Origin of the sequence: Simplicispira sp. 125, from assembly GCF_003096555.1 — a bacterium.
Taxonomy (GTDB): domain Bacteria; phylum Pseudomonadota; class Gammaproteobacteria; order Burkholderiales; family Burkholderiaceae_C; genus Simplicispira.
In genome coordinates this window covers 114201-171584 of record NZ_QEKM01000001.1, presented here as the reverse complement: position 1 = coordinate 171584, position 57384 = coordinate 114201, and the positions used below count along the sequence as shown (strand labels likewise).

At 64.1% G+C, this 57384-nt stretch carries 49 protein-coding genes (1 of these 49 cut by a window edge); 16 read left to right on the top strand and 33 right to left on the bottom strand.

The features are described 5' to 3' along the window. The first annotated feature begins 1 nt into the window (after position 1). Positions 2-172 (top strand): 50S ribosomal protein L33, encoded by a 171-nt coding sequence (rpmG, locus tag C8D04_RS00780; RefSeq protein ID WP_008904999.1) that lies wholly within the window; start codon positions 2-4, stop codon positions 170-172. A 165-nt stretch (positions 173-337) separates the two neighbouring features. Here the strand turns inward: rpmG and C8D04_RS00775 are convergent, their stop codons facing one another. After that, positions 338-1657, bottom strand: coding sequence for an RsmB/NOP family class I SAM-dependent RNA methyltransferase (locus C8D04_RS00775; protein ID WP_116005929.1), 1320 nt, complete (start codon positions 1655-1657; stop codon positions 338-340). A 47-nt stretch (positions 1658-1704) separates the two neighbouring features. Beyond that, positions 1705-2031: a DUF3579 domain-containing protein gene (locus C8D04_RS00770; protein ID WP_116003160.1), complete on the bottom strand. Its 327-nt coding sequence runs from the start codon at positions 2029-2031 to the stop codon at positions 1705-1707. Between the two features lie 236 nt (positions 2032-2267). Between C8D04_RS00770 and C8D04_RS00765 the strand changes: the two genes are divergently transcribed. The 3 genes from C8D04_RS00765 (at position 2268) to C8D04_RS00755 (ending at position 5053) form a co-directional block, all read left to right on the top strand. Beyond that, positions 2268-3464 (top strand): aspartate aminotransferase family protein, encoded by a 1197-nt coding sequence (locus C8D04_RS00765; RefSeq protein WP_116003159.1) that lies wholly within the window; start codon positions 2268-2270, stop codon positions 3462-3464. A gap of 20 nt (positions 3465-3484) precedes the next feature. Then, positions 3485-4405 (top strand): ornithine carbamoyltransferase, encoded by a 921-nt coding sequence (argF, locus tag C8D04_RS00760; protein ID WP_116003158.1) that lies wholly within the window; start codon positions 3485-3487, stop codon positions 4403-4405. 318 nt (positions 4406-4723) lie between these two features. Continuing rightward, the gene (locus C8D04_RS00755; RefSeq protein WP_116003157.1) at positions 4724-5053 is read left to right on the top strand and encodes a YkgJ family cysteine cluster protein; all 330 of its coding nucleotides are present in this window, start codon (positions 4724-4726) and stop codon (positions 5051-5053) included. 274 nt (positions 5054-5327) lie between these two features. Here C8D04_RS00755 and C8D04_RS00750 read toward each other — a convergent pair whose 3' ends face one another. Further along, a complete protein-coding gene (locus C8D04_RS00750) occupies positions 5328-6746 on the bottom strand; it encodes a PLP-dependent aminotransferase family protein (protein ID WP_116003156.1) in 1419 nt (472 codons plus the stop codon). Positions 6747-6935: 189 nt separating this feature from the next. On the opposite strand from C8D04_RS00750, the gene dctP reads away from it, so the two are divergent. The 4 genes from dctP to C8D04_RS00730 all read left to right on the top strand — a co-directional run bounded on the left by dctP (position 6936) and on the right by C8D04_RS00730 (position 11297). Continuing rightward, entirely contained in the window at positions 6936-7982 is a 1047-nt protein-coding gene (dctP, locus tag C8D04_RS00745) for a TRAP transporter substrate-binding protein DctP (protein ID WP_116003155.1), read from the top strand. Between the two features lie 111 nt (positions 7983-8093). Continuing rightward, a complete protein-coding gene (locus C8D04_RS00740; protein ID WP_116003154.1) occupies positions 8094-8639 on the top strand; it encodes a TRAP transporter small permease subunit in 546 nt (181 codons plus the stop codon). After that, positions 8636-9952: a TRAP transporter large permease subunit gene (locus tag C8D04_RS00735; protein ID WP_116003153.1), complete on the top strand. Its 1317-nt coding sequence runs from the start codon at positions 8636-8638 to the stop codon at positions 9950-9952. Before C8D04_RS00740 ends, C8D04_RS00735 begins: the two co-directional genes overlap by 4 nt. A gap of 61 nt (positions 9953-10013) precedes the next feature. Further along, complete coding sequence (locus tag C8D04_RS00730; RefSeq protein WP_116003152.1) at positions 10014-11297, top strand: hydroxymethylglutaryl-CoA reductase, degradative; 1284 nt, start codon at positions 10014-10016, stop codon at positions 11295-11297. Positions 11298-11847: 550 nt separating this feature from the next. Here the strand turns inward: C8D04_RS00730 and C8D04_RS00725 are convergent. Genes C8D04_RS00725 through C8D04_RS00715 form a run of 3 tightly spaced genes read right to left on the bottom strand, consistent with a single transcriptional unit; the run spans position 11848 to position 14260 of the window. Beyond that, a complete protein-coding gene (locus C8D04_RS00725) occupies positions 11848-12075 on the bottom strand; it encodes a hypothetical protein (RefSeq protein WP_116003151.1) in 228 nt (75 codons plus the stop codon). A 2-nt stretch (positions 12076-12077) separates the two neighbouring features. Beyond that, positions 12078-13946, bottom strand: coding sequence for a ferrous iron transport protein B (gene feoB / locus C8D04_RS00720; RefSeq protein WP_199563032.1), 1869 nt, complete (start codon positions 13944-13946; stop codon positions 12078-12080). After that, positions 13946-14260, bottom strand: coding sequence for a FeoA family protein (locus tag C8D04_RS00715; protein WP_116003149.1), 315 nt, complete (start codon positions 14258-14260; stop codon positions 13946-13948). The genes feoB and C8D04_RS00715 overlap by 1 nt, the downstream gene beginning before the upstream one ends. A gap of 189 nt (positions 14261-14449) precedes the next feature. Here C8D04_RS00715 and C8D04_RS00710 point away from each other — a divergent pair, with 189 nt between their 5' ends. Both C8D04_RS00710 and C8D04_RS00705 read left to right on the top strand, forming a co-directional pair. Then, positions 14450-15391, top strand: coding sequence for a class I SAM-dependent methyltransferase (locus C8D04_RS00710; RefSeq protein WP_116003148.1), 942 nt, complete (start codon positions 14450-14452; stop codon positions 15389-15391). 104 nt (positions 15392-15495) lie between these two features. Next, the gene (locus C8D04_RS00705) at positions 15496-16731 is read left to right on the top strand and encodes an MFS transporter (RefSeq protein ID WP_233521069.1); all 1236 of its coding nucleotides are present in this window, start codon (positions 15496-15498) and stop codon (positions 16729-16731) included. Positions 16732-16804: 73 nt separating this feature from the next. On the opposite strand, the gene C8D04_RS00700 is transcribed toward C8D04_RS00705, so the two are convergent. From C8D04_RS00700 to C8D04_RS00680, 5 genes are all read right to left on the bottom strand, one after another. Further along, the gene (locus tag C8D04_RS00700) at positions 16805-18013 is read right to left on the bottom strand and encodes an FAD-dependent monooxygenase (protein WP_116003146.1); all 1209 of its coding nucleotides are present in this window, start codon (positions 18011-18013) and stop codon (positions 16805-16807) included. Between the two features lie 35 nt (positions 18014-18048). Continuing rightward, complete coding sequence (locus C8D04_RS00695) at positions 18049-20556, bottom strand: EAL domain-containing protein (protein WP_233521220.1); 2508 nt, start codon at positions 20554-20556, stop codon at positions 18049-18051. Between the two features lie 53 nt (positions 20557-20609). Then, positions 20610-23537 (bottom strand): aconitate hydratase, encoded by a 2928-nt coding sequence (locus C8D04_RS00690; RefSeq protein ID WP_116003144.1) that lies wholly within the window; start codon positions 23535-23537, stop codon positions 20610-20612. A gap of 468 nt (positions 23538-24005) precedes the next feature. Next, positions 24006-24293, bottom strand: a complete 288-nt coding sequence (locus tag C8D04_RS00685; RefSeq protein ID WP_116005928.1) for an H-NS histone family protein — start codon at positions 24291-24293, stop codon at positions 24006-24008. 116 nt (positions 24294-24409) lie between these two features. Further along, the gene (locus C8D04_RS00680) at positions 24410-25708 is read right to left on the bottom strand and encodes a hemolysin family protein (protein ID WP_116003143.1); all 1299 of its coding nucleotides are present in this window, start codon (positions 25706-25708) and stop codon (positions 24410-24412) included. A gap of 24 nt (positions 25709-25732) precedes the next feature. Between C8D04_RS00680 and C8D04_RS00675 the strand changes: the two genes are divergently transcribed. Beyond that, positions 25733-26572, top strand: a complete 840-nt coding sequence (locus C8D04_RS00675; RefSeq protein ID WP_116003142.1) for a symmetrical bis(5'-nucleosyl)-tetraphosphatase — start codon at positions 25733-25735, stop codon at positions 26570-26572. 79 nt (positions 26573-26651) lie between these two features. Here the strand turns inward: C8D04_RS00675 and C8D04_RS00670 are convergent, their stop codons facing one another. From C8D04_RS00670 to C8D04_RS00625, 10 genes are all read right to left on the bottom strand, one after another. Beyond that, on the bottom strand, positions 26652-28118 hold the full coding sequence (locus C8D04_RS00670) for a DEAD/DEAH box helicase (protein WP_116003141.1): 1467 nt from the start codon (positions 28116-28118) through the stop codon (positions 26652-26654). A gap of 147 nt (positions 28119-28265) precedes the next feature. Further along, positions 28266-30452, bottom strand: a complete 2187-nt coding sequence (locus C8D04_RS00665; protein WP_116003140.1) for a SulP family inorganic anion transporter — start codon at positions 30450-30452, stop codon at positions 28266-28268. A gap of 46 nt (positions 30453-30498) precedes the next feature. After that, the gene (locus C8D04_RS00660; protein ID WP_116003139.1) at positions 30499-31368 is read right to left on the bottom strand and encodes a neutral zinc metallopeptidase; all 870 of its coding nucleotides are present in this window, start codon (positions 31366-31368) and stop codon (positions 30499-30501) included. 153 nt (positions 31369-31521) lie between these two features. After that, complete coding sequence (gene dcd, locus C8D04_RS00655; protein WP_116003138.1) at positions 31522-32094, bottom strand: dCTP deaminase; 573 nt, start codon at positions 32092-32094, stop codon at positions 31522-31524. Positions 32095-32162: 68 nt separating this feature from the next. Continuing rightward, positions 32163-33458, bottom strand: coding sequence for a guanine deaminase (guaD, locus tag C8D04_RS00650; RefSeq protein ID WP_116003137.1), 1296 nt, complete (start codon positions 33456-33458; stop codon positions 32163-32165). Between the two features lie 207 nt (positions 33459-33665). Beyond that, positions 33666-35060, bottom strand: coding sequence for a dihydrolipoyl dehydrogenase (gene lpdA / locus C8D04_RS00645; RefSeq protein ID WP_116003136.1), 1395 nt, complete (start codon positions 35058-35060; stop codon positions 33666-33668). A gap of 4 nt (positions 35061-35064) precedes the next feature. Continuing rightward, a complete protein-coding gene (locus C8D04_RS00640) occupies positions 35065-36378 on the bottom strand; it encodes a dihydrolipoamide acetyltransferase family protein (protein WP_116005927.1) in 1314 nt (437 codons plus the stop codon). Positions 36379-36380: 2 nt separating this feature from the next. Further along, positions 36381-37436 carry an alpha-ketoacid dehydrogenase subunit beta gene (locus C8D04_RS00635; RefSeq protein ID WP_233521068.1) on the bottom strand — a complete coding sequence of 352 codons (1056 nt, stop codon included), beginning with the start codon at positions 37434-37436 and terminating at the stop codon, positions 36381-36383. 3 nt (positions 37437-37439) lie between these two features. Continuing rightward, a complete protein-coding gene (locus C8D04_RS00630; protein WP_116003135.1) occupies positions 37440-38675 on the bottom strand; it encodes a 3-methyl-2-oxobutanoate dehydrogenase (2-methylpropanoyl-transferring) subunit alpha in 1236 nt (411 codons plus the stop codon). A 472-nt stretch (positions 38676-39147) separates the two neighbouring features. Continuing rightward, entirely contained in the window at positions 39148-39459 is a 312-nt protein-coding gene (locus C8D04_RS00625) for a collagen-like protein (protein WP_116003134.1), read from the bottom strand. A gap of 330 nt (positions 39460-39789) precedes the next feature. Between C8D04_RS00625 and C8D04_RS00620 the strand changes: the two genes are divergently transcribed. Both C8D04_RS00620 and C8D04_RS00615 read left to right on the top strand, forming a co-directional pair. Next, a complete protein-coding gene (locus C8D04_RS00620) occupies positions 39790-40104 on the top strand; it encodes a BON domain-containing protein (protein WP_116003133.1) in 315 nt (104 codons plus the stop codon). Between the two features lie 45 nt (positions 40105-40149). Further along, entirely contained in the window at positions 40150-40365 is a 216-nt protein-coding gene (locus C8D04_RS00615; protein ID WP_116003132.1) for a CsbD family protein, read from the top strand. Between the two features lie 97 nt (positions 40366-40462). On the opposite strand, the gene C8D04_RS19080 is transcribed toward C8D04_RS00615, so the two are convergent. From C8D04_RS19080 to C8D04_RS00590, 5 genes are all read right to left on the bottom strand, one after another. Next, positions 40463-41272: a beta/gamma crystallin-related protein gene (locus tag C8D04_RS19080; RefSeq protein WP_116003131.1), complete on the bottom strand. Its 810-nt coding sequence runs from the start codon at positions 41270-41272 to the stop codon at positions 40463-40465. Between the two features lie 84 nt (positions 41273-41356). Next, a complete protein-coding gene (locus tag C8D04_RS00605) occupies positions 41357-41515 on the bottom strand; it encodes a DUF3309 family protein (protein ID WP_116003130.1) in 159 nt (52 codons plus the stop codon). Positions 41516-41548: 33 nt separating this feature from the next. Beyond that, positions 41549-41797, bottom strand: a complete 249-nt coding sequence (locus C8D04_RS00600) for a hypothetical protein (protein WP_116003129.1) — start codon at positions 41795-41797, stop codon at positions 41549-41551. 206 nt (positions 41798-42003) lie between these two features. Then, a complete protein-coding gene (locus C8D04_RS00595; protein ID WP_116003128.1) occupies positions 42004-42696 on the bottom strand; it encodes a Crp/Fnr family transcriptional regulator in 693 nt (230 codons plus the stop codon). A 180-nt stretch (positions 42697-42876) separates the two neighbouring features. Next, positions 42877-43596, bottom strand: a complete 720-nt coding sequence (locus C8D04_RS00590) for a Crp/Fnr family transcriptional regulator (RefSeq protein ID WP_116005925.1) — start codon at positions 43594-43596, stop codon at positions 42877-42879. Between the two features lie 146 nt (positions 43597-43742). Between C8D04_RS00590 and C8D04_RS00585 the strand changes: the two genes are divergently transcribed. Beyond that, positions 43743-44192: an HIT family protein gene (locus C8D04_RS00585; RefSeq protein ID WP_116003127.1), complete on the top strand. Its 450-nt coding sequence runs from the start codon at positions 43743-43745 to the stop codon at positions 44190-44192. A gap of 111 nt (positions 44193-44303) precedes the next feature. Here C8D04_RS00585 and C8D04_RS00580 read toward each other — a convergent pair whose 3' ends face one another. The 6 genes from C8D04_RS00580 to C8D04_RS00555 all read right to left on the bottom strand — a co-directional run bounded on the left by C8D04_RS00580 (position 44304) and on the right by C8D04_RS00555 (position 51244). Next, entirely contained in the window at positions 44304-45356 is a 1053-nt protein-coding gene (locus C8D04_RS00580) for an adenosine deaminase (protein ID WP_116003126.1), read from the bottom strand. 69 nt (positions 45357-45425) lie between these two features. Continuing rightward, positions 45426-46592 carry a BMP family ABC transporter substrate-binding protein gene (locus tag C8D04_RS00575; protein ID WP_116003125.1) on the bottom strand — a complete coding sequence of 389 codons (1167 nt, stop codon included), beginning with the start codon at positions 46590-46592 and terminating at the stop codon, positions 45426-45428. A gap of 44 nt (positions 46593-46636) precedes the next feature. Beyond that, positions 46637-47557: an ABC transporter permease gene (locus C8D04_RS00570; protein WP_116003124.1), complete on the bottom strand. Its 921-nt coding sequence runs from the start codon at positions 47555-47557 to the stop codon at positions 46637-46639. A 1-nt stretch (position 47558) separates the two neighbouring features. After that, positions 47559-48638, bottom strand: coding sequence for an ABC transporter permease (locus C8D04_RS00565; RefSeq protein WP_116005924.1), 1080 nt, complete (start codon positions 48636-48638; stop codon positions 47559-47561). After that, a complete protein-coding gene (locus C8D04_RS00560; RefSeq protein WP_116003123.1) occupies positions 48625-50235 on the bottom strand; it encodes an ABC transporter ATP-binding protein in 1611 nt (536 codons plus the stop codon). Before C8D04_RS00560 ends, C8D04_RS00565 begins: the two co-directional genes overlap by 14 nt. Before the next feature lie 76 nt (positions 50236-50311). Next, a complete protein-coding gene (locus tag C8D04_RS00555; RefSeq protein WP_116003122.1) occupies positions 50312-51244 on the bottom strand; it encodes a LysR family transcriptional regulator in 933 nt (310 codons plus the stop codon). 266 nt (positions 51245-51510) lie between these two features. On the opposite strand from C8D04_RS00555, the gene xdhA reads away from it, so the two are divergent. Both xdhA and xdhB read left to right on the top strand, forming a co-directional pair. Next, positions 51511-53001 (top strand): xanthine dehydrogenase small subunit, encoded by a 1491-nt coding sequence (gene xdhA / locus C8D04_RS00550; protein WP_116003121.1) that lies wholly within the window; start codon positions 51511-51513, stop codon positions 52999-53001. Then, complete coding sequence (gene xdhB, locus C8D04_RS00545; RefSeq protein ID WP_116003120.1) at positions 52998-55310, top strand: xanthine dehydrogenase molybdopterin binding subunit; 2313 nt, start codon at positions 52998-53000, stop codon at positions 55308-55310. The genes xdhA and xdhB overlap by 4 nt, the downstream gene beginning before the upstream one ends. Here the strand turns inward: xdhB and C8D04_RS00540 are convergent. Next, on the bottom strand, positions 55296-57384 hold the 3' portion of the coding sequence (locus tag C8D04_RS00540) for a diguanylate cyclase (RefSeq protein ID WP_116005923.1). The gene runs 11 nt beyond the window's last position; only the last 2089 of its 2100 coding nucleotides appear in the window; its start codon lies off the right edge, out of view — the gene reads right to left on this strand; the stop codon is at positions 55296-55298. The genes xdhB and C8D04_RS00540 overlap by 15 nt on opposite strands.

Here is a 57384-nt window from a genome sequence, read left to right as displayed (position 1 = left end):
CATGGCAAGCAAAGGCGGACGCGACAAGATCAAGCTGGAATCCACTGCGGGTACCGGTCATTTCTACACCACGACCAAGAACAAGAAGACGATGCCCGAAAAGATGCTGATCATGAAATTTGATCCCAAGGCACGCAAGCACGTCGAATACAAGGAAATGAAGCTGAAGTAATTCAGCCCAGGCTCCTTGCCAAAAACCGCCCGGCGCAAGCCTGGCGGTTTTTTTGCGTCTGCGCAGAGCAAAAACGGATCAAAAAAACCCGCTGGTTCGATACGTCAGCGGGTTTTCAACTTGGAAGCAAATGGCATCAAAAACTTGGGATGCCCCTCACGCTGCTCAGCTCCGTTGCCACACCGCAGCAAAGAAACCATCGGTCTGGTGGCGGTGCGGCCACAGGCGCAGGTAGCGGCTGCCGGTTTCACCGCCGCTGCACAGCGTGGCGGCGTCCGGCACCTTGAGTTGTGCCAGCAATTCGCCGGCATCGAGTGGCACGAATTCGGGGTGCTGGAGCGCAAAGGCTTCGGCAATGGCTTCGTTTTCCTGCGGCAGCACGCTGCAGGTGGCGTACACCAGACGGCCGCCCGATTTCAACAGGCGTGCGCTGCTGTCCAGAATGGCCGCCTGCTTGACCACCAGCTCCTCCAGGGCCTGCGGGGTCTGGCGCCACTTCAGGTCGGGGTTGCGGCGCAACGTGCCCAAGCCAGAGCAAGGGGCGTCAACAAGCACCCGGTCGATCTTGCCCGCCAGGCGCTTGACCCGGTCGTCACGCTCGTGCGCAATGGCAGCAGGGTGCACGTTGGACAGGCCGCTGCGCGCCATCCGGGGCTTGAGGGCGTCGAGCCGGTGGGCCGCCACATCAAAGGCATAGAGCCGCCCCGTGCTGCGCATGGTGGCGCCAATGGCCAGGGTTTTGCCGCCCGCGCCAGCGCAGAAATCGACCACCATCTCACCGCGCTTGGCGTCGAGCAGCAGCGCCAGCAGTTGCGAGCCTTCGTCCTGCACCTCGATCGCACCGCGCACAAAGGCGGGCAGCTTCGCCAGTGGCGGCTTTCCGCTGGCGCGCAAGCCCCAGGGCGAATAGGGTGTTGCTTCTGTTTTGATAGCTGCTTGCGCAAGCTCCTTTTGCACATCAGCCCGTTTTTCCTTCAAAACGTTGACACGCAGATCCAGCGGCGCACTGCGCGCCAGCGATGCCACCAGAGGCCAAAATTCGCTGCCCAACTGTTCCTTGAGCGGCTGTGCCAGCCATTCGGGCAGGTTGTGGCGGTGGCGCTCCAAGAGTTCATCTTCCTGCACGGCATCGCACTGCGCCAGCCACTGCTGCTCGCGGTCGTTCAAGGCCGCGCGCAAAAAGTCGCGCTGGCCATGCACGGCCTGGGGGTTGGCACGCCGCGCCTCCTCGTCCTGCCAGTGGGCAAAGCCCAGGATGGCCATGCGCCGCTCCTTGGGACCCGAGCCGGACGGTGACATGTGGTCAAACAGCAGTTTCTTGCGCAGCACGGTGTACACCGTCTCGGCCAGGGCGGCGCGTTCACGCTGGCCAAGGCCCCGGTGGTCGCGAAAGAAACGGGACACCACGGCATCGGCCGGGTGTTCAAAAGTAAGGGTCAGCCTGACGAGTTCCGCGCAGGCGTCCAGAAGGGCGTTGGGATGCATGGGCGCCATTGTCCCATCCTTGCCCCGACAGGGCATTGAAATCTGGCTCAGACCTTATCGGCCGGCGGCGGGTCAGGCAACAGGCAGGCTTCGACGAGTTGCAGATCGTTGTCGCGGGCGAAGTTCATCACAAAGTCCCAGGCCATGGGCTCATGGCCCTGCAGCGCCCGGTTGACCACCACGCACTTGACACCATTGAGCGTGGTCGGAATGCACCAGGGGGAATAGCTGAGGTGGCTGCCGGGACGGGCGCCTCCGGGCCTGAAGCTGCTCATCACCCCGGCCAGGCGTTCGGCCCAGTCACTCGGGCGGAAGGTTTTTCCGCAGAGCGTGATGCCTTGAATGAAGACTTCTTTACTGGAAGGAGAAACCATCGGGTAGTGGTGGGTTAAGGACGGATAGGCAGGATCGCTGCTTGTTGCGCCGCAACACAGCATTCTAACTCTTATATAAGACTTTGCCGACACCCCGCTGACGACACTGGCGCACGCATTGCAGTGATGCGTATTCGTCACCGCAGCGTGGCGGCACACGCCCTAGAATCGGTTCTCGATTTTTCCAGGGCTGCATCTGTCGCAGCCCGTCACCCGCCCCGTCTGGAGTACTGTGCATGACCGCCTTCATTGAAGCCGCCTCGCCCCATGTGATGAACACCTATGGCCGCGTGCCCATCGCGCTGGCCCGTGGGCAGGGCTGCCGCGTCTGGGACGTCAACGGCAAGGAGTACCTCGATGCACTGGGCGGCATTGCGGTCAACACGCTGGGCCACAACCATGGTCGGCTGGTGCCTGCGCTGCAGCAGCAGCTCACACAGCTCATCCACACCTCGAACTACTACCACGTGCCTCTGCAAGAGACGCTCGCCGCCAAGCTGGTGGAACTCTCGGGCATGAGCAACGTGTTCTTCTGCAATTCGGGGCTGGAGGCGAACGAGGCGGCGCTCAAGATCGCACGCAAATACGGCGTGGACAAGGGCATCGCCAAGCCCGAAATTGTGGTGTACGAAAAAGCCTTTCATGGCCGATCCATCGCCACCATGTCGGCCACCGGCAACCCGAAGATCCACAACGGTTTCGGCCCGCTGGTCGAGGGCTTCATCCGCGTGCCGCTCAATGACATTGCCGCCATCAAGGCGGCCACCGAGGGCAACCCCAACGTGGTGGCGGTGTTCTTTGAAACCATCCAGGGCGAAGGCGGCGTGAACCCCATGCGCGTCGAATACCTGCAGCAATTGCGCAAACTGTGTGACGAACGCGGCTGGCTGATGATGATCGACGAAGTGCAGTGCGGCATGGGCCGCACCGGCAAGTGGTTTGCCCACCAGTGGGCGGACATCCTGCCCGACGTGATGCCGCTGGCCAAGGGCCTGGGTTCGGGCGTGCCTATTGGCGCGGTGGTGGCGGGCCCCAAGGCCGCCACAGTGCTGCAGCCGGGCAACCATGGCACCACCTTCGGCGGCAACCCGCTGGCCATGCGCGCCGGGGTGGAAACCATCCGCATCATGGAAGAAGACGGCCTGCTGCAAAATGCCGCCACCGTGGGCGCGCACCTCAAAACCGCGCTGCAAGGCGCTTTGGGCAGCCTACCGGGCGTGAAGGAAGTGCGCGGTCAGGGCCTGATGCTGGGCGTGGAACTGGCCAAACCCTGCGGTGTGCTGGTCGGCCGTGCGGCAGAAGCGGGGCTGCTTATCAGCGTGACAGCCGAGAGCGTGATCCGCATCGTCCCGCCGCTCATCCTCACCACCGTTGAAGCCGACGAAATCGTTGCCCGGCTGGCCCCCCTGGTCACAGCCTTCCTGGCGGAATGACACCGCCGCACGAGACACGCATGAAACACTATCTGCAATTCAAAGATTTCACCGCCGACGAATACGCCTATCTGTTCGAACGCGCCGCTGTCATCAAGAAGAAATTCAAAGCCTACGAAAAGCACCACCCTCTGGTGGATCGCACGCTGGCCATGATTTTCGAGAAAGCCAGTACCCGCACGCGCGTGAGCTTCGAGGCCGGCATGTACCAGCTCGGCGGCAGCGTGGTGCACCTGACCACGGGCGACAGCCAACTGGGCCGCGCTGAACCCATCGAGGACAGCGCACGCGTCATCAGCCGCATGGTCGATCTGGTGATGATCCGCACCTTCGAACAGACCAAGATAGAGCGCTTTGCAGCCCATTCGCGCGTGCCCGTCATCAACGGCCTGACCAACGAATTTCACCCCTGCCAGATCCTGGCCGACATCTTCACCTTCATCGAGCACCGGGGCTCCATCGCCGGCAAGACGGTGGCCTGGGTGGGCGACGGCAACAACATGGCCAACACCTGGCTGCAGGCCGCCGAGTTACTGGACTTCAAGGTCCATGTGAGCACTCCGCGCGGCTACGAAGTTGATGAGAAATTGGCCGTTGGCGCAGGCGGAGCAAGCGCTGCCAGCTATCAATTTTTCAGCAACCCCAAAGACGCCTGCCGCAGCGCAGACCTGGTTACCACCGACGTGTGGACCAGCATGGGCTACGAAGCAGAGAACGAAGCGCGCAGAAAAGCCTTTGCCGACTGGTGCGTGGATGAAGACATGATGGCCACGGCCCGCCCCGACGCCCTGTTCATGCACTGCCTGCCCGCCCACCGCGGCGAAGAAGTCGATGCCGACGTGATCGACGGCCCTCAGTCCGTGGTGTGGGACGAGGCAGAAAACAGGATGCACGTGCAAAAGGCACTCATGGAGTACCTTTTGCTCGGCCGCGTAGCATGAAGTGCAACGCGGTGGCGCGCCAGCGCCAGCATCCTGTTTCGGCGCAGGCTCATGGCCGCAACGCGGACGTGAAGCAGCCGCAGGCTGCGGGCCGAAGCCAAAACCGCATGCACGTGCAAAAGGCACTCATGGAGTACCTTTTGCACGGCCGCGTAGCATGAAGTGCAACGCGGTGGCGCGCCAGCGCCAGCATCCTGTTTCGGCGCAGGCTCATGGCCGCAACGCGGACGTGAAGCAGCCGCAGGCTGCGGGCCGAAGCCAAAACCGCATGCACGTGCAAAAGGCGCTCATGGAGTACCTTTTGCTAGGCCAGGTGGCGTGACCCACCCCTGCCTCACCTGTGGCGCCTGCTGCGCCAGTTTTCGCGTGGACTTCTCGGTGTACGAAACCCAGGAGATGGGCGGCGACGTGCCCGACGGGCTGGTGGTGGAAGTAACCGACACTCTGCGCCGCATGCGCGGCACCGACCACAGTCCGCCGCGCTGCGCAGCACTCACGGGCAAGGTGGGCAGCCAGGCCGCCTGCGGCATCTACGAATGGCGCCCCTCGCCTTGCCGCGAATTCGCCGCGGGCAGTGAGGCCTGTGAGCGGGCCCGGTTGCGGCATGGCCTGCCGCCCTACCCTGCGGGTGTTTTATTGGGCCTATAGCGCTTCACCATCAGCTTTCAAAACCATTAAAACAAACGTTTTAAACAAGGCTACCTTGCAAGACTGCCGTGCGCTGGATGCGAAAGACCCGGTGCATGCCCTGCGCGCGCATTTCACGCTGCGAGGCGGCGTCCTTGACCTGAATTGCAGCTCGCTGGGCGTCACGCCCACAGCCGCGACAGGATGACGTGGCCATCCGGATGCGCACGCATGTGAGCTCCCGCAGTCGCCGCAGCTTCGTCCGCGCCTTGCGCCCATCCCCACTGGCTGCGGTTCACGACCCGGCGCGCCAAGCGTCCAAGGCACCTTCCATAAAGTGCAGGAACCGTGCGTCGTTGACATAGCCAACGTTCAGCCGCAACGCCTGCTGCGCCCCATGGCGATCTGGATAAAACACGGAACCTGGTGCCAAGAAAATGCTTCGCTCCGCAGCGCTGCGCACCAAAGCCGACTCTGTCATCCCCTGCGGCAGCTCCACCCACAGGTAGTAGCCGCCCGACTGGCTGTGATGCACGGCAAGGCCTAGGCGCTCCAGCGCCTTCTGCCCGGGCCCGAGAGCCGCGCTGATTCGCTCTCTCAGGCGGCTCAGATGGCGCCAGTACTGTCCGCTCGAGAGAAGCTGGTGCACGATCCGTTCGACAAATTCGGATGTGGACACCAATGTCAACATCTTGAGGTCGCACAGAGCATGGATGCGGTCCGTCGCACCAGCGATGTAGCCCACGCGCAGGTCGGCAGACAAGGTCTTGGAAAAGCTGGACACGTAGATCACCCGTTCCAACTGGTCCAACGCCGCCAGGCGCGGCACCGTGGCAGGCAGCAGATCGGCAAACGGATCGTTTTCCACGACCAGAAAGCCGTGGGTCGCAGCCATCTGCATCAGCCGGTGCGCCTTGGGCAGGCTGATCGAGCCGCCCGTGGGGTTGTGCGCCAGCGACTGCGTGAAGAACACCTTGGGGCGGCGCGTCTGCAGGATCGCTTCCAGCGCATCAAGGTCCGGCCCATCAGCCTGACGCGGGACCCCCAACATCTGGACCTTGGCCAGCCGGAGCTTGCCAAACAAGGGGTAGTAGCCCGGCGCGTCCACCAGGACCTCGTCCCCCGCCTCCAGCAGCTGACGCACGATCAGGTCGAGCGCATGGTTGGCGCCTTGGGTGAGCAGCACCTGCCGCTCATTCACATGAATGCTGCGCTCACACAACATGTGGGCGATGGTCTCGCGCAGTGGCAAATAACCCCAGGACGTCCTGTAGCCATGCTCAATTTCGGTCATTCCATGGGATCGCGCGCGACGCAGGTGCTGGCGCAGTTCTGAGCCTTCTATCCATGAGGCGGGTGGCCGCCCCTCCCCCACGCGCACCTCGTAGTGCCGCTCGAGCTGCTCGCGCAGCAGCGACACCACGTCTACCGCCTCGGTCACGTGCAGCGGTGGCAACTGGGCCCGCAGGCCAGGGGGCTGCTTGCGCACGTAGTAGCCCGAACCGGCACGCGCCTCCACATAGCCACGTGCGGCCAAGCGCGCATAGGCCTCCACCACCGTGTTACGGCCGACCCCCTCCTTCGCAGCGGCATCACGGATCGAGCGCAGGCGAGAGCCCACCGCGATTCCGCCCTGCTCAATCGACTGCGCAATGCGCTGTGCCAAGGCCATTACCTTGCTGTGGGAAACCGCCACATCCTTTTCCCGCGTCATGTACTTCCTTTGGTGTATCTGTTTTTGATGGATACAGTTTTTGTTCCTGCACCCAAACTGTACCCATCAATGCACCGGCAGGCATCCTATACTTTTTTGCGCCCTTTCCACAGGGGCCAACGAAGGGCGGTGCGACACAAGAACAGCACGCCAATACACGGCGGACATATCAACCGACAGGAGACACACATGGCAGATCAATCCATCAATCGACGCAACATCCTCAAATCCTCCCTGGCCGCAGCCACTGCCGTGGGCGCTGCAGTACCGCTGGTCAGCCACGCCCAAGCGACCGTAACGTGGCGCATGCAAGCCCTGTGGGACGGCGGCACGACACCACAAAAGTTTGAAGAACGCTTTGTGGCCCGCGTCGCCGAGCTTACCGGTGGCCGGTTCAAGATCAACCTGTTCGCTGCCGGGCAGATCGTGCCCGCTGCACAGGCCTTTGACGCCGTGCGGGGTGGCGCGTTCGAGCTGATGAAAACTTTCGACGGCTACGAGGCAGGGAAGATTCCGTCGTTTGCTTTCACCAGCACCATCCCGTTCGGTTTCCCAGAGAGCGATCAGTACGAGGCTTGGTTCTACGAGCGCGGCGGGCTGGATATGGCACGTCAGGCCTATGCACCGGCCGGCCTTCACTACATTGCACCCACGGTGTATGGCCAAGAGCCACTGCACTCGAAAGTGCCAATTCGCAAAATGGCCGACCTGGCTGGCAAGAAGGGCCGCTTCGTGGGCCTGGCCTCGGCGGTGATGGGCGCCATGGGCGTTGCGGTCACGCCGCTGCCCACGGGCGAGGTGTACACGGCGCTCGATAAGGGCGTGATCGACATGGCCGACCGCGGCGATCTGACGGCCAACTTCGAAGCGGGTCTGGCCGAAGTGGCGAAATACGTCATCGTGCCAGGCTTTCACCAGCCCACCACCGCCGCCAGCTACGTTGCCAACCGGGGCGCATACGACAAACTGCCCGCTGAATTCAAGGCAGCCTTGGCGGTGTCTGCACGTGAAGTCTCGGCATCGCTGCGCCAACACATCCTGGTGAATGACGCCACGGTGCTGGCCAAGTACCAGGCCAAGGGTTGCGAGATCATCCATTTCAACGCGGCCGATATTGCCGCCGCCCGCCCCAAGGCGATGGCGTCCTGGCGCGCCGCCACCAAGGGCGACGCACTGGCCTCCAAGATTCTGGACAGCCAGGTGGCGTTCATGAAGGAACTGGGCTTGCTGGCCTGATCTTCAAGCGCGGGCCAGGCGCCTGGCCCGCGCGCACCGCCCGGTCGGCGCGCCTTGTAATTGCGCGCGGCCCCTGTATCGGCGGCCCCCCTTGCTCACCAGGAGTCACGCATGCCTCAATGGCTTATCTTCTCCACATCTGCGATCACCACCCTCAACCGCTGGATCTTCCAGGCGACGGTGTGGTTGATGGCCATCGTGGTTCCCGTCATGCTCTACGAGGTCGTGGCGCGCTACCTGTTCAATGCCCCCACGGTATGGGGCATGGAGCTGGCCGTGCTTCTGTTCGGCCCCTACTTTCTGCTCGGCGGCCCTTACCTTCTTCACCTCAAGGGCCACGTGGCGTTGGATGTCGCGCGCGAACGCATGAGCCCCTCGTGGCAGCGCCGGTTTGACTTGCTGAACTATCCCGTCATCGTGGTGTTCTGCATCATCCTGCTGTACTTCAGCCTGCCCTCGGCGCTCAGTGCGTTCAACTACCGCGAGACGAGTTTCTCGGCCTGGAATCCGCCCATCTGGCCCTTCAAGGCCACCGTGCCACTGGCCTTGGTGCTCATGCTGCTGCAGGCGGTGGTCGAATTTCTCAATACGCTGTTCACGCCTGCGGATGTCACCTACGGCAGCACTGGCAGCTTGCCTATAGAGGGACACCCATGAGCCCCAACATGATCCTGCTGCTGATGTTCGGCGGCCTCACCGTATTCATGCTGACCGGTCTGCCGATTGCCTTCGTGCTGGGTGGACTGTCGCTGCTTTTCACCGTCACGCTGTGGGAGCCCAACGCTGTCATCGTGATCGTGCTGCAGATCTACGACACCATGAAGTCAGAGGCGCTGCTGGCCATCCCGCTGTTCATCCTGATGGCCTGCATCCTGCAGCGCTCGGGCGTGATCGAAGACCTCTACAAGGCCATGGAACTGTGGTTCGGGCGACTGCGCGGCGGCTTGGCTATCGGCACCGTGATCATCTGCGTGATGATGGCCGCCATGACCGGCGTGGTCGGTGCGGCCGTCACCGCGATGGGCATTCTGGCGCTGCCGGAGATGCTGCGCCGAGGATACAAACCCGAGCTGGCGCTGGGCACGATCTGTGCCTCCGGGACCCTGGGCATTCTGATTCCACCCTCGGTGCTGACCATCGTCTACGCGGTGACCGCGCAGATCTCCATCGGCCAAATGCTGATCGCCGGCATCGTGCCGGGCCTCCTGCTCGCAAGCCTGTACATCGGCTATATCGTCGTCGTGGGGTGGCTCAAGCCAGAGTGGGTACCGATCGATCGCTCGATGCGCAGCGCGCCATGGCGCGAAAAGCTGCTCTCGCTGAGGACGCTGGTGTTCCCGATTTTTCTGATCGTGCTGATCCTTGGCTCGATCTTCTTTGGCATCGCCACGCCCACCGAATCGGCCGCAGTGGGCGTGGGCGGCGCCTTGCTGCCGGTGCTGTTCAAGCGCAGCATTAGCTTGGCCATGCTGCGCGCTGTCGGCGCAGAGACACTCAAGGCAAGCGCCATGATTCTGTGGATCACACTGGGCGCCAAAGCCTATGTGGCGATCTTCACCGGGCTGGGCGGCGCCGACACGCTGCTGCAGTTCATCCAGGGGCTGGAGGTGAACCGCTGGCTGATTTTGGGGGCCATGATGCTGCTGCTCATCTTCCTGGGCACAGTGCTCGACGAGTTGGGCATCATCCTGCTGACAGTGCCGGTGTTCCTCCCCATTGTCCGTCTGCTGGGCTTTGACGAGCTGTGGTTCGGCGTGCTCTACGCCATCACCATCCAGATGGGCTACATCAGCCCACCGTTCGGCTACACGCTGTTCTACATCAAAGGCACGCTGCCCAAAAACATCGGCATGAGTGCGGTCTACCGCGGCATCCTGCCCTTTGTCGGACTGCAGGTCGTCGGCCTGCTGATTTGCGCCGCCTTCCCCGACCTCGTGACCTATCTGCCCAGGCTGATGGCTGCGCGCTGAGCGCACCCAAGCGGCCTGCCCGGCACCATTTTTTCTTATTGAACCTCCGTCAGAAATCACCATGACCACCCACACGACTCCTCCCAGCAGCCGCATCAGCGGATTTCACAAGCTCGATGTACCCGCCCGCATCGACGCTGTCGCCCATTTCGCCGGCCTCGACGAGGCCGACAAGGCGCACCTGCTCAACACCGGCAACCTGCCGCTCGAACTGGCAAGCCACCTGATCGAAAACGTCATCGGCACGATGAACATCCCGATCGGCATCGCCACCAACATGAAGATCAACGGCCGCGACCGGCTGATCCCCATGGCCACGGAAGAGTCTTCCGTGGTGGCCGCTGTGTGCAACGCCGCACGCCAGTGCTACGACCAAGGTGGTTTCATCACCTCGATGTCGGGCACTGAGATGATCGCCCAGATCCAGCTGACCCACGTGCGCGACCCGCAGAACGCACGCATCAGCATCCTGGAGCGCAAAGAAGCGATTCGCGCCCTGTGCGACGCCTGCGATCCGGTGCTGGTCAAATTCGGCGGCGGCTTCCGGGACCTGGAAGTGCGGGTGCTCGAAACGCGCGGCGGCCCCATGGTCATCACCCACCTGATCGTCGACACACGCGACGCCATGGGCGCCAACGCGGTGAACACCATGGCCGAGAAGATCGCCCCGGAAATCGCCGCCTGGACCGGCGGACGCACCAATCTGCGCATTCTCTCGAACCTGGCCGACCGGCGTTTGGCACGGGCGCGCTGCGTCTGGCGCACCGCCGACATCGGCGGCGACGAGGTGCGCGACGCCATGCTCGCGGCCTACCAGTTCGCCGAGGCCGACCCGTACCGCGCCGCCACACACAACAAGGGCATCATGAACGGCATCAGTGCCGTGGTCCTGGTCACCGGTAACGATACCCGGGCGGTAGAAGCCGGCGCCCACGCCTATGCGTCACGCAACGGCCACTACGGCAGCCTCACCAACTGGGAAATCACCAACGATGGCGACCTGGCCGGCTCCATCGAAATTCCCATGGCAGTGGGCTTGATTGGTGGCGCGACCAAGTTGCACCCTACGGCCAAGGCCGCACTCAAAATTCTGGACGTGGGCTCGGCCAGCGAACTGGCGCAGATCATTGCGGCAGTGGGCCTGGCACAGAACTTCTCAGCCCTGAAGGCGCTGGCGACTTTCGGTGTGCAAAAAGGACACATGGCTCTGCACGCACACAACATCGCGATGATGGCGGGCGCCACAGGCGATGAAATCGACCGCATCGCCAAGGTACTGGTGGCCGAAGGCGCCGTTCGCCTGGATCGCGCCGAGACTGAACTCAAGCTCTTGCGTAGCAAATGAATTTGCGCTGCTGCGCCTGGTCGGCACCAGCGGCGTGAACGATTTGCGCCACATGCTCGACATGGCGTTTTGACCGGCATCTGTGCGTTGCGCGCGGAGCGGTAGAGCGCAAGCGTGCTTGGGCGACGGCACTGCGGCGAGGCGTACGTCCTATCCCCGTCCGCGCCGCGTCCTGGCACCGCCTGTGCCGCTGGTTGATGCTGTTGCGTCTAATCTCGACATTCGCTACTGAACCAGACCGACCGGACGATCACCGCTATCTTGGCCACCGGCCTGCAGCACGACTTTGGCCGGACGTTGTTCTCGCCCCTGCTGCGCCAGCACGATCACAGGACGCTGGCCAGGCAAAAATTTGGTGAAATTCTGCTCTAACGCTTTACAGCAAAGCGCGAGCAGCTATAAAACACATAGCTATTGCATGCAACCTCATTCTGTTTCCAAATCATTCGTGTCTAGGCGCGAAGCCGCAGACAGTGCTGTAGCACGGCAAGGCGAAGCAACAACGACACGGATGATTTAGAAATGGAATCAGAGGGCAAATCACGAGCCCTCAATGCCTGGACGCCATCCAGACCGTCTTGCCACCCTTGCCCGGTACGCCCTGCGACACGGGGGTAGCGCAACCTCCGCAGTCGCTGCACGCGCCGCACGAAGGCGCCTTGCCCAGCGCAGGGCGCAGGGAGCCCAGGCGCTTGCGCAGGGCTGAGGGCATCCAGTACCACAGCGCATACAGGCCCGCCAGGGCCACGATGGCACCCACCGCCAGGTTCTGCCACATGTTCAGCCTCCTCCCATGGCCAGCGCCACGCGGTAAGTGATCCAGCTGGCCGCGTAGGCCAGCGCAAACAGGTAGGTCGCCATCAGCAACGCCATGCGCCATGAATTCGTCTCGCGGCGCACGGTGGCCAGGGTGGAAAGGCATTGCGGTGCAAACACAAACCACACCAGCAACGACAAGGCCGTCGCCAGCGACCACTGCTGTGCGATCAGGGGACCCAGCTGGCCCGCCACATCGTCGCCTGTGGCCGACAACGCATACACCGTGCCCAGCGCACCCACCACCACCTCGCGTGCGGCCATGCCGGGCACCAGGGCGATGGAAATCTGCCAGTTGAAGCCCAGCGGTGCAAAAACATGCTCCAGCGCGCGGCCCATCTGACCGGCCGTGCTGTACTGGATGGCGGGGCCGGTGGCACCGTCCGGGGGCGCCGGATAGGTGGACAGGAACCACAGCAACACCGTGAGCGCCAAGATGATGCCGCCCACACGCTTGAGGAAGATGGCCGCCCGTTCGTACAGCCCCCGTGCCAGGCTGCGCGGACTGGGCAGACGGTAGGGCGGCAGCTCCATCAGCAGCGGCGAAGGCCGCACCTTGCCGCGCCAGATTTTGAGCACCGCGGCCACAACCATGGCACCCAGAATGCCGCCCATGTAGAGCGCAAACATCACCAGCCCCTGCAGGTTGAAGAAGCCGCCCACGGTGCGATCGGGGATGAAGGCCGCGATCAGCAGCGCATACACCGGCAGGCGCGCCGAGCAGGTCATGAGCGGCGCGATCATGATGGTGACCAGCCGCTCACGCCAATGCGTGATGGTGCGCGCAGCCATGATGCCCGGGATGGCGCAGGCAAAACTCGACAGCAACGGAATGAACGAGCGCCCCGACAGCCCCACCGTGCCCATGACGCGGTCCAGCAGAAAAGCCGCACGCGGCAGGTAGCCCGAGTCTTCGAGCGCCAGGATGAAGAAGAACAAAATCAGAATTTGCGGCAGAAACACCAGCACGCCCCCCACACCGGCGACGATGCCGTCCACCAGCAGGCTGCGCAGCACGCCGCCGGGCAGGTGGGCCTGCAGCCATTGGCCCAGAGCGTCCATCGCGCCGGTGATGGCGTCCATGGGCACAGCCGCCCAGCTGAACACGGCCTGGAACATCAAAAACATGGTCCCCGCCAAGATGAGCATGCCCCACAACGGGTGCAGCACCACGCGGTCAATGGCGTCGTCCACGCGCAGCAGGCCCTCAGGCTCGCTCACCGCAAGGCGCAGGATGCGGCGTGCCTCCTGTTGGGTGCGCAGCACCTGTGTGGGGCCTTGCGCCTCCCAGGGCAGCGCCTGCACGGGGCCCTCGGGGCGCCAGCCATCCAGCCATTGCAGCAGCTCTTTGGCCCCGCCCTGGTGGATGCCCACGGTTTCCACCACCGGCATGCCCAGCTCGCTCGACAACAAGGCACGGTCAATGGCGATACCGGCGCGGCGCGCCGCATCGCTCATGTTCAGCGCCATCACCATGGGCAGGCCCATGGCGCGGGTCTCCAGCACCATGCGCAGGCCCAGCTGCAAGTTGGTGGCATCGACCACGCACACCAGCAGGTCGGGAGCCGCCTCACCGGCGCGCTGGCCGGTGATGACGTCGCGCGTCACAGCCTCGTCGGCGCTCAGGGCGTTGAGACTGTAGGCACCGGGCAAATCCAGCACCCGAACCTGGTGCCCCGAGGGCGTGGTGAGCTGCCCCTCCTTGCGCTCGACCGTCACGCCGGCGTAGTTGGCGACCTTCTGGCGACTGCCGGTCAGCAGGTTGAACAGCGCCGTCTTGCCGCTGTTGGGATGGCCCAGCAAGGCCAGGCGCAAGGGCGCGGTGGCGGTCATCATGCAGCTCCGGCGGCCGGGGGCGTGGTGCTGATGCGGATCAAGGCGGCCTCGCGGCGGCGCAGCGCAAAAGTGCTGCGGCCCACGCGCACGGCGAGCGGGTCACCCGCGGGAAAGGAACGCGCCATCACGCGCACGCGCTCGCCGGGCAGGAAGCCGATTTCCAGCAGGCGCAGCAACAGGTCGCCATCCTGCGCAGCCGCTTCCATGTGCAGGCCGACAACCCAGGCGTCAGTGCGCAGGGGCAAATGGGCCAGTTCGCAGCCCACTTCGTCCACCGTGCACGGTGCATCCATCGCCATCAATGCTTCCATGATTTCCTAAATATAAACAATTCTCATTAATTAATTGTACGCCGCCTGTTTACCGCTGCCCAGCCTTTGCGGAGCGATCTCCCCGCCCGGAATCGGGCCGGGCCATCAGTTCTTGCGCTGGATCAAGACCGCGCCCCTGGGCACCACTGCATACACTTCTCCCTTTGCCCCGCCTCTTCCCAACACCCCATGCACGCTTTGCTCAACGCCATCGCCACGATAGAGATGCCCACCGATGCCCAGCGCATTTTTCATGGCCGGGGCGGCCTGTACCCCGGCTGTGAGCACTGGACGCTGGATGTATTTCCGCCTGTGTGGGTGCTGACCAGCTTCCAGCCCGCCACCGAGGAGGCCCTGTCGGCAGCGGGGGCCGCCCTGGCGGCACGCTGGCAGGAGCTTGCACCCGGCGAACCGCTGAACTGGGTGCACCAGTGCCGCCACGAAGGCCAGACCGACACCCAACTGATGGCAGGCAGCGTGCCCGATCCGCATGTGGTGACAGAACGCGGCGCACATTTTCGGGTGCATGTGCTGCGGGGCCAGAACCACGGCCTGTTTCTCGACATGGCCGAAGGGCGGCGCTGGGTGCACCAGCATGTGGCGCAGCAGCAGGGGGCGCGGCGCGGGCCCAAAGTGCTCAACCTGTTTGCCTACACCTGTGCCTTCTCGGTGGTCGCGCTGCTGGCGGGTGCCCGGCAGGTGGTGAACGTGGACATGGGACGCGGCGCCATCGCCACCGGGCAGCAGAACCACCAGCTCAACGACCTGGCCGGTGGTGCCAGCTTTCTGGCCCATGACATTTTCAGCACCTGGGGCAAGATCACGCGCAGCGGCCCCTACGACCTGGTCATCATGGACCCGCCCAGTTACCAGAAGGGCAGCTTTGTCGCCACCAAAGACTATGCCCGCCTGCTGCGCCGCTTGCCCGACCTGCTGGCCCCCGGCGGTCACGCCCTGCTGTGCCTCAATGCACCGGAACTGGACTGCGCTTTTCTGCAAGACCAGATGCAGGAACTGGCGCCCGACCTGGTGTTTGTAGAGCGCGTGGCCAATCCGCCTGTGTTTGCCGATGTGTCGGCAGAGCGCGCGCTGAAGGTGCTGGTTTACCGCGCACCTGGCCTGCCCGCCTGACGATGCGCCGCGACAGCGCCACATGGGCGACACCCCCGGACAGGGCGCAGCAGCTACCCTTGGGCTGAGGAGCGCATCTCCCCCACACCCTAACGGAGACCCCCGTGCCCCCTACCCCGCCCTTGTCACCCCCGCCTGCCCTCACGTCCCGCGCCGCCTGGGGGGTGCTGCTGGTGCTGATCACGGGTTTTGCGCTGAGCCAGGCGTTTCGCACCATCACCGCCATCATTGCCACGGGGCTGCGGGCGGAGTTCGGGCTGTCGGCCCAGGCGCTGGGGCTGTTTGCAGGGGTTTTTGCATTTTCGTTCGGCAGCATGCAGCTCTTCATGGGGGTCGGGATCGACCTGTATGGCCTGCGGCGCACGCTGCTGACGGCGTTTCCGCTCACCGTGGTGGGTTCGCTGCTGTCGGCGCTGGCGCCCGGCTACGGCACAGTGCTGCTGGGCCAGATGCTGATCGGGGTGGGCTGCGCACCCGCCTTTCTGGTGTGCACCGTGTTCATTGCGCGCTACTTTCCTGCGCATGCCTTTGCTGCCGTTTCGGGCATGGCCATGGGACTGGGCGGGCTGGGCATGCTGTTCACGGGCACGCCGCTGGCCTGGGTGGTACAGCAGTGGTCGTGGCGCACGGGCTTTGGCCTGCTGGCGGGGCTGGCGCTGCTGGCTTGGCTGCTGTTTTTCTGGAAAGTGCACGAACCCCCACAACCACCGCACGCCGCTCCGCGCGAATCACTGGGTGCTGCGGTACGGGGCTTTGGCGCGCTGTTTTTATTGCCGCACACCGCGGGCATCATGCTGCTGGCGCTGGTGACCTATGCCTCCTTCCTCACGCTGCGCGGGCTGTGGCTGGGGCCTCTGCTGATCGAGCGGCACGGCTTCTCGCTGGTGCAAAGCGGCAATGTGGCACTGGTGGTGTCGCTGGTGTCGCTGTTCACCCCCGCGCTGTTTGGCCGACTGGACCCCGGCCCCACGCGCCGCCGCCGCTGGCTGGTGGGCTACACCCTGGTGCTGGCGGGCCTGTTTCTGGCACTGGCGCTGCTGGGCCTGCCCTGGGTGGATGTGGGCGGCGCCATCGCCGTCGGCATGCTCTCGGGCTACATGGTGTTGCAATACGCCGACGTGCGCAGCGCCTACCCTGCCGCCATGACGGGGCGGGCGATGGCGGTGTTCACCATGGCCTTGTTCATGGGCGTGGCCTTGATGCAGTGGGTGACGGGGGTGGCGGCCTCGATGGCCACAGAGCGCGGCGCCGACCCGTATGTGGCCGTCATGCTGACCATTGCGGGCCTGCTGGCGACAGGGGTCGTGGCGTTCCGGGTGCTCCCCGCTCCCCGGCATTGAAAGATATTTTTAAGCAAAAACAGCCTCAAACGCTTACACAGCAAGCGTAAGCAGCTATCAATAATGAAGCAATCTACAGCGCACTGGCGTTAGACCCGTCGCCCCGGTAGAGCCAGGGCACATCCAGCAGGCGTTCGCCCATCAGCCGCAGCGACAGGTCGCGTGCCCAGCGCACGGGGCCGGTGGCATGGAAGATGCGCCCGTTGCGTTGCGATCGCGCCTGCACGCGCCCTGCGCGCTCCCAGCGGTTGAGGGCGTAGCGGCGCAGGCGCAGCGGTACGTCCATGTCGTGCATGGCCAAGGCGCGCTGTAGCTGTGCGGCGTCTTCAATCGCCATGCCGGCGCCCTGGGCCAGGTAGGGCGGCATGGGGTGGGCCGCATCGCCGAGCAGTGCCACCAGGCCTTGCGCCATCTGCGCAGCGCTGTCCAGGCGCGCGCGGTCGCACAAGGGCCACAGGCGCCAGCCGTGGCCAGTTGCGGCCACACCGCGCACCATGTCCTGCAATGCACCGCAGGTGCCGGCCAGAGCGGCTTCGAGGTCGGTGGCATTGGCGGCGTGGTCCCAGCTTTCCAGATCGTGGGGCGCAGGGCCGTGCACGATCACCACCAGGTTCAGCAACTCGCCCCGGCGCACAGGGTAATGCACGGCATGCAGGCGCGGCCCCAGCCAGGCGGTGACCTGTGTGCTGCGCAGTTGCTGCGGCAACGCCGCTTGCGGTACCAGGGCGCGGTAGGCCAGATGGCCCGTGGGACGCGGCGCCCCGTCGTCCAGCATCTGGGTGCGGATGCGGCTCCACAAGCCATCGGCGCCTACCAGGGCATCGCCTTCGATCTCCTTGCCTTGGCCCAGGCGCACCTGGATGGCCCCCCCTGATTCGCCGTACTGCGCAATGGCACAGCCGAGGTTGAGTTGCACATTCGCACGGTCGTGCACGGCCTCATGCAGCAGGCCCTGCAGGTCGGCGCGGTGGATGGTGGCGTAGGCAGCGCCGTAGCGCGCAATCATCTCGGCGCCCAGCGGCAAGGTCGCCAGCGTGCCCCCATCCAGGGCGCTGCGCACTTGCAGTTGATCGGGAAAAGCGGCCACCGCCTGCAGTGGTGCTTGCAGACCCCAGGCCTGCAGGCGCCGCACGGCGTTGGGGCCCAGTTGCACGCCCGCGCCCACCTCCGCAAACGCGGCCGCGCGCTCGTACAAACGCACCTCCCAACCCGCCCGCGAGGCACCCAGTGCAGCGGCCAGCCCGCCGATGCCACCACCGGCGATCAATACCTGTTTGTTCATGCCGGAATTGTGCCCAAGGCCATGCCCAAGTCCGCTCAAAACCCGGGCTCGAAATGCGGCGACGGATGGCGGCAGTGCTCCAGCTCGAACACCTCCACCGGCACAGGCCGCCCAAACAAAAACCCCTGGAACTGCTCGCAGCCATGCAGCCGCAAGAACCCTAGCTGCCCCGCCGTCTCCACCCCTTCGGCCACCACGTCCAGGTCCAGGCTTTGCGCCAGCGCCAGGATGGTGCGCACGATGGCCGCGTCGTTCGGGTCGGTCAGCACGTCGCGCACGAAGCCCCGGTCGATCTTGACCTGGTCCAGCGGCAGGCGCTTGAGGTAGCCCAGGCTCGAATACCCGGTGCCAAAGTCGTCCAGCGCAAAGCCCACGCCTTCGCGCTTGAGTTGCACCATGCGCTCGATGGTGTCGTCCATGTCGCCCAGCAACAGGCTTTCGGTCAGTTCGAGTTTCAGGCGCTTGGGGTTGGCGCCGGTCTCGCGCAGGGTGTGCAAGACTTGCGCGGCAAAGTCGGGCTGGCGAAATTGCCGGGCGCTGACGTTGACGGCAATGCTCAGGTGGGCGGTTGCCTGCTGGGCGGCCCAGCGCACGAGTTGCTGGCAGGCGGTGTGCAGGATGTGCTGGCCCAGCGGCAGGATGAGGCCGGTCTGCTCGGCCAGGGGGATGAATTCCATCGGTGCGATGGCGCCGCGCTCGGGGTGGTTCCAGCGCGCCAGGGCTTCGGCGCCTTTGACGTGGCCGTGGTGGTCGACCACGGCCTGGTAGTGCACGAAGAGTTCGCCGCGCTGCAGGCCCTGGCGCAGGTCGGCTTCCAGGCTGGAGCGCTCGTGCAGGGCTTGCTGCATGCCAGGGTCGAAGAAGCGGTGGGTGTTGCGCCCGGCGGCCTTGGCTTCGTACATGGCCAGGTCGGCGCGCTTGAGCAGTTCGTCCACGCTCTGGCGTTCCTGGCCAAAGAGGGTCAGGCCGATGCTGGGGGTGCTGTAGTGCTGCTGGCCTGCCAGCTCAAAGGGGTTGTTCAGGGCCAAAAGCAGTTTGCGTGCCACGGCTTCGGCCTGGCGGGCGGCGTGGTCGGTGTCGGTGTCCAGGCCTTCGAGCAGGATGACGAATTCGTCGCCGCCAAAGCGCGCCACGGTGTCGCATTCGCGCACGCTGGCCGAGAGGCGGGCGGCCACTTGCGTGAGGAGCTGGTCGCCCATGTCGTGGCCCAGGGTGTCGTTGAGGTCTTTGAAGTTGTCCAGGTCGATGAACAGCAGGGCGCCGTGATGGTGGGTGCGCTGGCTGCTGAGCACCAGGCGGTGCAGGCGGTCGAGCAGCAGGCGGCGGTTGGGCAGCTGGGTGAGGGCGTCGTAGAAGGCCAGGCGTTCGATTTCCTGGGCAGCACGCTTGCGGTCGGTGATATCGCGCGAGACCCCCAGGACCCCGGTGGCGCGGCCCGCAAGGTCCCGAATGGGCGTCTTGATGGTTTCGAACTGCCCCACATACCCGTCGGCGGCAAAGGTGACCGTTTCCTCGAACACCAGGGGTTGCCAGGCCTGCAGGGCGCGCAGGTCGTTTTGAATCACGGTTTCCGCCAGGGCCGGGGGCATCAGCTCGGCATCCGTGCGGCCCAGGATCTCCTGGGCGGGGCGTCCAATGAACCGCTCAAACACCGGGTTGCAGGCCAGGTAAACACCTTGTGCGTCCTTGAGGAACACCACATCGGGCATGGCCTGGATCAGGCTGGTCAACAGCATTCTTTGCTGCGAAAGCGCTTGCTGTGTCCGCTTGAGTTCAGTCAGGTCATAGGCAAACAGCACGATGGCGGCCACGGCCCCCTGGGCGGTGCGCTCGGGCACCAAGGTGGTGTGGCGAAAACGCACTTCGCCATCGAGGCGGTCGATGCGGTTCTCGAACACCACAGTCTCGCCGTTCAAGGCGCGCTGCATAAACGGCAGCATGCGTTCCATCAGGCCCGGTGTGATGAACTCGGGCATGCGCCGCCCAATCATCTGCTCCACCGTGGTGTCGACCCAGTGGGCCTGCGTATCGTTGGCGTACAGAATCTCCAGGTCAAGCCCGATGCGGGCCACGGCGCCCGGCAGGTGGCGCAGCACACCGGCCAGCTGGTTTTCGTAGGCGCGGGTGACCGCCTCGGCGCGGATTTGTTCGGTGATGTCGGTGAGCAGCCCATCCCAGATCACACCGCCCTGACCCCAGGCGCGCGGCGTACAAGCCATACGCACCCAGCACACCTCGCCGTCTATCCGGCGAAAACGCGCCTGGGTCTCAAAGGCGCACAGCTCTTGATAGGACCGTTCTCCCAGGGCGACGAAGGCAGGAAAGTCTTCGGGCAGGATGCACTGGTACAACGTGGCGGCATCGCGCAGCACATCCTCTGCCTTGACGCCCACAATGGCTTCGATCGCCTCGCCCATGTAGGCGAAATAGCGCCGACCTTCAGCATCGCGCACCAACTGAAAAATGACGCTACCCGGCAGATTGCGCCCCAGGGCCTGCAGGCGCCGCTCGGACTCATGCAGGCGCTCGCGCAGCAGCTGCAACTCCAGCGCATGTTCCGGCGTGGGGGCGTAGTCGGCCATGGGGTTGCAATGGCTCAGGCAGCCAGCAACTGGCGCAGCACATAGGGCAGGATGCCACCCGCCCGGTAGTAGTCCACCTCAATGGGGGTGTCGATACGCAGCGTGACAGTCACCGTCTGGCGCTGGCCGTCGGCGCGGCGGATGAGCAGCGTGGCATCGCTTTGCGGTGTAAGGGCTGCGTCAGGCACGATATCGATCAGTTCGTTGCCCGTGAGGCCCAGCGACTCCCAGGTGTCCTTCCCTTTGAACTGCAGCGGCAGTACGCCCATGCCCACCAGGTTGGAGCGGTGAATGCGCTCAAAACTGCGCGCCACCACGGCCTTGATACCCAACAGCTGCGTACCCTTGGCGGCCCAGTCGCGGCTCGACCCCGTTCCATATTCTTCGCCGGCAAACACGACGGTGGGCGTGCCCTGCGCCATGTACTGCATGGCGGCGTCAAAAATAGACATCTTCTCGCCCTGCAAGGCGCCCTCACTCTGGAACACGGTGACGCCACCCTCCTCGCGCGAGCCGTCCACAGTCGGCGGGATCATCAGGTTCTTGATGCGCACATTGGCAAACGTGCCGCGCATCATCACATCGTGGTTGCCACGGCGCGAGCCGTAGCTGTTGAAGTCCTGCTTGTGCACGCCATGCTGCAGCAACCACTGGCCCGCAGGCGAGCTTTCCTTGATGGAGCCTGCAGGCGAGATGTGGTCGGTGGTGATGGAGTCACCAAACAGTGCCATGGTGCGTGCGCTTCGCACTGAAAAATCCACATCTTTCTGGCCTGAAACGCTCGCCTGATCTGCGGAAGAAGCTCCGTTTTCCATAGCAAAATCAGCAAAAAACGGGGGTTCTGCGATGTAGGTGCTGGAAGGCCAGGTGTAGGCCGTGCCACTCACGCCCTTGATCTTGCCCCACAGCTTGCCGGGTTCAGTGGCCACTTTGGCGTAGTTTGCGCGGAAGGCCTTGCCCTTCATGGCGTACTTCATCAGGGCCTGGATTTCATCGCTGGTGGGCCAGATGTCGCCCAGGTACACATCACGCCCACCCTTGCCTTTGCCCACGGGCTCGGTCATCAGGTCTTTCAATACGGTGCCCGCAATGGCGTAGGCCACCACCAGCGGAGGGCTGGCCAGAAAATTGGCCTTGATGTTGGGGTGGATGCGCGCCTCGAAATTGCGGTTGCCTGAGAGCACAGCGGCGCACACCAGGTCGTTGCGCGCAATCGCCTCATTGAGCTCGGGCGTGAGGTCGCCAGAATTGCCGATGCAGGTCGTGCAGCCATAACCGGCCAGCGCGAAACCCAGCTTTTCAAGATAGGGCAAAAGGCCGGTTTCGGTGAGGTACTCGGTCACGATGCGCGAACCCGGCGCCAGCGAGGTCTTGATGTGCGGCTGCACCCTGAGCCCGGCCTCCACCGCTTTCTTGGCCAGCAAACCGGCTGCCAGCAACACACTAGGGTTGGAGGTGTTGGTGCAACTGGTGATGGCGGCAATCAGCACGTCACCATTGCCCACAGAGGGGCCGCCTCCATTGGTCAAAACTGCAGCCCGCACAGCGGTATGGGCCGTAGCCAACGTGGGCTTGTTGCCCTCCATCTCCACCACCGAGCGGGGAGCGCCTGCCGGCGTGGGTTTGCTATCGGGGGCTTCCCCGGCCTCGATCGCGTCACCCCGCTGAAGGTGCCAGCGTGTGTGCAGCAACGCAGCCGGACGGTTGAAGCCGTTTTGCGCATTGGGCTTGCTGAACAGATCGACAAACTGTGTGCTGACCTTGCCCAGCTCGATGCGGTCTTGCGGGCGCTTGGGGCCAGCCAGACTGGGCGTTACGGCGCCCAGATCCAGCCGCACGACCTGCGAGTAATCCACCTCGCCCGCCAACGGCACGCCAAACAAGCCTTGCGCCTTGAAATAGGCCTCGAAAGCCTCGATCTCGCCCTTGGTACGGCCCGTGCCACGGAAGTAGTCCATGGTTTTCTCATCCACCGGAAAGAAACCCATGGTGGCTCCATATTCGGGAGCCATGTTGCCAATGGTGGCGCGATCGGGCAGCGAGAGGGTGCGCGTACCCGATCCAAAAAATTCAACAAACTTGCCCACCACCTTGTGCTGGCGCAGCAGCTCCGTCACGGTGAGCACCAGGTCGGTGGCGGTCACGCCTTCACGCAGCTGGCCGGTCAGCTCCATGCCCACGACATCAGGGGTCAGAAAGTACACCGGCTGGCCCAGCATGGCCGCCTCGGCCTCGATGCCGCCCACGCCCCAGCCCACCACGCCAATGCCGTTGATCATGGTGGTATGGCTGTCAGTGCCCACCAGGGTGTCGGGGTAGTACACCCCATCTTTGCGTTTGTGCACGCCGCGTGCCAGGTACTCCAGGTTGACCTGGTGCACGATGCCAAAGCCCGGGGGCACCACGCCAAAGGTATCGAAGGCCTGCATGCCCCATTTCATGAATTCATAGCGCTCGCGGTTGCGCTGGAATTCGAGCTTCATGTTCAGGTCGAGCGAGTTCTTCTTGCCATAGTGGTCCACCATGATGGAGTGGTCCACCACCAGATCCACGGGCACCAGGGGTTCGATCTTCTTGGGGTTCTTACCCAGACGCACGGCCACGCTGCGCATGGCAGCCAGGTCGGCGAGCAGCGGCACACCGGTGAAGTCCTGCAGCACCACACGCGAAACGACGAAGGGAATCTCGTCCTTGCGTTCGGCCACGGGCTGCCAAGTGGCCAGCTGCTGCACATGCTCGGCCGTGACCTTGCGACCATCGCAGTTGCGCAGCACCGATTCGAGCACGATGCGGATCGATACCGGCAGCCGCTTGATACCCGGGTACTTGCGCGCCAGTGCGGGCAATGAATACAACTGCCCCACTTTGCCCGAATCGGTCGTGAAACTCTTGAGCGTGGAAGCAAAGGCGTGGCGTGCCGGGCGTGGGGTTGCAAAGGCCATGGCGCTGACTCCTGAAATGCAGTGGTGGGGCCATTCTGGCATTCCCGTGCCCGAGTGCAATGGCCCAGCCATTTTCAGGGCTTATTTTTGATCCGCTGCACCTGCCATTTCGCCCGCATGGACACCACGCAAAGCCTTGCCCTCAGAAGCACAAAAAGACGGGCCCTTCAAAAACGAATCGATTGCCGCCCTGCAGACGCCACCCCGTTTACCAATACATGCGGGATTCATCTGGCGTGCGTTGACGCATACAGTGCCTCCGCTTTACTTGCGAAGTCAAAGCATCAGCTCTTAAAGAACCGCATCAGTGATCGCAAGTCAAAAATAGAACGCAGTGAGAGACTTGGCACAATGCATTCGTCCCCTCAATGCATGCCGTGGGGGTGGCGCTGATATCCAACAACGCAATACCATTTCCTGCAATGAATGTCTTGCGGCCAAATAAAAACCCGCCGAAGCGGGTTTTTATTAAATGGCGAATTGCGCCCGGTCCTGGTTTTGAATCCATTTAGGGGCCTTGCCACGCCCTGTCCAGGTTTGCCCAGTGGACGGATCGCGGTACTTGGGGGCTACCTTGGTACCACTGGAAGCGCTGCGCGCCCGTCCAGCGGGGAAGACATCCTGGGGCGTCAGATCAAACTCGGCGACCAATGCGCGCACCTGCGCAATGGCACCCGACAACTCCTGGCGTCGGGCTTCATTGATTTCATTTTCAAGGGCTTCGCGCTGCTTTAGGAGTTCTTTGTACTTGCTCATGGTGTTCATCAATGGGTAGGTGGAGGGGTAACGCGATTCATTATATACAGCATATTTATAATCTGCTGGCGCCGAAAGTAAAGCGTCAGAAAGAAACCCCTGGATATTGAAAACACCTATGCCGATGCAGATTCCTTGATGGCAAGCACCTTGTCGATGCGCTTGCCATCAAGGTCCAGCACCTCGAATATCCAGCCCGCACACGCAATGCGCTCGCCCACTTCAGGCAAACGTCCCGATTCAGCCATCAATAATCCCGCCAAGGTGTTATAGCGACCCCGGTCTTCTTCGGGAAGGTCGCGGATATCGAGCCGGGCTTTCAATTCAGCCACGGGCACCAGCCCTTCCAGCAACCATGAGCCATCCTCGCGCTGCACGGCCCAGGCATCGATGGCGGCACCGGGCTGTAATTCGCCGGTGATGGCTTCAAGCAGATCGCGCGGTGTCATGATCCCCTGCAGAACGCCGTATTCATCCACCACAAACACCATGCGACCCAAGCGGGCGCGAAACTGCTCCAGCAACTCCATGCCGCTGAGGGTTTCAGGCAGGAATATGGCAGGCTGCGCATAGTCGCCAATCTGCCCCTCGGATTGCAGGCCCAGCTCCAACAGCCGTGCAACGCTGATCACGCCCACCACATCGTCCAGCGAACTGCGACACACGGGGTACCACGAGTGCGACCCCTTGTCACCGGCCGCACTGGCCAGTTGCAAGGCCTGCGCCACGGTGTGGCTGGCATCGAGCCACTGCACATCGCTGCGCGGCACCATGATGGAAGTGAGCGGGCGGTCGTCGAGATGGAACACGTTCTGCACCATCTGGTGCTCGTGGTGCTCGATCACGCCCGCATCGCGCCCTTCGGCCAGGCTGGCGACGATTTCCTCCTCGGTCACTGCGCGCGCGGCGGCGTTGTCCACCCGCAGCACGGCCAGCACGCCCTGGGTGGACAGCGACAGCAATCGCACAAAAGGCTTGGCGATCCGGGCCACCCAGGTCATGGGACGGGCCACCAGACGCGCAACGGTTTCGGGGTACAGCTGACCGATGCGCTTGGGCACGAGCTCGCCAAATACGATGGTGATGAACGTGATGATGGTCACCACAAGGGCCGTGGCGGCAATACTGGCAGCCCCCTCGGCTGCGCCCAGGCCCTGCAGCCAGGCCGCCAGCTTGCTGCTGAACGCCGCCTCGCCAATGATGCCGTTGATCATGCCGATGGAGGTGATACCCACCTGGACCGACGACAGGAACTGCGTGGGGTTGTCCAGCAAGTCCAGCGCTGCCTGCGCCCCCTTGTCGCCGCTCTGCGCCATGGCGGCCAGGCGGGCCTTGCGGCTCGACGCCAGGGCAAGCTCCGACATGGCAAAGACACCGTTCAAAAGGGTCAGCAGCGCAATCAGCAGAAAATCCATGGATCAGAAGTTACAAAGTACACCATGGCACTTTACTGTATTGGGGACATCCAGGGCTGCGACCTTGCGCTGCAGCGCCTGCTCGATGGCATGGATTTCTCGCCCAGCCGCGACACCGTTTACCTGCTCGGCGATTTGGTCAACCGGGGGCCGCAGTCGGCCGCGGTGCTGCGCCGCTGCATTGCGGCCGATGGCGCACTGCGCAGCCTGCTGGGCAACCACGACCTGCACCTGCTGGCCACGGCCCATGGCGTGCGCACACCCTCGCGCCGCGACACGCTGGCCAATATCCTGCAGGCCGACGATAGCGACCGGCTGCTGGGCTGGCTGCGCCAGCAGCCCCTGGCGCGCCATCACCAGCATGGGGCCGAATCCTTGCTGATGGTGCATGCGGGGGTACTGCCCAGCTGGAGCGCCGCCGACACCCTGGCATTGGCCGACGAAGTGCACACGGTGCTGCGCGGGCCCGACCTGCCCGCCTTTTTGCGACAGATGTATGGCAACCAGCCCGACCACTGGGACGACGCGCTGACCGGCACCGACCGCCTGCGCGTGATCGTCAATGCGTTGACGCGATTGCGCTTTTGTTCCCCGCAAGGGGTCATGGATTTCGAGAGTGCAGAGAGCGCCTCCAGCCCGCCGCCGGGACTGGTGCCCTGGTTCGATGCCCCGGGCCGCCGCACGGCGGGCACGCTGCTGGCGTTTGGCCATTGGTCCACATTGGGGTGGCTCAACCGCAGCGACCTGCTGGGCATGGACACGGGCTGCGTATGGGGCGGCAGTTTGAGCGCCGTGCGCTTTGGCGCCACACTGGCCGACCGCGAACTGCTGCAGGTGCCCTGCCCGCAGGCACAGGTGCCCTGATGCCCTGCAGAAGCCGGGCACCTGAAACACTCTGTTTTTAATAGCTTGAAGCGCTTGATAGGTAAGCGCTGGAGACGTTTTAAGCCAAATTTTCCGCCGCGACATCAGGCGCTTTGAACAAGGCTGCCACCTTACGCTTGGGCTTGATGTTGGGCGAAATGCGGCCAGTGGTCACGCGCTCGGTCGCTTCCCAGGCGGGCTTGGCTTGTGCCGCCGATGTCTCGTAGGGCTTGTCAAAAAAGGGATCACGCGACACGGGGGCCGGGCGGAAGCCACCGCGCTGCACGCGCGGAGTGCGTTCGCGCTCTGGTGCTGCTGCACGACTGCCTTCTCTCTCCTCACCCTCGCGCCAGTGGCGGCGCCCGTCGTTGATGCGGCCTTGGCTGCGAATATTCGGCCGGTCCTCGTCGTATTCGAGGGCCTCGATATCGATCTTTTTCTTCAGCAGCTTCTCGATATCGGCCACCAGGCGCGCGTCACTGCCCGATACCAGCGTGACCGCAAGGCCAGAGGCCCCGGCACGGCCAGTGCGGCCGATGCGGTGCACATAGTCTTCGGCGTTGAACGGTACGTCAAAGTTGAAGACGGCCGGCACATCCTTGATGTCCAGACCACGCGCTGCCACGTCGGTGCAGACCAGCAGATCCACTTCGCCGCTCTTGAAGGCTTCCAGGGCCTTCAGGCGCTCGTCTTGGCTCTTGTCGCCGTGCAGTGCGGTGGTCTTGAGACCTTCGTGCTCCAAGCTGCGGGCCAGGCGTGCGCAGCCGAGCTTGCTGTTAACAAAGATGAAGGCCTGCTTGATGCCGCGCGTCTTGAGCACCTGGTGGATGGCGCGGCGCTTGTCGTCGTCACCAGCGCTGTAGAAGTGCTGTTCGACGGTGGAGGCGGTTTCGTTGGGCCGGGCGACCTCGATGGTCACCGGGTTTTGCAAATAGCTGCCCGCCAGGCGTTTGATTTCGGGCGAGAACGTGGCGCTGAACAAGAGCGTGGTGCGCTGTTTGGGCAGGTACGACAGGATGCGCTGCAGGTCGGGCAGAAAGCCGATGTCGAGCATGCGGTCGGCCTCGTCGAGCACCACGTATTCGACCTGGCCCAGCACCGCGTTCTTGGCCTCGATGTGGTCGAGCAGGCGTCCGGGCGTCGCTACCAAAACCTCCACGCCTTTTTTCAGCTCCAGCGTCTGGGGCTTCATGTCCATGCCGCCGAACACCACAGTGCTGCGCAGCTTGGTGTGCTTGGCGTACAGGGCAATTTGCTGGGCCACCTGGTCGGCCAGTTCGCGCGTGGGCAGCAGCACCAGCGCACGCACAGGGTGGCGGGCAGGAGAGGTGGAACTGTTCTCGTGCTTGAGCAGGCGCTGCAGCAGCGGCAGCGAGAAAGCCGCCGTTTTGCCGGTGCCCGTCTGGGCCGCGCCCATCACATCCTGGCCGGTCAGCACGACCGGGATGGCTTGCTCCTGGATGGGGGTCATGGACTCGTAGCCCATTTCGGCTACGGCGCGGGCCAGCGGCTCAGCCAGCGATAGATTGGAAAAAGAACTTGTCATTTAGCCTGCTATTGTCGCACTGCGAGGCGGAAATGGGGTTTTTTACGCCCAGGCGCTGACTCTCAGCAATACTTTGCGCCAGGGTTAGCTATAATTTCAATAGCTTGTTACGCTTTATTTTAGGGCATTTCAGGCTCTTTTCCCCTGTCACTCCAACACAGAGCGCAGCTGCCGTGTGGTCACGGCCAGGCGCCGTGCACCCATTTGGGCCAGGTTTTCCATGAGGATCAGTCCCGCTTCGGGATACTGGCGCGCCCAGCCGTCAAAGCGTTCGCGCGGCAGCCGCATCAACCGTGCGGCACCACGCTCGGCACCGGCACTGGCGCTGCGCTCGGCGCCATTGAGAAACGCCATCTCGCCAAACACCATGCCCGGCCCCACGGTGGCCAGGCGCAAGCCGCGTTCGGGCGGCCAGTGCGTGCACAGAGTGATGTGGCCCGACACCACCACCAGCAGGTCGCGATCCCGGTCTCCCGCATTGAACACCACGCCCTGCGCGGGCACCACATGGGGCAGCAGCAATGCTTCCAGGGCCAGACGGGCGTCGCGCTGCATGCCTTCACCAATTTCACCCAAGGGGTCGCTACCGCCGCGCGGTGTCCGTTGGTCCAGCGGGCGCTGGGCGAGGATCGCCACCTCAGCCCATTCGAGGGCGCGGTCCAGGTCCGCAAAAGCGCGCACACCTTCGCCCGCGTGCACCGCCGCCAGAGGATCGAGCGCGGCGATGGCGGCAGCGATGCCCTGTTGATCAAGGTCTCGCAACAGCGCTCGCAGCTGTGCCAGGGCGGTGCTATCCCAGGCAGGCACCCGGCCCGCATCCAGAATCACCCATCGGTGGCGCGGCAGCAGGCGCAGACGCACCTGCTCGGACATGTGCGCAGCCACACCAAACGACATGACGCCCTGCAATTCAAACACCGCCACCTGGTTCATGCGCGGGGTCACCCAACCGTCCGAAGCCGCGCGGCGCAGACGCCGCGAGCGCAGTTCGCCATCAAGCCGCACGTGGCGCAGCACCTTGGTAGCCGAATCGCGCAGCAACACAAAAGTGGCCACCACCAGGCCCGTGACCAACGCCACCACCCCGCCCATCACGGCAAACACCAGCGCCACCAGCCAGCTTTGCGCCCAGGTGGGACGCGAGTTGCGGGCGTACTGCGCCGACCACATCAAACGCGGCACCTGCATCAAGCCCGCCAGTACCAACCCGCCCGACAAGCAAGCCATGGGCACCCAGTGCAGCCACCAAGGCCCGGTCAGCGCTACGCCCAGCATGATGGCGGCATGCATGCGCGGGGCATTGCGCCCAGAGCCAGATTCGGTCAGCACGATGCGTGAGCGCGAAGCGCTGGTGGACGCCGGAATCATGCCGGCGAGCGCACACACCATGCCCAGCAGGCTCTCACGGCGCAAGGCCGCATTGGCATTGCCCCGCAGGCCGTGCTCAAGCTCCAGCTCCTGGTTGAAGATGAGGATTTCCAGGCTGTTGACCAAGGCCATCAGCAGCGCCAGCACCACCAGCGCCTGGCCGTGTTGCTGCGCCACGGCAATCCACGCAATCCCGGTCCAGTCGGGCCAGAGTGGCCCGGCAAAGGCGCTGGGCTGGGCCGCCGGAACAAACACCGCGTCCAGGCCCACACCCCACAACCCGGCCAGTGTGACGGCAAGCGCCACCACGGCCACCGCCGTCAGCAGACCCGGCGCACGGGGCCAGCGCCCGCGCAGCCACCAAGCCAGGCCCACCACCGCCAGCGCCGCCACGGCATGCCAGCCCATGCGCGCTTCGCTGAATGACCCGCTGCCAAAACCATTGGCCACCTGGCCCACGACCATCGACAGCCCCACCCCGGCGGCAAAGCCGTGCGTGACCGAAATGGGTAGAAAGCGTGCCACCGAGGCCATGCGCAGCACGCCCAGCAACCACTGAAAAACGAAGGCCAGCGCCACCGTAGCCCCACTGACCGCCAGCACCTGCCGTGCGCTCAGCCCCAGAGACGGTGCCGCGCCGTGGGCCGTGGCCAGTACGGCGGCAAACAGCAGCGCCACCACGGTGGTGGGCGCATACACCACGCCTGGGCGCGGTGCCGCCAAGGTCAGCAGCAACCCGGGCAGTGCGGCCGACCACAAAGCGAGCGCAGCCAAAGAATAGTCACCCGCCAGGGGTGCAAACGCCAGCAGCCCCAAACCCACAGCATGGGGCACGGTGACTGCCGCCGCCGACCAGGCAGCCGCCATGCCCGAGGGCGGCGGGGCGGGCCCTTGCGGCACCGCGGCTTCGACTGGCCCCTGGCCAGCACGGCGGCGGCGCAGGTGGCGGGCGATGGCACTGGGCATGGGTCGGCTGCGCTGCGTCAGAGCCTGTCCCGCATCGAACAGGTGCTCAAAGCGTGCGGGCCGCGAAGGTGTCGCAGGACTTCAGGTGGCCCTGCTGCAGCCCGGTGTTGAACCAGCGCTGGCGTTGCGCGCTGGTGCCGTGGGTAAAGCTGTCGGGCACCACGGCTCCGCCGCCCGCGCGCTGCAAAGCATCATCGCCAATTTTGGCTGCCGCGTTCATGGCTTCTTCGACATCGCCCTGCTCCAGAATCTGGCGCGCTTGCTGGGCGTGGTTTGCCCAGACTCCGGCAAAACAGTCGGCCTGCAACTCCAGCTTGACGGAGAGGCGGTTGTAGTCGGCCTGGCTGACACGCCCGCGCATCTGGTCCACCTTGGCGCTGATGCCCAGCAGGTTCTGCACATGGTGGCCCACCTCATGGGCAATCACGTAGGCCTGGGCAAAGTCACCCGGGGCGCCCAGGCGGTCTTTGAGCGTTTGATAAAAACCCAGGTCGATATACACCTTGCGATCGCCAGGACAATAAAACGGCCCCATCGCCGCCTGACCCGTGCCACAGGCCGTGGGCGTGGCGCCGCGAAACAGCACCAGCCGCGGCTGCTGGTAGTTGCTGCCCTGCTGGCGAAACACATCGGTCCACACATCCTCGGTATCGGCCAGCACCGTGGACACAAACCGCGCCATGGTGTCGTCCGCAGGCGGGCGCTGGGCCGGTGCCTGTTGCACCTGCGCAGGGTTGCCGCCGCTGAGCAGCCCCAGGAGGGTCATGGGGTTGATCCCCAGCACCCAGCCACCCAGGAGCGCAACGACGATGGTGCCAATGCCGATGCTGCGTCCGCCAAACACAGGCATGCCGCCGCCGCCCGAGCCACGCCGGTCTTCCACGTTGTCCGACTGGCGGTTACCTTCCCATTTCATGGCGTTCTCCTGGTGCTTCTTGTTGGACGGGTGGATTTTTTAAGAGCGGATCACAAAACTCAGCGAAGCGGTTCTGGCGAGGCGCTGTGTCGCAGGCAGTACGAGTCGCACGACAAGACGCGGCAACGACGCCAGCAGAGTTTTGTGGGCGCTTTAAGCACGGGGCAGGGTCACGCCATGCTGGCCCTGGTATTTGCCACCGCGGTCCTTGTACGAGACTTCGCAGACATCGTCCTTGTCGCTCTCGAAGAACAGCACCTGGGCGCAGCCTTCGCCCGCGTAAATCTTGGCCGGCAGCGGCGTGGTGTTGGAAAACTCCAGCGTCACATAACCCTCCCACTCGGGCTCGAACGGCGTGACGTTGACGATGATGCCGCAACGCGCGTAGGTGCTCTTGCCCAGGCAAATGGTCAGCACATTGCGTGGGATGCGGAAATACTCCATGGTGCGCGCCAACGCGAAGCTGTTGGGCGGAATGATGCAGCTCTCGCCATGGAAATCGACAAAACTCTTTTCGTCGAAATTCTTTGGATCGACCACCGTGCTGTGGATGTTGGTGAACACCTTGAATTCGGGCGCACAGCGGATGTCATAGCCATAGCTGCTGGTGCCGTAACTGATGATTTTCTTGCCATCGACTTCGCGCACCTGGCCGGGCTCGAAGGGTTCAATCATGCCGTGCTCGGACGCCATGCGGCGGATCCATTTATCGCTCTTGATGCTCATGCGGGAGGCTCCTCAACAATACTACTTATTTGATAGCTAGCAGCGCTTGATGATCAAGTGCTAGGAGCCTATTTTGCTTGAGAAATGACCGTTTGTTCCACCAGGCGATCATCGCCCAGCACGATCATGGCAAACAACAACTCGCTCAGACTGCCCGCCTGGGCCGTGCGCCGCGCCAGCAGCGGCGTGGCCTGGGGGTTGAGCACGATGAAATCACCCTCGCACCCCGGCTGCAGGTTACCCACCACGCCCTGCAAGCCCAGCGCGCGGGCAGCGCCCGCCGTATGTTGCCACCACAGTTGTTGGGGCGACAGGCTCAAACCCTGCTTGGTCTGCAGCCCCTCGACCGCGGTGCGGCCTACATAGTAGGCAGCCAGCATGGTGTGGAACGGCGAAAAACTGGTGCCACCGCCCACATCGCTGGCCAGGCCATAGGCAAAACCGGCGCAGTCTGCCCCGGCGTAGTCAAAAAAACCGCTTCCCAGGAACAGATTGCTGGTGGGGCTGACGGCCGCAGCACTGCGGCGCTCGCGCATCAGGGCGCGGTCAGCCTCGTCCAGGTGGATGCAGTGGGCATACACGGCGCGCTCGCGCATCAGGCCAAAGTCGTCGTACACCGCCAAGTAGCTGCGCGAACGCGGGAACAACTCGCGCACCCAGCGCACTTCGTCCAGATTTTCTGACACATGCGACTGGATCCACACATCCGGATAGCGCGCCGCCAGTTCACCTGCACCACGCAACTGCGCCGGAGTGCTGGTGGGGGCAAAGCGCGGCGTAATGGCATAGCCCAGCCGGTCCACACCATGCCAGCGCTGGATGAGGGCTTCGGTATCGAGCAGGCTTTGTTCGGTTTCGTCGCGCACGCCATCGGGCGAGTGGCGATCCTGCAGCACCTTGCCCGTGATCAGGCGCAACTGCCGCTGGCGGGCCTCGGTGAACAACGCATCGACCGACGCCGGGTGCGACGTGGCAAAAGCCAGCGCCGTCGTCACGCCGTTGCGCAGCAGTTCATCGCAAAAGAACTGCGCCACCTGGGTGGCGTAGCCATGGGCGGCAAAGCGCTTTTCCTGGGGGAAGGTGTAGCTCTCTAGCCAGGGCAACAAGCCCTCGGCGGGCGAGCCAATCACATCCGTCTGGGGGTAGTGGACATGCATGTCCACAAAACCGGGCGCAATGATGCGCCCTGGCAAGTGCGTGACCGGCTGCCCCGCGAACTGCGGCGACAGCTGCTGCCAGGCACCGGCCGCCTGCACGCGCTGGCGGCCATGGGCATCGGGGCCGATGGCCAGCAGACCATCCTCGTCATAGACAGCCTGGCCGTCGTCGGTAAAGCGCAGCAGCGCAGAGCGGTAGAGGTGCATGGCTGCAAGCTTACCGGAGCCAACCCCTTTTTTTCTCCGGTGGAGTTCCTCAGTTTTGCAGATGCACGCGTCCCACGAAACTGGCGCGGCCCAGACCAGCGCCCCCGCGCAAGGGCCGCCCCGCCGCGCTGGGGGCGTCCCCCTGCCCGCATCGCGCAGCGATGCGAGAGCGGGGGGAAGGCGCCAAAGGCGACTCAGGGGGGTGCCTCAAATATGCACCGCATGCCCCAACGCCCGCAACGCCGCCTCCTGCACGGCCTCACCCAGCGTCGGGTGGGCGTGGATAGTGCCGGCAACGTCTTCCAACCGCGCGCCCATCTCCAGCGATAGCGTGAACGCCGCCGCCAGTTCTGCCACGCCCTGGCCCACGGCCTGCCAGCCCAGGATGAGGTGGTTGTCGCGCCGTGCGACCACGCGCACAAAACCCTTGGTGGTTTCGAGCGTCATGGCACGGCCATTGGCGGAAAACGGAAAGGCGGCGTCAATGCAGTCAAGCCCCGCAGCGCGCGCCTCGCCCGGCGTGCGGCCCACCACCACCACTTCGGGGTCGGTGAAGCAGATGGCAGGAATCGCCCTGGGCTCAAAACGGCGTGCCTTGCCCGCAATCACCTCGGCCACCACCTCCCCCTGGGCCATGGCGCGGTGCGCCAGCATGGGATCACCCGTCAGGTCGCCAATGGCCCAGACGTTGCGCATGGAAGTGCGGCACTGCGCATCCACCGCCACAAAGCGCCCGGCCATGTCGAGCTGCAGAGACTCCATGCCATAGCCCGTGGCGCGGGGCTTGCGGCCCACTGCCACCAGCACACGGTCCGCAGGCAATGCAAACTCGTCGGCGCGGGCGCTGCGCACACGCACACCGTGCTGCGCATCAAAGCCCTGCACGCTGCAGCCCAGGTGCAGCACTACGCCACTCTTTTCCAGGGCATCGAGCACCGGTTGGGTCAGCTCCTCGTCGTAGCCCGGCAGCACACGCTCGGCCGCCTCCACCACCGCCACCTCGGCGCCCAATTTGCGGTAGGCCATGCCCAACTCCAGCCCGATGTAGCCAGCGCCCACCACGACCAGGCGGCGCGGCAGGCTCTCGGGCGAGAGCGCGCCGGTAGACGACACCACGGGCCCGCCAAAGGGCAGCGTGGGCAACTCCACCGGCTCGGAGCCGGTCGCCAGCAGCAAATGCTCGCAGCGCACGCGCACCGCCTCGCCGCCGGCGGGTTCCACGCGCACCGTCTTGCCGTCTTCGATGTGTGCCCAGCCTTGGATGACCTGCACCCCGGCTTTGCGCAGCAGCGCGCCCACGCCGCCGGAGAGGCGGTTGACGATGCCATCCTTCCAGCGCACCGTCTGCGCGATGTCGAGGCTCGGCGACTGCACCCGGATGCCTAACTGCGAGCCACCAGCCTGGTGCTGCGCGCGCTCGAACTCGTGCGCCGCATGAATCAGCGCCTTGGACGGAATGCAGCCAATGGTCAAACAGGTGCCACCCAGGCGCTCGCCCTCGACCAGCACCGTAGGAATGCCCAGTTGCCCAGCGCGGATGGCCGCCACATAACCGCCGGGGCCGCCGCCGATGACGAGTAACTTTGTAGAAATATCCTTCATCGCCTTACTCCACGAACAGCAGGGCCGGGGTTTCCAGCAGCGCGCGCATGGCCTGGATGAATTGCGCGGCGTGCATGCCATCGACCACACGGTGGTCGAACGAGGAGGAGAGATTCATCAGCAGCCTGCCCACCACCTGCCCACCGCGCAGCATGGGCCGCAGGGCGATGCGGTTGACGCCGACGATGGCCACCTCGGGGTGGTTGATGACCGGCGTGCTGGCGATGCCGCCCAGCGCGCCCAGACTGGTAAGCGTAATGGTGGAACCCGACAGGGCATCGCGCGCCGCCTTGCCACTGCGCGCGCCTTCGGCCACGCTGGCAATACCGGCAGCGCAGGCCCACAGGTCCAGGCTTTCGGCGTGGCGCAGCACCGGCACCATGAGCCCGCCCTCGGTCTGCGTGGCCACGCCCAGGTGCACACCGGCGTAGCGCGTGACCACGCCCGCCTCGTCGTCGTAGCGGGCGTTGATCTGCGGAAACTCGCGCAGCGCCAGCACCATGGCGCGGGCCAGGAAGGGCAGCACCGTGAGCTTGCCGCGCGTGGCGCCGTGCAGGCTGTTGAGCTTGGCGCGCAGGGCTTCGAGCTCGGTCACGTCGATTTCCTCGACGTAGCTGAAATGCGGAATGCGGCGCTTGGACTCCTGCATCTTCTGCGCTATCTTGCGGCGCAGGCCGATGACGGGAATCGCCTCTTCGCCATGGCGCTCGGCGTAACCCGCAGGGCCTTGGGCAGGCGCCTGGCCGCCGCTGGCGACGTGGGCGTCAAGGTCGCCGTGCAGGATGCGCCCGGCCGGGCCACTGCCGTGCACGAAGCGCAGTTCCACGCCCATGTCGAGCGCACGCTGGCGCACGGCGGGGGATGCGAGTGGGCGCTCACCTGCCGTGCGCGCCACGGCAGGCGCGCTGCGCGGCGTCGCGGACGGGCGCAAGGGCGCGGGCGCAACTGCACGTTCCGCCAGAGCCACGGGCTGGGTCGGTGCGGCTGCGGGCGGGCTGTTTTTCGCTATCGAAACAGGAGCTACTTGCGCTTGTTGGACGGGCGCTAGAGCCGTATTTTCCTTTAAATTTCCCGCACCTTCCACTTCCAGCCGCACCAGTTCGGAACCCACGGCAATGGTGTCGCCCACGCTGCTCCCCAGCGCCAGCACCTTGCCGGACACGGGCGACGGGATTTCCACCGTGGCCTTGTCGGTCATCACATCGGCAATGGACTGGTCTTCAGCCACCATGTCGCCCGGCTGCACGTGCCAGACGACCAGCTCCACTTCGGCAATGCCCTCGCCAATGTCGGGCACGCGGATTGCGTAAATTCCCATGGTCATGCCTCCACTGCGCGTTGCAGGGCTGCGCCTACGCGCGCAGGCCCCGGGAAATACGCCCATTCCTGGGCGTGTGGGTAAGGCGTGTCCCAGCCGGTCACACGCTCGATGGGGGCTTCCAACTGGTAGAAACAATGCTCTTGCACCAGCGCCGTGAGCTCGGCACCAAAGCCGCTGGTGCGCGTGGCCTCGTGCACCACAACACAGCGGCCCGTCTTCTTGACCGAGTTCACGATGGTTTCCAGGTCCAGCGGCCAGATGGAGCGCAAATCAATGATCTCGGCGTCGATGCCCGTCTCGCGTGCCGCGCATTCGCTCACCCAGACCATGGTGCCGTACGTCAGCACCGTGACCGCCTTGCCAGGACGAAAGACTGCAGCGCTGGTCAGCGGCACCTTGTAGTAGCCCTCGGGCACGCGCCCCATGGCATGTTTGGACCACGGCACCACCGGCTTGTCGTGCTGGCCGTCGAACGGGCCGTTGTACAAGCGCTTGGGTTCCAGGAAGATGACCGGGTCGTCGCTCTCGATCGAGGCAATCAGCAGGCCCTTGGCGTCGTAAGGGTTGCTGGGCATCACGGTGCGCAAGCCGCACACATGGGTGAAGAAGGCCTCGGGGCTCTGGCTGTGCGTCTGCCCGCCGTAGATGCCGCCGCCGCAGGGCATGCGGATGGTCAGCGGCGCGGCAAAGTCCCCAGCCGATCGGTGGCGCAAACGCGCCAGCTCGGAGACGATCTGGTCCGTGGCCGGGTAGACGTAGTCGGCAAACTGGATCTCGACCACCGGACGCAGGCCATAGGCGGCCATGCCTATGCCGGTGCCGACGATGCCGGACTCAGAAATCGGCGCATCAAAACAGCGCGATGTGCCGTATTTGGCTTGCAGGCCCTCGGTGGCGCGAAACACGCCGCCGAAATAGCCTACGTCTTCGCCATAGACGATGACGTTGTCGTCGCGCTCCATCATCACATCCATGGCCGAGCGCAGCGCCTGGATCATGGTCATGGGCACAGCGTCGGTGAGGGGGGCCTGATTTTTCTCTTGTAGTGCGGTCATGGCTTACACCCCCATCTGCTGGCGTTGCCGGCGCAGGTGCTCCGGCAGTTCCTTGTACACATCGTCAAAGACGGTCGCGGCGCTGGGTACGCGGCCATCGAGCAAGGTGCCGTGGCTCTCGGCCTCTTTTTGCGCGGCGATGACCTCGGCCTCCAGGTCCTTGAGGGCCTGTGTGTGACGCTCATCGCTCCACTCGCCAATGGCGATCAGATGCTTTTTCAGGCGTTCAATCGGGTCGCCCAACGGAAAGTGCTGCCAGTCGTCGGCAGGACGGTACTTGGACGGATCGTCCGAGGTGGAATGCGGGCCAGCGCGGTAGGTTTCCCACTCGATCAGCGTCGGCCCATGGTTGGTACGTGCACGCTCGGCCGCCCACTGCGAGGCGGCATAGACGGCCAGAAAATCATTGCCATCAACGCGCAAGGAAGCAATGCCCACACCCACGCCGCGCTGGGCAAAGGTGGTGCCCTCACCTCCCGCAATGGCTTGGAAGGTGGAGATGGCCCACTGGTTATTCACCACATTGATGATGACGGGCGCACGGTACACATGGGCAAAGGTGAGCGCGGTGTGGAAGTCCGACTCGGCAGTGGAGCCATCGCCGATCCAGGCCGAGGCTATTTTTGTATCGCCCTTGATGGCCGAGGCCATGGCCCAACCCACGGCCTGGGGCATTTGCGTCGCCAGGTTGCCCGAGATCGAGAAGAAGCCTGCGCGCTTGTACGAGTACATCACCGGTAGCTGGCGGCCCTTGATAGGGTCGCGCTCGTTGCTCATCAACTGGCAGATCAGCTCGGACATGGCAATGTCGTCACGCGAGAGCAGCAGGCCCTGCTGGCGATAGGTAGGAAAGCACATGTCGCCGTCCTGCAGCACCATGGATTGGCCCACGGCAATGGCTTCCTCGCCCAGGCACTGCATGTAGAACGACAGTTTTTTCTGCCGCTGCGCGATCAGCATGCGGGCGTCGAACACGCGCGTTTTCATCATCGCGCGCAGGCCCCGGCGCAATCGATCTGGATGGATGGGGATGGCCCAGGGGCCGACTGCCTGGCCATTGTCATCGAGCACACGCACCAGGCTGGTGGCCAGGTCGGCCGTGTCGGCAGCGGGGGTGTCTGGGGGAGGTCTGCGCACTGCGCCTGCGGGCGAGATGCTCAGAAAGGAAAAGTCGGTCTTGCAGCCGGGCCGCCCAGTAGGCTCCGGCACATGCAGCTTGAGCGCTGAGTGCGATGTCATCCACGGTCTCCGTGCGCGATTGTGTCGCGCCATGATTTTCGGGTAGGGCGGCGCGCCGATATGCGGCGTGTCGCCCTTCTTGCGCGGGTAGCGCAGTCGAAAATTCTAAGCGCGCCCGCGCCCGTTGACCAGCCCCGCAGATGGGCCTGCTTGCAGTGGGGTCAGCGCGCGCTTGGCTGACCCTGCACGCCTTTGCCCAGCCAGTGCATGCCTCGGATCTGGGCATCACTCCACTGGGCGTTCAGCGTCTTGAGCGCCGCGTTTGTCTGCTAAAAAATGGGCGCCCAAAGTCAGGTGGCCGCAAGCGCGGCCGCGAGGATTTTGTGCATGGTGTTCATCTACAGGGTCCCTGGGATAGAAAAGCAAAAAACCGCTGGCACAGCGGTCTTGCGTCGAGCTCTATTGGCCGGGCCATCTCATCGAATGCAGGCTGCAAAGAGGCTGCCTGCCACGCAGCCCTCCCGCGGCCCCTTCAGCGGGCCGGAACAATCACTGTGGTGCCACCTGTACGCCCGGTATCACCCGTAGCGCCCGTTTCACCTGTCGCGCCGGTATAGCCGGTGGCCCCTGTGCCGCCGGTTGCACCCGTCGCACCGGTTGCGCCGGTGTAGCCCGTGGCTCCGGCACCGCCCGTGCTTCCAGTGGCACCGGTGTAGCCCGTACGGCCCTGAGCCCCCGTATCACCCGTAGCGCCCTGCGGACCCGCCGGGCCGGGAGGAAGCGAAAAGCATGCACTCAAACCCATGGTCATCAACGTGGCGGCGATCAAATGTGCGTATTTCATGGAAATCTCCTTGGAGGAAAGTAGAGAGAACCGCCCACGTCTCTGCAAGCAATCCTCAGAAATGGATCCACACGCCCAAGGGCACGCTTCAACCACACTGGTGAGACTACGCAGATTGCCGGTTCTCTTCTGTGCGCTACAGCGCATAGGCGGGGATTCCGATGCCTTTGCGAACCGGACGAAGAAAGGCTGCCACCAATGTTCGATACCGTACAGACCATGGCCGCATGGAGGACTACTCTTGCATGGTCTGCACCCCAATCTCTGTTCATAAAAAAAGGGGGAGGCGGTTTTTACGAACCCATATCTGTCACCGACTGGAGCATTACCATGATCATTCGCACTCTCCTCGCCGCAGCCATCGCTGCGACCACCCTGCTGACCGCAACGGGCTGCGCTGTCAGCCGTGGACAGGAAACTGTCGGCGCCTACATTGACGACGCAGGCATCACAACGACAGTGAAAACTCGCCTGCTCGAAGACAAACGGGTTGCCGGAACCTCGATCAGCGTTGAAACACTGAACGGAACCGTGATGTTGTCCGGCTTTGCCAAGAACACAGAAGAGAAGAACGTCGCCGAGAACATCGCTCGGCAGGTCAATGGCGTGCGGTCGGTCAAGAACGAAATCGCCATTCGCCCCTGAACCTTTTTTCACGACCATCCACACAGCATCACACAAGGAGTTTTTATGAACTGGGACCAAATCAAGGGCAACTGGAAGCAAGCAGCGGGCAAGGCACAGGAGCAATGGGGCAAACTCACCAACGACGACCTCGACGTTGTGGCCGGGCGACGCGACCAACTCGCCGGCAAGATCCAGGAACGCTACGGCATTGCCAAGGATGAAGCCGAAAAGCAACTGGCTGACTGGGAGCGCAAGGCCAGCGATTCGTGGTTCAAGTGATTGCACAGCGGCATGCCTGAATCCGCATGCGCAAGTCACGCACTGCACAGCAAAACGGCCCCGAGGGGCCGTTTTTTTATGATGCTGTTCCCATAGATCAACGGTTGCGTGGCTCTCCCTGTCGGTTCACGGTGACCATGGCCCCTGGGGACTCGGTCATCTGAATCCGATGCTCTTGCCCCCGGAAGGTGTAGGTGACATCCCAGTAGTCTGGCTGCTGGTTGGGCACATCGGCGCATCGCTGCACATTCTGCATCCGCCCCGTCTGTCCGTCCGACCCGATACGGGACCCCACCACTGCCCCCGCCACAGCGCCCCCAGCGGTAGCAATGTCCCGGCCCGTTCCGCCGCCCACCTGGTGACCCAGTACTCCGCCAATCAGTGCGCCTGCAATGGCCGCTGGAACATTGCTGGAGTCCCCTCGGTTCTGCCCCACACGCTCGCGTTCCACCCAGCAACGCTGTTCGGGGGTTGCCATTACAGCGCGTGCGGAGGTCACTGGGACTTCATAGAGGCGCTCGCCATTGCGACGGCGGCTGTCGTAGAAGGGATCGGGTACCGGCGCAAAGCGGTTGTTGGCCACACGCGCATTGCGATCAACTTCCCGCACCGACGACAGACGATCATTCATCCCCATGGAAGACAACGAAGGATATCGGCCCGGGCGAAGGACAATGCAGCGCCCCCGAAAGCGTGCGTCTTCACACACCTCCCAGCGCCCCCCCAAGATCTGCACCGAAGAAGCACGGTCATTGAATCCCAAACGTCCAAGATCCCCCATCTGGCGCTCGGTGGTAAATGAACGCCCCCGAAACCCTTCGTTTTCAAAAAAGACTGCTTGCGCCCCAGCCTGTGTGGCAAGTGCCAGCAGGGTCAAGGCACATGCGTTTTTCAACAGATGTTTCATTGTTCAATCCTATAGTGTGGGTGCCTGCCCCGGCTGACCCGTACGGCATCCATGTAAATCAAAAGCACTGCGGCCGACACAAAATCACAACCGGCCCATCACCAGCAGCACCAGCATGACGACCACCACCAGACCCAGCAATCCACTGGGACCATAGCCCCAGTTACGGCTGTGCGGCCAAGAGGGAATCGCGCCGATCAGCAGCAGGATCAGCACGATCAAAAGCAAGGTTCCCAAGCCCATCAATTTCTTCCTTTAATCGGTGTGTGCGGGGCTTCAATTGGCCGGTGCCGAGGCCGGAGGCACCACGATGACGGTGGTGCCTTCACCAGATGTGCCTGCCACACCAGGCGCTCCTGTCGTACCCGTCGCCCCCTGGCTTCCATCGTTTCCGGCTACGCCCTGCGGCCCCGCTGGTCCAGGTACAGCCACAGGGACAGGAACATTGACTACAACAGGCTGTTTTTCGCAGGCAACAAGGCCCAGCAAGGTCAGCAGCACCGCTGCAAGGTGTATGGTTTTCATGGAATTTCCTTTGAAATGCACAAACTGTGGCACGCAGGGATTGGCCCCGCGTGGGCCACACCGATCTGACCGGTAGCGTCAAGAACGGCGCCCTCTCAGGCTAAACATCCATTGGCCGCACGTCGGTGCGTTAGCGAACACAGCCAGCACTTTCGGCTGCGCTGTGCACACCGGTCGCCGCACCCGGCGCACGCCAGGTCGATCTCTCAGGACATCAACGCGGCATAGGCTTTGCGATCGGCGGCATAACAGCTGCAGGCCACCGCAGCCAGTCCTCGGCGGTCGAGCACCGTGACCTGGCCGCGGTGGTACGTGATCAACCCTTCGCGCTGAAGCCTGCCGGCGGCTGTGGTGATGCCCACCCGGCGTACCCCCAGCAGGAAAGCCAGGTACTGGTGGGTGACATGAAAATTCGAGACTTCCGACCGATCCTGGGTCATCAACAGCCAACGCGCCAGCCTGGGACCAATGGTGTGAAAACGATGGCAGGCCGCCAGGCCCGTGCGCTGCGCCATCAGCACAGACAGGTACCGATTGACGCCCGCCAGCAGGGCCTGGCTGTCTTTCAGCAGGGCGCAAAAATCATCGGTACCCATGCGCCATGCGTGGCCGGGGCTTTGCACGATGGCATGCAATGGCTCCTGTGCAACACCCAGTGCCAACTGCGCGCCCAGCAGACCTTCACGCCCGACCATGCCCACCTCCAGGGCCAGGCGTCCATCAACCTGCGCCACCTGGGAGATGAATCCCTCGATGGGGAAATAGGCATGGCACGTGGGTTGGCCCGGGCTTCCCAGCACTTGGGACGCCACCAGCGGTACCTGCTCGCACCGCGACAGGAAACCCAGGCGCTCCTTGGGCGGCAGAAGCTCGATCAAATGGTTGCGGGTAGGGGCCAATGGGTGATCCTGGAGGAAGGGCAACGTCCTTGTGCAGAAGCAGGTGCACAAAAACCACACCACTACCGCAAGACCCGGTTCACCCGTTGGCACAGTCTGCGCCACAAGCCCCCTTGCCACTGTCTGCCAGCCCACATAGTGGGCCTCTAAAACCCGGTAACGCGAGGAGACCGACCCTGGCTAGCGGGCCAGCTCGATAGGAAGGAGCCTGTCGTACTCGTGTTTGACCACACCATAGCATTCACAGGTGCGAAGCTCCAGCCCCTTGCGGTCGAGCACCGTGATACGGCCCCGGGCATAACGGATCAGGCCTGCCGCCTGCAGTTTGAGGGCTGCCTCTGTCACCCCCTCGCGGCGCACGCCGAGCATGTTGGCAATCAGCTCCTGCGTCATCACCAGTTCATTGCCCGGCAAGCGATCCAGGCTCAGCAAAAGCCAGCGGCACAATTGCTGATCGAGCGAATGGTGCCGGTTGCACGCGGCGGTCTGCACCATCTGCGCAATCAGCGCCTGGGTATAGCGCAGCAGCAGGTGCATGACAGGCCCCGATCGGTTGAATTCATCCTGGATCCTCTGTGCACTGAGCCGCACACCCATTCCCGCGCTTTGCACCACGCCCCGACTCGGTGTGGTGCCCCCACCCATGAACAGGGTGATGCCCACCACTCCCTCGTAGCCGACCACCGCGATTTCGGCCGAGGCCCCGTTTTCCATCACATAGAGCAGCGAAACAATGGACGTGGTGGGAAAGTACACATGGCTCATGGGCCGACCGGACTCATACAGCACCTGCCCCAGGGGCATTTCCACCGGTTCCAGACAGGGCTGCAGGCGCTGCCAATCGGTCTCTTGCAACGCAGCGAGCAGTTGATTGCTCTTGGGGTCTGTGGCCTGGGTCATGATATGCATGGGGTGTGCTGGTGCTCGATAAATCTGCGGGCCTGTCTCGCACGATGCTTGCGGCATGTCGCCTGGAATGCTGCATTGTGTACGTTTTCGCACACACCAAATCCTACGCCATTTTGATATCTCACAGGAGTTCCACCATGCCCATGTTTGTCGACACTTCACCGCCCGGTCAATGCATTTTTTGCCGTCTGGTGGCGGGCGAAATCCCTTCTGCCCGGGTCTACGAGGATGCATTGACCCTTGCCTTCATGGATCTGGGCCAGGTGAACCCCGGCCATGTGCTGGTGGCCACGAAGCGCCACGCCGCCACCCTCCTGGACATCACCCCCGCAGAGGCCGCTGCCGTCATGCAGACAGCCCAGCGCGTGGCCAGCGCCGTGCAGGCCACGTTCGACCCGCCAGGCATCACCTTGCTGCAGGCCAATGGCCGCGAGGGCGACCAGACGGTGTTTCATTTCCACATGCACGTCGTTCCACGCCATGCGCAGGACGGCATAGCGCTGACCTGGCCCCGCAAAGACCCTGATGCAGGCACCCTGCAGGATTACGCCGACCGCCTGGCGGCAGCCATCGCTCCCGCACCCTGATTCTGTTTCCAAATCATTCGTGTCTAGGCGCGAAGCCGCAGACAGTGCTGTAGCACGGCAAGGCGAAGCAACAACGACACGGATGATTTAGAAATGGAATGAGGTGATGGCTTAGCCATCGTGCTCAACAAAGCGCTCGAAGCTTTCCTTGAGCCGGTGCTGCCACTGGCGCTTGTCAGCCTCGGGGGCAAAGCTGGCTTCAAAGCTGTTGCTGGCCAGCTGGTAGGCGTGGCGCGGCGTCATGCCGGTGGCAGCAAAAACCTGGGTGAAGTTATCGTTGATGTAACCACCAAAATAGGCCGGGTCATCGGAGTTGACGGTGGCGCACAGCCCGGCCTCCAGCAACTGGCGCAGGTTGTGGTTCTTGAGATCGGGGAAAACGCACAACTTCTGGTTGGACAGCGGGCACACGGTCAGCGGGATACGCTCTTTCGCCAGACGCTGCATCAGCGCTGCATCCTTGACGGCCTGCACACCATGGTCGATGCGCTCGACCTTCAGCACGTCCAGCGCGCTCCAGATGTACTCCGGCGGCCCCTCCTCGCCTGCATGGGCCACGAGGTGCAAGCCCAGCGCGCGGCAGCGTTCAAAAACCCGCGCAAACTTCTCAGGAGGATGGCCCATTTCGCTGCTGTCCAGGCCCACGCCAATGAACTTGTCCTGCAGCGGCAGCGCCTGCTCCAGCGTGGCAAAAGCATCTGCCTCGCTGAGGTGGCGCAAAAAGCACAAAATCAGCGATGCACTGATGCCATGCACACTGCGCGCATCCTCACAAGCGCGGTACAGGCCGTTGATGACAGTTTCGATGGCAACGCCGCGTGCGGTATGGGTTTGCGGGTCGAAAAAAATCTCGGCATGCACCACGTTGTCAAAAGCCGCCCGCGCCAGGTAGGCGCGGGCCATGTCATAAAAGTCCTGCTCGTGCAGCAGCACGCTGGCACCCGCGTAGTAGATATCGAGAAAGCTCTGCAGGTTGTTGAAAGCGTAGGCACTGCGCAGCGCCTCGACACTGGCGTAAGGCAGGCGCACATCGTTGCGCTGTGCCATGGCAAAAATGAGTTCAGGCTCTAGCGAGCCCTCGATGTGGATGTGCAACTCGGCTTTGGGCATGGCGCGCAACAGCACAGCCAACCGTTCGGCGGACAGAGGGGGAACCTTGAACATTGCAGCTTTCCTTCCATTGAAAAGGGCCGCCCACGGGCGGCCCTTTGGCTCGGCGCGCAGGCGCTGGGATTACTTCTTGTCGCCGCCAGGAATCTTGCCTTCCACGCCCTTGACGTAGAAGTTGATGCCTCCGAGGAACTTGTCGTCAGCCACAACATCCTTTTCCAGCACGGGCTTGCCATCCTGGCCCACGATCGGGCCCTTCCAGATGCTGAAGGAACCGTCGGCCAGGCCCTTCTTGACTTCCTCAACCTTGGCTTTGGTCTCGGCTGGCACATCTTCGGCAATGGACACGAGGTCAATCGCACCTTCCTTCACACCCCACCAGGCTTGGCCCGTGGCCCAGGTGCCATCGAGCGCATCCTTGGTAGCTTTGATGTAGTAAGGACCCCAGTTGATCACGGCCGACGCCAAGTGTGCCTTGGGACCATAAGCGGTCATGTCCGAATCCCAGCCAAAGGCGCGCTTGCCTTTTTCCTGTGCGGTTTTCAGCACAGCAGGCGAATCGGTGTTCTGGAACAGCACGTCGGCGCCGCCGTTGATCAACGACGTGGCCGCTTCGGTTTCCTTGGGAGGACTGAACCATTCGTTCACCCAGACCACCTTGGTCTTGATCTTGGGGTTCACGCTTTGCGCGCCCAGCGTGAAGCTGTTGATGTTGCGCAGCACTTCGGGGATGGGCACCGAGCCGACCACGCCCAACGTGTTGGTCTTGGTCATGGCACCGGCAATCACACCCGCCATGTACGCGCCTTCATAGGTGCGGCTGTCATAGGTGCGCATGTTCTCGGCGGTCTTGTAGCCGGTCGCGTGCTCGAACTTGATGCCGGGGTTGTCCGCAGCCACCTTGAGCATGGATTCCATGTAGCCGAACGTGGTGCCAAAAATCAGCTTGTTGCCCTGGCCCGCCATGTCGCGCAGCACGCGCTCGGCGTCGGCCGATTCGGGCACGCTTTCCACGAAACTGGTAACGATCTTGTCGCCAAATTCCTTTTCCAGCGCCTTGCGTCCGTTGTCATGGGCATACGACCAGCCACCGTCGCCCACCGGGCCGACATAGGCAAACGCAATCTTGAGCGGCTCGGGCTTGGGCGCCGGGGCTTCGGTGACCGGCGCAGGCGCGGGTGCAGGGGCCGGAGCGGGCTCTTCCTTCTTGCCACAGCCCACGAGTGCGGCGGCGGCTACGGCGGACATCGCGGCCACTTTCAGCAGAGTGCGTTTGTGCAAATCGGTCATGTCGGTTCCTTCTGGGGGAGAGTTGGGGACAGGAAAAACGGCCATTATGAGCCGGGATGGAAAGGTTTGCCCAGCGATGCAGGCATGTTCACGCGGATCCACTGCGGATTGCGCGAGATCAGCGCCAGCACCACGATGGTGGAGACATAGGGCAGCATGCTCAGCCACTGGCTGGCCACCTGCACGCCGGTGGCCTGCAGGTGAAACTGCAACATGGTCACACCGCCAAACAGGTAGGCACCGAGCAGCACGCGCGCTGGGCGCCAGGTGGCAAAAGTGGTCAGCGCCAGCGCGATCCAGCCACGCCCGGCCACCATGCCTTCGACCCACAGCGGCGTGTACACGGTCGAAATGTAGGCCCCGGACAAACCGCACAGCGCCCCGCCGACCACAACGGCCGCCAGACGAATGCGCCGCACCGGGTAGCCCAGTGCGTGCGCCGACTGCGGCGACTCGCCCACCGAACGCAGCACCAGCCCGGCGCGTGTGCGGTACAAAAACCACACCAGCGCGCCAGCAAAGACCATGGAGAGATAGACCATGGGGTGCTGGCGGAACAGGGCCGGCCCCAGCAGGGGCAGGTCGCTGAGCCAGGGCAGCTCGTATTTGGGCAGTTCGGGCAGCTTGGCCTGCACATAGCTGATCCCGGCAAACGCTGAAAACCCCGTGCCAAACAGGCTCAAAGCCAATCCCGTGGCGTACTGGTTGGTCCCCAGCCAGATGACCAGCCAGCCAAAGATGGCCGCAAGCACCGCGCCCGCCGCCATGCCAGCGGCAAATCCCAGCCAGGTGTTGCCCGTGTACACCACGGCGGCAAAGCCCGCTATGGCGGCGCACAGCATCATGCCCTCGGCCCCGAGATTGACGATGCCGGCCTTTTCGTTGATGAGCAGGCCCAGGGCCGCAATGGCCAGAACCGTGCCCGCACTGAGCGTGGCACCGATAAGGAGTGCGTAGGATTCCATATCAGGCTCCTGCCTTCACACCAGAGGGGCGCACCCAACGCACGCGGTAGGCAATCAGGGTATCGCAGGCCAGCAGCGAGAACAGCAGCAAACCCTGGAACACGCCAGTGAGCGATTTGGGCAGGCCCAGGCGCGACTGCGCCAGTTCGCCGCCAATGTAGAACATGCTCATGAGAATGGCCGAAAACACCATGCCTACCGGATGCAGGCGCCCCACAAAGGCCACGATGATGGCCGCAAAGCCGTAGCCCGCAGGCACATAGGGTGTGAGCTGACCGATCGGCCCTGCCACCTCCAGCGCCCCCGCCAACCCAGCCGAGCCGCCCGAGATGAGCAGCGCCGTCCAGAGCGCACGGCGCGACGAAAACCCGGCATAACGGGCTGCAGCAGGCGCCAGACCGCCCACCTGCTGTGCAAACCCAGCGCGCGAACGAAACAGGAACACCCACAACGCTGCGGCGCTGGCGAGCGCAATGTACAGGCCGATATGCATACGCGAACCCGCCATCAGGCGCGGGATCTGCGTCACTTTCTCAAAAGTGCGCGTCTGCGGAAAGTTATAGCCCATCGGGTCCTTCCAGGGGCCAAACACCAGAAAACTCAGCAGCAATGTGGCCACGTAGACCAGCATCAGGCTGACCAGGATTTCATTGGCATTGAAACGGTCGCGCAGCAGCGCCGTGAGCCCCGCCCAGACCATGCCCCCCAGCACACCGGCCAGCAGCAGCGCAGGCACGATCCAGGCGCCCGTGTCCTTGCTGGCCAGCAGTGCCACACCGCCTGCGGCAATGGCACCCATCACAAACTGACCCTCGGCACCGATGTTCCAGACGTTGGAGCGAAAGCACACCGCCAGGCCCAGGGCAATCAGCAACAGCGGCGTGGCCTTGACCATGAGTTCGCCCAGTGCGTACTGCGAGCGCACCGGCTCCCAGAAAAAAATCTGTAGACCGCGCAGCGGGTCCTTGCCCAGCAGAGAGAAAAGCGCCACGCCAATCAGCACCGTGACGCACAGTGCCAGCACGGGCGAGCCATAAGTCCACAGGCGCGAGGCCTGGGGCCGGGGTTCAAGCTTCAACATGGGAAACCCCGCTTTGCAGTTCTGCCAATTGCGCGCGGTTGCGCGCCAGGTGGGCCTGCACATCGGCATGCCACAGGCCGCTCATCCATTCGCCAATGCGCGGGGCCGTGGCCTGGGCCCGATCGACCGAAGGCGACAGACGGCCCTTGGCCATCACGTACATGCGGTCGCTGATGTCAAACAGCTCCTCCAGTTCTTCGCTGAGCACCAACACGGCACAACCGGCATCGCGCAAGCGCAGGATTTCGCTGCGGATCTGCTGCGCAGCGCCCACATCGACGCCCCAGGTGGGCTGTGAAACGATAAGCAGGGTCGGGTTGGCCGAAACTTCCCGCCCGACGATGAATTTCTGCAGGTTGCCACCTGAGAGCGACTGGGCCGCCGCGTGCGGCCCACCGGCCCGAACGCCAAAGCGCTCGATGATGGCCTGCGCCTGCGCCTGCAACACAGACATGCGAATCCAGCCTCCCCAGCCCACGGCATCGTTGCGGGTGAGCAGCAGGTTGTGCGCCAGGCCCATGCTGGGCACGGCACCCCGCCCCAGGCGTTCTTCGGGCACAAAGTGCAGGCCCAGCGCGCGGCGCTGGCGTGGGCCCAGGTGCCCGGCGTTCTGGCCTGCCACCTGCACCGTGTCGGGCCGGGCGCGCTGGTCCTCACCCGACAGCGCATACAACAGCTCTCTTTGCCCGTTGCCCGAGACTCCGGCAATGCCCACCACCTCGCCGGCACGCACATCGAGCTGCAGGTCCACCAGGTCCACGCCAAATGGGTCGGTGCGTGGCAGGCTCAGGCCCGCCACGCGCAGCACGGTGTCGCCGGTCTGGGCGGCGCGGTGCTCCAGCGCCGGCGGCTCGGCACCGATCATCAGGCGCGAGAGCGAGGCGTTGGATTCTTCACGCGGGTCGCACACGCCTGTCACCTTGCCACCGCGCAGCACCGTGCAGGCCGTGCACAGAGCGCGGATCTCGTGCAGCTTGTGGCTGATGTAGAGGATGCTGCAGCCCTCCTGCGCCAGCTTGCGCAGCACCACGAAGAGCTTTTCGACCGCCTGGGGCGTGAGCACCGAGGTGGGTTCATCAAGGATGAGCAAACGCGGCTCGGTCAGCAGGGCGCGGATGATCTCCACGCGCTGCATCTCGCCCACGCTCAGGGTGTGCACCGGGCGCAGCGGATCGATGTCCAGGCCGTACTCCTGCGCCTTGGCGGTGATGCGGCGGGTGACGTCGGCCAGGGAATGGCTTTTGTCCAGCCCCAGCCAAACGTTCTCGGCCACGGTCAGCGTGTCGAACAGGCTGAAATGCTGGAACACCATGGCAATGCCCAGGTGCCGCGCCTCCTGCGGGTTGCGGACCTGCACGGTGCGGCCATCGAAAGACACACTGCCCTCGTCGGGGCGGGTGGCGCCGTAGATGATCTTCATCAGCGTGGACTTGCCAGCGCCGTTTTCGCCCAGCACGGCGTGGATTTCACCGGGCTGCACGACCAGCGACACGCCGCTGTTGGCCACCACGGCGGGGTAGCGCTTGGTGATGCCCGTGAGCTGCAACCGGGGCGGCGTTGCCGTACCAGTCGCGGAAAGGGGTGCGGTGGAACTCATGCGGGCGATTGTCTCTCAGTTTGTTACTTTTATTGAAGAAATTGGCGTCTTACGCTGATAGGGTAAGCGCTGATAGCTATTGTTTTCGCAGTGAAAGCGCAACCCCCCGGATGCATTCACGCAACCACATCGCCGCCGCTGAGTGGTGGCTGCGCGCATGCCAGAGCTGGTAATACATGAGTGGCGGAAAATGCACCGGGCACGGCAGGATGGCCACGGGCAGGCGGTCCGTAAAGCGCTCGCAGTACTGGCGCCCCGTGGTCAGCACCAGCAAGCTGGAGGCCACGATGTCCGGAATCAGGCTGAAATGCGCACAGCGCGCGGTGATGTTGCGGGCCAAACCCTGGGTGTCGAGATAGCCATCAATCACGCCGCGCGCACCCGGGTGCGTGGGCGTGGGCGCAATGTGCTCAGCCTCCAGCCACTCATCAATGTCCCAGCCCCGGCGCATGGCGGGGTGTTCCTGGCTGACCAGGCACACCACTTCGTCGGACAGCAGGCGACCTAGGTGCAGGTCGTCCGGGGGCTGCGGCCAGTTGCCAATGACCACATCGGCCTCGCCCTGCGCCAGCAGCGCGTGGTAGTGGGCATCGGGCGAGAGCGGCAAGATTTCGATAGGGCACAGCGGCGCCTCGTGCTTGATGCGCGCCACCAGACGCGGCAGAAAAAACGGGTCAAGGTAGTCGCTTGCTGCCACGCGGAAGGTGCGTGTGGCGCTGCGCGGGTCGAAGCCGCGCGCATCGGAAAACAGTGCCTCGGCCGCGCGCAGGATGGCGCCGGCTGGCTCCACCATGCACAGCGCCGCATCGGTGGGCACCATGGCGCTGCCCGAGCGCACCAGCAAGGGGTCGCCCGCCAGGGTGCGCAGGCGTTTGAGCGCGCTGGATACCGCCGGCTGGTGCATGCCCAGCCGCACGGCCGCCCTCGATACGCTGCGTTCAGTCAACACGGTATGCAAGACCCTTATGAGATGGAGGTCTATCTTGTCGAAAAGGGCTTGGTCTCTCATAGCTGTGCAGGCATTCCCGTCATACGGCGAGGCTTATGTCGCGAGGCGCAGCACGCTCTACCCTAGGAGCCTGTCGGGCTTGGTAAACGTCGGCTGCAAATCGACCGCAGCAGCCCATTTTCCACCGTCTTTTTGCCCCATAGCCGGGCTATGGGGCTGCAAATCCGGCAAAAACTGGTCTCGCTGGGGTCGATTCTCGCTTTCGACGCCCCAAGTCCGACAGACTCCTAGAACGTCCGCAGTCCATCCGCTGTAACCTCTCGACCATGCGCTCTTTGCAATTCATCCGCCGCGGCCAGCCGATAGCGTTGGCCAATGTACCACCCGACCGCACGCTCTTGCAGGTGCTGCGCGAGGACCTGGGCCACACCGGCACCAAAGAGGGCTGCGGCGAAGGCGACTGCGGCGCCTGCACCGTGGTGATCGGCGAGGCCGATGGCGACGGCGTGGCGTACCGCGCCATCAACGCCTGCATCTGCCTGGCGCATTCCATCGATGGCAAGGCGCTGTGGACCGCCGAAGACCTGGCGCTCGATCCACTCATCCTGCCCACCGACGCGGCGGACCCGGGCAGCGCCCTGCATCCAGTGCAGCAGGCCCTGGTAGACCACCACGCATCGCAGTGCGGGTTCTGCACGCCGGGTTTTGTCATGAGCCTGTTCGCCCTGTACCAGAACCGGGTCTGCCACGGCCAGCCCGTCACGCGCGAGCAGGCAGTGCAAGACCTCTCGGGCAACCTGTGCCGCTGCACCGGCTACCGCCCCATCCTGGACGCCGCCCAGGAGATGCACACCCTGCCCCGCATGCAGGTGGACGAGGCCGCTTTGCTACAACAATTAGAGCTACTAGCGCTTACCCATAGGCCGCTAGAGCAAAATTTCTCCTATATTTCCCCCACCACGCTTGATGCCCTGCTGGCGGCACGCGCCGCGCACCCGCAGGCACAACTGGTGGCGGGCTGCACCGACGCAGGGCTGTGGGTGACCAAGCAGCACCGCCAGTTGGGCCAGGTGCTCGACGTGACCCGCGTGGCCGAGCTGCGCCAGATCACCGAGGCAGCAGACCACACGGCCATCGGCGCCGCCGTGCGCCTGCAGGACGCCTTTGAAGCGCTGGTGCAGCGCAGGCCGCAACTGCACACCTTTGCCACCCGCTTTGCAGGGCTGCCGGTGCGCAACGCCGGCACGCTGGGAGGCAACATTGCCAACGGCTCGCCGATTGGTGACTCCATGCCGCTGCTCATTGCCCTGCGCGCCCGCGTGGTGCTGGCCAGCCCCCGGGGCGAGCGCATTCTGGCGCTGGAAGACCTGTACACCGGGTACCGCCAGAACGTGCTGTCGCCCGACGAAGTGCTGGCGCGCATTCTGGTGCCCCACCCTGCCAAGGCTGAGCTGTTGCGCGCCTACAAGGTGTCCAAGCGCTTCGACGACGACATCTCTGCGGTGTGCCTGGTGCTGTGCCTGCACCTGGAGGGCGGCGCGGTGCGCAGCGCCTCCATCGGTGCTGGTGGCGTGGCCGCCGTGCCTGCCCGCGCGCACCAGGCCGAGGCCGCTCTCACAGGCCAGCCCTGGGACGAAGCTGCGGTGCAGCGCGCAGCGCAGGCGCTGCAGACCGAGTTCACCCCCCTATCCGACATGCGTGCCAGCAGTGCGTACCGGCGCACCGTGCTGGCCCGGCTGGTGCAGCGCTTCTGGCTCGAAAGCCAAGGCCACACCGATGTGTCGCTGGAGAGCTTCCGGCTGGAGGAATCGGCATGAGCGCCCACCGCACCATGGGCCAGTCGCACCCGCACGAAAGCGCGTACGCGCAGGTAGCGGGCGCAGCGCACTACATCGACGATCTGCCCGAAGTCAAAGGCACGCTGTATGCGGCTCCCATCCTCTCGCCCGTGGCGCACGGTCGCATCAACAGCATCGACACCGCACCCGCCCTGGCCATGCCCGGCGTGCGCGCTGTGGTACTGGCACACGACATCCCTGGCGACCCGGTGCTGGCCGCCTTTGCCCACGACGAGCCCATTTTTGCCCAGGACACCGTGCAGCATGTGGGCCAGGTCATCGGCCTGGTCGTAGCCGAATCGGTCATACAGGCCCGCCGCGCTGCCCGCGCCGTGCGGCCCGACATCACCCCCTTGCCCGCCATCCTCACCATCGCCGCCGCATTGCAAGCCCAAAGCCAGGTGCTGCCGCCCGTGGTGGTGCGCCGGGGCACACCCGAGGCCGCACTGCAGGGGGCACCCCACCGCCTGAGCGGCCAGCTGGAAGTGGGCGGGCAAGAGCACTTCTATCTGGAAGGCCAGATCGCCTACGCCCTGCCGCTGGAGCAGGGGCAGTGGTGGATCCACTCCAGCACGCAGCACCCGGGCGAGGTGCAGCACTGGGTAGCGCATGCCCTGGGCATTGCCAATCACGCGGTGCGTGTGGAATGCCGCCGCATGGGCGGCGGATTTGGCGGCAAGGAAACCCAGGCCGGCCACTTGGCGGTGTGGGCCGCATTGGCCGCGCAAAAAACAGGGCACGCCATCAAACTGCGCCTCGACCGCGACGACGACTTCGTGGTCACCGGCAAACGCCATCCGTTCGCCTACGAGTGGGATGTGGGCTTTGACGATACCGGGCGCATCACCGCGCTCAAACTGCAGATGGCAGCCAACTGCGGCTTCTCGGCCGACCTGTCAGGCCCCGTGTGCGACCGCGCCGTCTTCCATGCCGACAACGCCTATTACCTGGAGAACGTGGAGATCACCTCGCACCGCTGCCGCACCAACCTGCAAAGCCACACGGCTTTTCGCGGCTTTGGCGGACCACAGGGTGTGATTGCCATCGAAACCATCATCGGCGACATTGCCCGCGCGCTGGGGCGTGACGCGCTGGACGTGCGCCTGGCCAACCTGTACGGCACCGTCGAACGCAACGTCACCCACTACCAGATGCCGGTGGAGGACAACATCCTGCACGATTTGCTTCCAAAATTGGAGCAAACCACGCAATACCGGCAGCGCCAAGAAGCCATTGCCGCTTGGAACGCTGCCAACCCGGTGCTCAAGCGCGGTCTGGCCATCACGCCGGTGAAATTCGGTATCAGCTTCACCGCCACGCTGTTCAACCAGGCAGGCGCCCTGGTGCATGTGTACACCGACGGCAGCGTGCAGGTAAACCACGGCGGCACCGAGATGGGCCAGGGCCTGCACACCAAGGTGGCGCAGATCGTGGCCGACGAATTGGGCGTGCCCTTGCACCGCGTGCGCGTGACGGCCAGCGACACCAGCAAGGTGCCCAACGCCAGCGCCACGGCGGCCAGCAGCGGCACCGACCTCAATGGCCGCGCGGCGCAGTTTGCCGCGCGCAACGTGCGCGACAACCTGGCCTCGTTCGTCTGCGGGCTGGACGGCTGCGGCGCGGGCGCCATCCGTTTCGAGGGTGGGCGTGTGATCTCGCCCAAGACCGAGCGCAGCTTCGAGGAGGTGGTGAGTGCGGCCTATGCCAACCGCATCCAGCTCTGGAGCGACGGTTTTTACCGCACGCCCAAAATCCACTACGACAAGACCACACTCACGGGTCGGCCCTTCTACTACTTCGCCTATGGCGCGGCCTGCACCGAAGTAGCGGTGGATACGCTCACCGGCGAGAACCGCGTGCTGCGTGTGGACATCCTGCACGACGTGGGCCACAGCATCAACCCGGCCATAGACCTCGGGCAGATCGAGGGCGGTTTTGTGCAAGGCATGGGCTGGCTCACCACCGAACAACTGGTCTGGAACGACCAGGGCCAGCTCGCCACGCACGCACCCAGCACTTACAAGATTCCAGCGACGGGCGACATCCCCGCTCACTTCAAGGTCGATCTGTGGCCCGAAGCCAACCGCGAGGACAACGTGGGTGGCAGCAAAGCCGTGGGTGAGCCGCCCTTCATGCTGGCCATTAGCGTCTATGAAGCACTGCGCAACGCCGTGGCCGCTGCACGCGGCGCCAGCGCTGGACCGGTGCAACTGACCGCACCGGCCACCGCAGAAAACATGCTGCACGCGCTCGGCGCAATGGATTCGACCGGGTCAACCAGCCGCTAGCATGCTCCCCTGCACCATGCGCTGCACCACCTGGTTGCGCCCGGCGCGCTTGGCGTCGTAGCAGGCCATATCAGCCGCATGCAGCACGGCGGCTACATCCTGTAGGCCAGGCTCCAGCGGCACCATGCCAATGCTCACCCCCAGGGTGAAGCTGCGCCCCTGGTAGACAGGCTCCCAGCTTTGTACTGCGGCGCGCAGCTGCTCGGCCACGGCCAGGCCATGCGCGCTGGAGCAGCCCGGCAGCACCACCGCAAATTCGTCTCCGCCCAGCCGCGCAGCCCAGCCCGACTGGCGCACCTGCACCTCTAGCAAGCGGGCGACATGGCGCAGCACGTCGTCCCCAGCATCGTGGCCCGCCACATCGTTGACCACGGTGAAATGGTCCAGGTCGAGGAACAGCACCACGCCCGAAACGGAAAGCCCCTCGACACCGTTCAGCGGTGTTGGCCGACTGTCGGTGGGAGGCTGGTCCGCGGCCAGCAGAAGTCGCAAGCGCTGCTCGAAGCCCTGGCGGTTCTCCAGTTGGGTCAGCGGGTCGTGCGTGGTGACCCAGCTATCCTGGCGGCGCTCTTCGTGCGCAGCCGTCATTTCTTCCACCATCCACACGCGGTCACCATCCGGCGCCTGAAGATCAACCGCACGCCCCTGCACCCGCGCCCACACCGGGCTGCCATCCTTGCGGCGCAGGCACACGTCGCCGCCAAAGCCGCCATGCACGGCAAACGAATCCTCGATGCGCCGATCCAGGCCAAAGGAATCCCGCTCTGCCGGGTAGATGCAGGCCAGCGGCTGGCCCTGCAACTCGACGGGGACAAAGCCCAGCATCTGGCAGGCCTGGCGGCTCATGGAGACCAGGCGATCACCACGGGTGATGGCAATGCCCACCGAGCTAACATCCAGGATCGCCTGGTATTGGCGCTCCAGTATGCGATGGCGCTGCTGCGCATCGTCCTGCTGGTTCTGTACGCCTTCAAACACCTCGACCAGGGCGCCCACCTCACCACCAGCACGAGGCCAAGGCATGGCGCCAGGGACGTCGGCGGAACCATCCAGCAATTGCCCGGCACGATCACGCAGTTGCGCGAGCGGCTGGAACATCCAGAACGCCAACAAGGCAAACAAGGCTACGGTCAAGGCTATAGCGGCCGCCGCGAGCCACCACGCCTTGCGCTGCGCACCTTGCAGTGGGGCCAATAGCGCCTGCGTATCGCTGACCCGTGCCACCATCCATTGCGGCAGCGGCATGCCCGCCATGCTGACAATATGTCCCGGCACCATCTCGGTGCTGGCAGCGCCCATCACCGGACTATCGTGCTCCAGCCAACGTGCAAAAACCGGCGCCAGACCCGGTTCATCGCGTACCTGCCCCATGACACGCGCAGGGTCGGAATGCGACAGAATCGTGCCCTCGCGGGTGAACACCACCAGCCGGGTATCCGCCCGTTGCGGCACGGCCATGGAAATGGGCAGCAAACCCTGGGACTGCAGCCGCAACATGCCCGCCACCACACCCAGTACCGTGCCATCATCCCGGTGCAGCGGCATGGTGAACATGATGCGCGCCTCGCTGGAGCGGCTGGCCATCAGCTCGGCCACCATGGGCTTGCCATCGACCAGTGTCCGCCGCAAGGCATCACGTGCCGGGGGCTCCAGGTTTGCGGTTTTTTCGAAACGGCCGTTTTGCAGGTTGACACGCAATTCACCATCCTGCCGCGCCACCAGCATGGAATCAAAAAACTGCACAGCGGGAAGACTCTGTTGCAGCAGCCACTCCAGGCTGGCCGGAAGCTCCAGCATCTCGGGCGTAATACCTTCAGCGACGTTGCGCAGCACTTTCTGGCTCTGCTCGATCTTGCTGGCCAAGAGCCGTGCAAACACTTCCACCTCATCGGTCTGCTGGTCCTCCATGCGCTGCACGGCTTCCTGCCCCGACGCCCGCGCCACCAACCAGCCCGAAACAGCGCCCGACAGCGCAATGGCCAGGGCCGCCAGCACCACCAGCCGCAGCGCCAGCGCTCCCGGCAGCGCCCAATGGGGCGCCGTGGTTTCTGCCACCGCCAGTGCTGCGTCCGTT

Excerpts from the sequence above, each read along its gene's own strand:
- C8D04_RS00625 (WP_116003134.1), bottom strand. The coding sequence starts at position 39,459 with ATGAAATACGCACATTTGATCGCCGCCACGTTGATGACCATGGGTTTG.
- C8D04_RS00660 (WP_116003139.1), bottom strand. The coding sequence starts at position 31,368 with ATGAAATGGGAAGGTAACCGCCAGTCGGACAACGTGGAAGACCGGCGT.
- C8D04_RS00620 (WP_116003133.1), top strand. The coding sequence starts at position 39,790 with ATGATCATTCGCACTCTCCTCGCCGCAGCCATCGCTGCGACCACCCTG.
- C8D04_RS00765 (WP_116003159.1), top strand. The coding sequence starts at position 2,268 with ATGACCGCCTTCATTGAAGCCGCCTCGCCCCATGTGATGAACACCTAT.
- rpmG (WP_008904999.1), top strand. The coding sequence starts at position 2 with ATGGCAAGCAAAGGCGGACGCGACAAGATCAAGCTGGAATCCACTGCG.
- C8D04_RS19080 (WP_116003131.1), bottom strand. The coding sequence starts at position 41,272 with ATGAAACATCTGTTGAAAAACGCATGTGCCTTGACCCTGCTGGCACTT.
- C8D04_RS00725 (WP_116003151.1), bottom strand. The coding sequence starts at position 12,075 with ATGTGGCAGAACCTGGCGGTGGGTGCCATCGTGGCCCTGGCGGGCCTG.
- C8D04_RS00775 (WP_116005929.1), bottom strand. The coding sequence starts at position 1,657 with ATGCATCCCAACGCCCTTCTGGACGCCTGCGCGGAACTCGTCAGGCTG.
- C8D04_RS00735 (WP_116003153.1), top strand. The coding sequence starts at position 8,636 with ATGAGCCCCAACATGATCCTGCTGCTGATGTTCGGCGGCCTCACCGTA.
- xdhB (WP_116003120.1), top strand. The coding sequence starts at position 52,998 with ATGAGCGCCCACCGCACCATGGGCCAGTCGCACCCGCACGAAAGCGCG.
- C8D04_RS00560 (WP_116003123.1), bottom strand. The coding sequence starts at position 50,235 with ATGAGTTCCACCGCACCCCTTTCCGCGACTGGTACGGCAACGCCGCCC.
- C8D04_RS00670 (WP_116003141.1), bottom strand. The coding sequence starts at position 28,118 with ATGACAAGTTCTTTTTCCAATCTATCGCTGGCTGAGCCGCTGGCCCGC.
- C8D04_RS00570 (WP_116003124.1), bottom strand. The coding sequence starts at position 47,557 with ATGGAATCCTACGCACTCCTTATCGGTGCCACGCTCAGTGCGGGCACG.
- guaD (WP_116003137.1), bottom strand. The coding sequence starts at position 33,458 with ATGCACCTCTACCGCTCTGCGCTGCTGCGCTTTACCGACGACGGCCAG.
- dcd (WP_116003138.1), bottom strand. The coding sequence starts at position 32,094 with ATGAGCATCAAGAGCGATAAATGGATCCGCCGCATGGCGTCCGAGCAC.
- C8D04_RS00690 (WP_116003144.1), bottom strand. The coding sequence starts at position 23,537 with ATGGCCTTTGCAACCCCACGCCCGGCACGCCACGCCTTTGCTTCCACG.
- dctP (WP_116003155.1), top strand. The coding sequence starts at position 6,936 with ATGGCAGATCAATCCATCAATCGACGCAACATCCTCAAATCCTCCCTG.
- feoB (WP_199563032.1), bottom strand. The coding sequence starts at position 13,946 with ATGACCGCCACCGCGCCCTTGCGCCTGGCCTTGCTGGGCCATCCCAAC.
- C8D04_RS00770 (WP_116003160.1), bottom strand. The coding sequence starts at position 2,031 with ATGGTTTCTCCTTCCAGTAAAGAAGTCTTCATTCAAGGCATCACGCTC.
- C8D04_RS00710 (WP_116003148.1), top strand. The coding sequence starts at position 14,450 with ATGCACGCTTTGCTCAACGCCATCGCCACGATAGAGATGCCCACCGAT.
- C8D04_RS00555 (WP_116003122.1), bottom strand. The coding sequence starts at position 51,244 with ATGAGAGACCAAGCCCTTTTCGACAAGATAGACCTCCATCTCATAAGG.
- argF (WP_116003158.1), top strand. The coding sequence starts at position 3,485 with ATGAAACACTATCTGCAATTCAAAGATTTCACCGCCGACGAATACGCC.
- C8D04_RS00580 (WP_116003126.1), bottom strand. The coding sequence starts at position 45,356 with ATGTTCAAGGTTCCCCCTCTGTCCGCCGAACGGTTGGCTGTGCTGTTG.
- xdhA (WP_116003121.1), top strand. The coding sequence starts at position 51,511 with ATGCGCTCTTTGCAATTCATCCGCCGCGGCCAGCCGATAGCGTTGGCC.
- C8D04_RS00590 (WP_116005925.1), bottom strand. The coding sequence starts at position 43,596 with ATGACCCAGGCCACAGACCCCAAGAGCAATCAACTGCTCGCTGCGTTG.
- C8D04_RS00615 (WP_116003132.1), top strand. The coding sequence starts at position 40,150 with ATGAACTGGGACCAAATCAAGGGCAACTGGAAGCAAGCAGCGGGCAAG.
- C8D04_RS00630 (WP_116003135.1), bottom strand. The coding sequence starts at position 38,675 with ATGACATCGCACTCAGCGCTCAAGCTGCATGTGCCGGAGCCTACTGGG.
- C8D04_RS00715 (WP_116003149.1), bottom strand. The coding sequence starts at position 14,260 with ATGGAAGCATTGATGGCGATGGATGCACCGTGCACGGTGGACGAAGTG.
- C8D04_RS00730 (WP_116003152.1), top strand. The coding sequence starts at position 10,014 with ATGACCACCCACACGACTCCTCCCAGCAGCCGCATCAGCGGATTTCAC.
- C8D04_RS00700 (WP_116003146.1), bottom strand. The coding sequence starts at position 18,013 with ATGAACAAACAGGTATTGATCGCCGGTGGTGGCATCGGCGGGCTGGCC.
- C8D04_RS00635 (WP_233521068.1), bottom strand. The coding sequence starts at position 37,436 with ATGACCGCACTACAAGAGAAAAATCAGGCCCCCCTCACCGACGCTGTG.
- C8D04_RS00575 (WP_116003125.1), bottom strand. The coding sequence starts at position 46,592 with ATGACCGATTTGCACAAACGCACTCTGCTGAAAGTGGCCGCGATGTCC.
- C8D04_RS00685 (WP_116005928.1), bottom strand. The coding sequence starts at position 24,293 with ATGAGCAAGTACAAAGAACTCCTAAAGCAGCGCGAAGCCCTTGAAAAT.
- C8D04_RS00665 (WP_116003140.1), bottom strand. The coding sequence starts at position 30,452 with ATGCCCAGTGCCATCGCCCGCCACCTGCGCCGCCGCCGTGCTGGCCAG.
- C8D04_RS00585 (WP_116003127.1), top strand. The coding sequence starts at position 43,743 with ATGCCCATGTTTGTCGACACTTCACCGCCCGGTCAATGCATTTTTTGC.
- C8D04_RS00600 (WP_116003129.1), bottom strand. The coding sequence starts at position 41,797 with ATGAAAACCATACACCTTGCAGCGGTGCTGCTGACCTTGCTGGGCCTT.
- C8D04_RS00675 (WP_116003142.1), top strand. The coding sequence starts at position 25,733 with ATGGCACTTTACTGTATTGGGGACATCCAGGGCTGCGACCTTGCGCTG.
- C8D04_RS00740 (WP_116003154.1), top strand. The coding sequence starts at position 8,094 with ATGCCTCAATGGCTTATCTTCTCCACATCTGCGATCACCACCCTCAAC.
- C8D04_RS00640 (WP_116005927.1), bottom strand. The coding sequence starts at position 36,378 with ATGGGAATTTACGCAATCCGCGTGCCCGACATTGGCGAGGGCATTGCC.
- C8D04_RS00680 (WP_116003143.1), bottom strand. The coding sequence starts at position 25,708 with ATGGATTTTCTGCTGATTGCGCTGCTGACCCTTTTGAACGGTGTCTTT.
- C8D04_RS00750 (WP_116003156.1), bottom strand. The coding sequence starts at position 6,746 with ATGACGCGGGAAAAGGATGTGGCGGTTTCCCACAGCAAGGTAATGGCC.
- C8D04_RS00605 (WP_116003130.1), bottom strand. The coding sequence starts at position 41,515 with ATGGGCTTGGGAACCTTGCTTTTGATCGTGCTGATCCTGCTGCTGATC.
- lpdA (WP_116003136.1), bottom strand. The coding sequence starts at position 35,060 with ATGAAGGATATTTCTACAAAGTTACTCGTCATCGGCGGCGGCCCCGGC.
- C8D04_RS00565 (WP_116005924.1), bottom strand. The coding sequence starts at position 48,638 with ATGTTGAAGCTTGAACCCCGGCCCCAGGCCTCGCGCCTGTGGACTTAT.